Genomic DNA, 57,671 nt, shown 5'->3' with positions numbered 1-57,671 from the left:
TTATACCTTTTTAGTGAAAATATCTGCGATTTTTTTAAAGTTTATTCTCACCGCGCCCCATTTAAGCTCTCCTACACTAATTGCACCATTGAGAACTTTCAATTCATCTTGGTTTTTAATACTTTTTAATAACAATAATTCATTATCTTTTTTCTGGTTCTCAAACGCCAAGGAAGATATCGTTGCGTCTTTAAGTTGAATCATTGACTCTTTCATTTGAATTTGTAATTTAAAGTTCTCTACTTGATTGGCTAAAAGCTGAAATGTAGCTTCATCAATATGCGAAGTAGTATCTGTTTCACGAGGTAAGTACTCAGAGTATGGAAGAGCAAGGTACTGATAAAAGAGCCTTTCAATTTCCTCTAATAATTCAGGAGCATCAGTTGGAGATACAATTATTGATGTTTTACCTTCTTTAATTTCAGTAGTCACATTTGCGTTTATATTTAATGTGTTAAGTAGCTCACCAAACCAAAGGATATATTGGCTACAGATTACTTCATACTCTTTTGGAAAATTAAATATTTTAACGAACGAGCTTTGCGCATCATTTCTTATTATATTTATGAGCAATTGCTCATAAATATCTTTAGCTTTGCGACTGCTAGATATTACATAGTCTATTAAGCAACCTGCTTCGATATAGATAATAACATTTACCGATGCCCAAGCGTCCGCGGTTTCTTTAAGTATCCTAGTTTTAAACCCAAAAGCTTCCAATTCAGTGCTGTATAGTTCCAAAAACTTGCCTATGACAATAGGTTTATCCCATTTTTCCCAGTCAAATGTTATTGATAACTCGATTTCGACAGGTTCACCGTCACGTTGTATATCAACCCAATTTATGATTTCGAAATCATTATTAGTGTAACTAGAAAAAAACTGGAGCCCCATAGGAATTTCAGTTGCGTCACAATGTAAAACCTTGACTGCAAGTTCATCAGTAAAATCTTCAGAATAGTACGCTAATACAGATGAATCTTTATCTTGCTTTTCAATCGTTAGTAATTCAACCCCATCTTCAGAAATGGTTAGGTTATTATTTTCTTCTTTGAATTCAACTTTCACCTAAACCTCCGAAGGTATAACGCCCGCATTTGCGGATGGTTTGGAGCGCAGCGGAAAACCAGTCCGACAACATGCGCTTGTTAAATGCAGCTTTCAATAATGTGCTGCACAAGAATATTGAGTTTTGCGAAGTCATAGTTATCCTCAAGCGAGGAAACTTTTTTAAACTGCCTCGTATAATACTCTTTTTCCTCCAAGGCTCCTTGGTAGGAGTCCAAGGCGCTTTTGTACGAAGACCACCGGATTATAGGTGTATTTCTAGTTTTGTATGACAAATCAAGAAAGCACTCAATTGCCACTGCTTTTCCATTAACATTGGCCACCTGCTCTCCATTTGGACCAACAGTAAGAAAACTAGAAAACCCTTCCAAGTCAGGAAGCTTAGCTACTCTCAAATTATCCGGTGCATCAATGGATTTTGCCTTTTCATACTTCTCAATTCCTTCGGCATCATTGTCGAATATAAATAAGCACTTGTTTAGCATCCTGATACTAACGAGTCCCTGAAAGAATTTAAAAAGGTTACCTGTTCCAGAAAATGGGTAATGTTCTTCCATATCTACAAAAGTAAAAAAATCTGAAATATCAGGTCTGAGAAGTTCAATAGCCCGCTTAATGATAAATGCGTCGGAAGAACCTTCTGTAACTATTAAAAACTTCTGATTATCATTAAGGCCTTCAAAAAGCTCACCTTCTGTCACCCAGCCACCTTCAACTATGTCATGGGTTCTCCATTCTAGTTTAAGATCCTGATTTTTCGGGTTTTCAGCAAGTAGCCTCAATTGAACATAGGGATCAAGTTTTTCAAAAAACGTTCCTATATCGTTATCCTGAGTATCAACATGTTCCCTCGGCCCCTCAAATTCACTTTGCGAGAGCACAACCTTCGAGGCATATTCACCGAGATCGTAGTCAGGATAATCGTCGCTCAACTTTATCTTATCGATATCAATGCTTGATATAACTCTGGAAAAATCTTCGAAAGTGAGATTGAACTTGGGATAGTAGTCTGGATAATCTTCCAAACAGTCTTCATAAACTCTTTTAACATCTTTGAGCGAATACCCTAGCAGATCTAATCTAAGCTTTACTTTGTTCAAAGGACTGGCAAAACCGGCTTGCTCGTATGTCTCTCCATCATACGTGTGATAGTCAATCACTCCCTGATCACTAGGATTAAATAACCTTGAGTGATTTATGAAGTGGTTATTCTTACCCCAATCAATCTCCAAGTTTCCAATACCTAAACTTACTATCGATCCCATTTTATTCTCATGTTTTGAAAGATTAACGAGCATTTAACACCCACATAAGGGCCAGTAACACGTGGGCTAAAATCCGAGCGAAGCGACAGAGCCCACGTGTTACTGTCCCAGCGAGCGACTTAATGTGTTTGTTATGATTACAGTGCCTGTTTTACAAGGTTTAGCAAAATAGCCATCGCCTCAATATCATCCATCATTGACAAGTCTGATTCATTGACTTTTCCAGAAGTATCAAAAAAGCATTTACTGAGAGTTTGATTGCTATTTCCCTCATGCTTTTTGAATATGACAATTTCATTTTCGGATTCTGGTGAGTTAGGTTTAAATTCAGAGGAAACAAACAATTCTTGTTCATGGAATTTAATTGCTATTTCTTTTTCGTTGATGGCGATATCTAAGTGCTTTAATTGAGGTACTCTTCCATTAAACCCTTCAATATTAGATAAAAACTGACTGAAAACTCTGTTATGGGCTTTCATTCTTCTGGATATATTATTTAATTCGTCTGTTATTTTTGAATAATCTTGCATATGTGTCCTTGTAATCATAACGCCCGCATAAGGGGCTAAATAATAGTTGGCTATAATTTAGTGAGGAACGAGCGACAAGCCAACTGTTATGTGTCCCGTTACTTTATGCGCTTGTTAGAGAGCACCAAACCACTGCTTCATGATGCCAATATCATACTTCAAAAGCCAACTGTTAAACTGTTTATATATACTTGAAAGCATGAATTTATTGCTACCCACCAGATCCATACCTCTATCATCATATGGATGAGCCAAAATGCCTAACTCAATATCAAATATGTAAACATCAACCCAAAACGATGGTCTTATCCCTAGTTCATTTGCCATTTTACCAAAGAGTAATTTATGCAATTCGGTTTTAGCGATTTTGAAGAATACGTAATTTCGATGCCATTCTTCATCTTCGTCCCATTCACTGTGTATATACCTTGTTTTTGGGAATTTGATTCCTAACTGGTGTAGCTCACGAAATTGAGACAAATTTGATAAGAAAGAATCTCCGGCAAAAGAGATACAGATTGATAGCTCATCTTTTTTTTCGAATACAGTTTCGATAACTTCAGTTGACCGCTCCAAAGCTGTTGTGAACATCGAAATATGTGAATCATGCATAGCGCCTTCGGACAACTCAAATCTTAAACAGTTTTCGTTGCTATAGAAAATCGCATGTTGAAAGGAGTTCTTCCCAAATTTTTCGAACGCTTGCTGAATCATCCCTGTGCTCTCTAACAATTTAATAATGCACTCATCGCGCATATTTCTACCGATACCAGCTTTTATTTATCTACTTTTAACAAATAACCTAAGGTATTACTATCACTAAGTTTTCTGAAACTTTAAAGAAAAGATAAATAGAACAATATGCGCTCGTCGCTCATCTTCATGAATATATGCGCTCGTCGCTCATCTTCATGAATATATGCGCAAAGAGCAGTTTAACCAATCTATTAACGACGATGTTTAGCCAGCCTCAATGACCGATTCTCGCTCATTATTGTCTGTCATTTTAAGTCTACCCATCAAATCTTTAGGTTTTTTACCAACTTCTATATATCAAATCTTAGCGCTAAGTTTTACAGAGCTTATCGAGCAATCTGAAATCACAATTTTAAACAACATGCTTGGGCTTTTACTAAATAAGCTAAATTGGGAAGTGAAGTTTTAGGTGTGAATTTCTAAGCAAAATATAGTCTTTAAACGCATTACACTTAGTAGCTATACCCATAAAAAAGCCTAAAAGTGATTGCTCACCTTTAGGCTTAATAATATTTTTTAAAACACGTATAAATATTCTTTTAATACGTGTATAGCTAAATTAGCAATTAATCATAATACATTTGATATTTACAAACTCGCGCATACCAAAGCCGCCGTGCTCTCGGCCGTAGCCACTTTCTTTAACACCACCAAACGGTAGGTTTGGTTGGGCAAGGCCGTAACCGTTAATATTGATCATACCGGTATCAAAGTGCTTTTTAGCCAGTTCAATGGCTTTTTTCTCATCTTTAGAGAAAATACCACCGCCTAAACCATAGCGAGAGTCGTTGGCGATGCGCATTGCATCGTCGTTGTCTTTTGCTTTAATGAGCGAGGCTACAGGGCCAAATAATTCGTCATCGTATGCTGGCATGCCCGGCGATAAATTATCAAGAATAGTCGGTGGGTAGTAGTAACCTGTTTGCGATGGCACTTCACCGCCTGTGACTACATTTGCACCTGCTTCAACAGATTGCATTACTTGGTCGTGAATTTTATCGCGTAAATCTTCACGAGCCATTGGGCCTAGATCGGTATCTTCGGCCATTGGATCGCCCATTTTTAATGCTTCAAATTGCGCTTTAATTTTTTCTTTAAAGTCATCATATAATGACTCTACAACCACAAAGCGTTTTGCCGATACACAGGTTTCGCCGTTGTTGATCATGCGCCCTGTAACACAGGTTTCAACAGCAAGGTCTAAATCTGCATCATCAAGTACTAAGTAGGCATCGTTACTGCCAAGCTCAAGCACTGTTTTTTTAACGTATTTACCTGCTTCTTCAGCTACTTTTTTACCGGTAGCGTCACTGCCTGTAAATGTTACGCCGCTGATTGCTTTGTGTGAAATAAGCGCGCTGGCAGTTTTGCCATCAATAAGTAAGTTGCTAAAGCAATATTCAGGGAAGCCCGCTTGTTTAAACAGGGTATCGATTTTCTCTGCCATACCAAATACATTACCGGCATGTTTAAGTACGGTGGTATTACCGGCCATAATGTTAGCTGCACTGTAACGAATTACTTGGTAAAGCGGGAAGTTCCAAGGCTGAATACCTAATAAAACGCCCGTTGGTTGGTAGCTAACAATAGCGCGGCCGCCATCCATATCGCGCTCTTCATCGCCTAGTACTTGTGGGCCGTTTTCGGCTGTATAACGACAAATACCTGCGCACAGTTCAATTTCTTGAAAACCTTGCTCGTACACTTTACCCATTTCTTCGGTCATTAGCTTAGCAATGGCTTCTTTTTGCTCTTCAAATAAAGAGGCTAGTTTATTTAAATACTTAGCACGCTCGGTAAATGAGGTTTGGCGCCATTTTAAATATGTTTCGTGAGATTTTTCGACTACTTGCTCTGCTTCCTCTTGAGAAAGCAGCGTGTAGGTATCAATGGTTTGTTCAGTTGCGGGGTTGATTGTTTTAACTGTGTTACTCATTTTTATCTCCTTACAAATTAGTTATCAGTAAGGGTGCAAACACAAAGCCAGTTTGTTTTATAAAGTAAAATAGGGTTTAAGTTATTGAATAGTGGTCGCTTTAAATTTAATTATGGGATGTAAATAAAAAGCGAGTGATGAGCAAGCAGTAAAAAATACTGCTTTATGCAAATTTTACAGCCTTAGTTAAACAGTTGCTGTGCTATTTGTTTAAGTAGGTAAGTTTCTCGAATGATAGACAGCCCTTGTTTTTCACTAAGGCTCATTGTGCGCTCGTTGTGTGCAATGGCGTCGTATATATTGACCCATTTAGGCGTCATACCATTTTGTTGCTCGTAATGTTCAAGCTGTGCTTTGCCAAGCTCTTTGTCTGTATCGCATAAATAGCAATACGACTGTATATGTATAATATCAAAGTCGTCTTTGTACCAAGGGCGGTACTCTTCGTATAACCCAAAGGGTTTAATAACCTGTATATTTTGCGCGCCAGTTTCTTCGCTAAGCTCTCTTATTAACCCTTGCTCTAGGGTTTCACCTTCATCTACACCGCCGCCGGGTAAACTGTAGTCTTCGTAGCGATTGGTATACATTAATAAAATGTGTGCATCTTTAATCACAATGGCGCGGCCTGTGCGGCGGGTAAATTGGCTACCTTGGTTTAAATTTATGCCAGGGTGGACCATTGTTTTTAATAATTGCATTTTGTCTCCTTTTTAAAAGCAAAATTATATCAGCTGGTATACTTAGGCGAGTAGTAAAAATAATTCTAATTATTTTTAAAAATTATGATCGGTATGGCTTAAGTTTACGTACATACTCGGTTGTTAAAATTAAACGTTAAAAGACTCAATAGTTTAATCATTTTTAAGAGATTCTAGTAGCCCCTTTTATTTGCAAAATAGGGTGCGTAGAATAAGAAGAAAAGCATAGGGATTTATCATGTTAAACATACTTTTAGTCGATGATGACGTTGAATTTAGTGACGTTGTTTGCCACATTGTCGAATTCCTCGGGCACAACATTTGTACTGCAACTAGCTTAAAAGAAGCACATCAATGGTTTGAAAATAATACCTTTGATCACGTATTACTCGATTTTATGCTGCCAGATGGCAGTGGTCTTCATTTACTCGATCATTTAAAAATGATTGGGCAGTCTCCAAAAGTGACGCTTATTTCTGGCCACCCTTCAGTAAAAGGGATTTTGGCAGACATGTGTGAGCAAGATGTTGGGCATTTATTAAAGCCGCTGCAACGTGAAGACCTAGAGCTGGTATTAAACGGCCCTAAAAAAACAGCTAAAAAAGCTAAAGTTCCGGCTATTACTCGCCATTTTAATAGCTTAATTGGTGAATCAGAGCCAATGCAAAAGCTTTACACCATGATAGAGCGCGTAGCTAAAACCAATGCTAACGTGATGCTAATGGGGGAAAGCGGTGCCGGTAAAGAAGTGGTCGCCCAAGCAATTCATAACGCAAGCCAATGCGAAGGCCCTTTAGTGGCGAGCAACTGTGGTGCTTTGTCTAAAGAGTTAATAGGTAGTGAGTTATTTGGCCATGAAAAAGGGGCTTTTACAGGTGCAATTGCCCGTAAAGAAGGGGTGTTTGAGCAAGCAGATGGCGGTACGTTATTTTTAGATGAAGTAACCGAAATGCCTATAGATATGCAGCCAAACTTACTGCGTGTACTTGAAACTAAAAAAGTAACACGTGTAGGCGGCAATCGTGAACTGCCTATAAACTGCCGCGTTATTTCTGCGACTAACCGTTCGCTGACCGACTTAGCGCAAAATAATATTATTCGTGAAGATATTTACTTTAGGCTTGCGGTTTTCCCCATTGATATACCTGCGCTGCGAGAGCGAAAAGAAGATATTCCACTGCTTGCGAAAGCCTTTTTAGAGCAACTTAATGATGAAAATGGCACTTCGTTTTATTGGCACAACGAGCAGCTAAAAGAACTACAGCAATACGAGTGGCCAGGCAATGTGCGTGAACTTCGCCACGCTATCCATCGCGCCTTTATTATGAGCGACCCACAATCGAGCGAAATTACACTTCCGGATAACTTAGAGTCGCCGTTTTCGCGTGTAAATACGCAAGTGGCCGACAACCATGTTTCGGCAGGGCAAACCATTGAAGAAGTCGAAAAAGAGTTAATCCACGCCACGCTAGATAAGGTGCAAGGTAATAAAACGCTAGCTGCGCAAATGCTAGGGATCAGTACAAAAACATTGTATAACCGATTAAACGCATACGGCGGAATTGGAGAATATAAATAACCTAAACTCTGAATAATAAACCTATCTCTAGCAGCTATTTTCAACGTTAACTGCGTTTAATTTGCTTGCAATAGGCCAGCTATTGACGCGTAAATTCGGCTTGTTTTCATTGAAAATCTCTGCCTAGAGAAAAGAATTTGGTTATCACTATAATTTAATATTTTAGTAAGTCTCTTAACCAGAGTTCAGGTTGAATAAGTATAGGAAGTAATATGAGTGATGAAAAAGAAGTTAATACGCTAAATAAATTGGTACATGATGCGAGAGCTCCACTGAATAGAATTTCTATGAATGCAGAGCTCATTAAACTGGTATTAGAAAACGATATGCCAAAAGATAAAGCGTTAGCAGCACTCGATAAAATAATTTCAAACTGTCAGCAATGTAGCGAAAGCTTGCAAAACATTACTGATTTTAATAATAAGTAGTCATTTAAAATTAGGTATTTACACATAATGAGTAAGCAAAAGCAGCAGGGTAAAACGAATATAACGTGGGCCGCTTTTATCGCAATAGTACTGTGTATTGTTGTTGGCAATGCAGTTTTGGCATTAAGTACTATTCAGGGATTAACGCAAACGCAAAAAAGCTTGGATAACACCAGCTTATTAGCCGATGCCATTGAGCGTCTTCACTTATCAATTGTGCAGGCAGAGTCTGGCCAGCGCGGCTACTTACTCACCGAAGAAGAAGACTACTTAATGCCTTATTACGATGCGATAGGGCAAATAGAATCGCAAATGGAGCATGTAAAGTCTCTACACTCTGAAATTGATGGCCAAGCTGAGCGAATTGCTGAGCTATTAGTGTTAACAGAAGCTAAAATTAAAGAGCTTAAACAAACGGTTAAGTTGGCTACTAATGACAAAGAGCGCCGTGCGTTATATGTATTAAATACGCACAGAGGGCGAGAGCTGTACAAAGATATTCGCGTTAAAGTTAATGATATTCAAGACCGAGAATTACTGTTTAAGGTGAGCCATTTTTCTAAGCTGGCACAAATAAAAAATGAAGCAAAAATCACCTTTGCTATTACAGCGGTTACCAGTGCGCTTTTAATAATAGGTATGTTTTTATTAACACGCCTAAATTTAAGAAACGCGGCTAAATACCGTGAGGAGCTTGAAAGACAAAACGAAACACTTGCAACTAAAGTGTCTGAGCGCACGCAAGAGCTGACCTTATATTCAGATGAGCTTAGCCGCTCAAACCGTGAGCTTGAAGAGTTTGCGTTTGTTGCCAGCCATGACTTACAAGAACCACTACGAAAAATTCAAGCATTTAGTGACCGCCTAGAAACCATGTTTAAAGATGAGCTGGGCGAAAAAGGCATAGATTACATAGGCCGTATGAAAAATGCAGCGCAACGTATGTCTAACCTTATTAACGACTTGCTAGAGTTTTCGCGGGTAACAACCCGAGGTAAAGACTTTGATGACACTGACTTAAAAGGCGTAGTTAACGATATTTTAAGTGATTTAGAGGTTGCCATTAAAGAAAGCAATGCGCACGTAGAGGTGGGCGAACTACCGGTTATTCAAGCCGATAAAAGCCAAATGCAGCAGTTGTTTTTAAACTTACTGTCTAACGCTGTTAAGTTTAGAAAGCCAGGTGTTGAGCCACACATAAGCGTAATGTACGAGCATAAAGACGAGTTTAGTGAAGAGCATAACGAAAAAGTGGGTTGGCAACTTATTACCATAAAAGATAATGGTATTGGTTTCTCACAAGAGTATGCTGATAAAATATTTGTACCATTTCAGCGCCTGCATGGGCGTTCGGAATATAAAGGCACAGGGATTGGGCTTTCAGTTTGTAGGCGTATAGTTGAGCGGCATGGTGGGATAATTACCGCTCATAGTAAAGACGGTGAAGGGGCAACCTTCATAATAAAATTACCTGTGGAAACAACGCTTTTCACACTTCAAGGAGAGGCTTAGATGCCGTATTCAAAAGTGAAACCTATTACAATATTAATGGCAGATGATGACGAGGATGATCGCCTACTCACGCAAGATGCGCTAGCCGAAAGCCGTGTATTAAACGAGCTGCATTTTGTGGAAGATGGGGTTGAATTATTAGAGTACTTAGAGCGCAAGGGTAAGTTTGAAGATAAAAATTCATCGCCACGCCCAGGGTTGATTTTGCTTGATTTAAATATGCCACGTATGGATGGCCGTGAAGCACTTGAGGCCATTAAGGCAAACCCAAACCTTAAAGGCATACCGGTTGTTATTTTAACCACCTCTAAGCAAGAAGAAGACATGGTTAAAGGCTATAACTTAGGAGCGGCCTCTTATATTACTAAACCGGTAACGTTTGATGGCTTGGTTGATTTAATGAAAACCCTAGGAAAATACTGGGTAGAATTTGTAGAGCTGCCGACAACGTTTAACGACTAAATAAGTAGCAACATTAAGCCCCTAATTAGGGGCTTATTAAATGCAATTAAAAGGAGGTAGTATGTTAGATAAAGTGACTCGCTTACTTTTAGTAGAAGACGATGAAGATGATTACATTCTCACTTGCGACTACTTAGATCAGTTAGATTCACATACATTTGACATAGAATGGATAAGCTCTCCTGAACAAGCAATAAGCATTTTAAGTAAAAACGATCACGATATTTGTTTGCTTGATTATCGATTAGGCGCCTCAAATGGGCTAAGTGTATTAAAAAAGGCCATTGCTAATGGGTTTAGCGGGCCAATTATTATGCTTACGGGGCAATCTAATGATGAATTAGACTCTGCAGCACTTGATGCCGGCGCGGTAGATTACCTTATAAAAACAGAAATGAGTTCGAGCCGGTTTGCTCGCGCTATACGTTATGCTTTAGCGCGTAAAGATGTTGAAGGCGAGCGAGTAGAGCGTTTAAAAGCCGAAGCAGAGAACCGCTCAAAAGACAGATTTTTAGCCCACTTAAGCCACGAATTACGTACCCCGCTTTCATCTATATTAGGTTACACAGAGTTACTGCTACAAAGCGACTTTAGCAAACAGGCCGAAAACGAACTAGGGGTTATTTACCGAAACGGTAAGCACTTGCTAAGTTTGTTAAACGATGTGCTCGATTTATCTAAAATTGCTGCCGACAAATTAGAGCTCACCTTAAGTGAAGTAAACTTAGATAGCATGCTGGCTGATGTTTACACTTTAATGCGTGTATCTGTGCTTGATAAAGGTTTAAAGCTTCGCTTTGAGTCTCTACAGCCCTTACCTCTTATTGTGAGAGTAGATGCCACCCGCGTACGCCAAATACTTATTAACTTAATCAATAATGCGGTTAAATTTACTGAAAAGGGCGAAATAGTGGTTAGTGCCTGGACTGAGTGGGTCGATGAGAAAGAAATGCTATTTTTTAGTATTAAAGACTCAGGCATGGGGATTGCCCCTGAAAAACAAGCATTAATTTTTAAACCCTTTGAGCAAATAGCCGATGTAGAATCGCGCTCTGTTGGCGGAGCAGGCTTAGGCCTTGCGATTTGTGCCGAGCTATTAGCGCGTATGCACGGCAGTATTGATTTAACCTCTAGAATGGGCGAAGGCTCTACCTTTACTATTTCAGTGTACCCAGGTGATATAAGTGAAGTAGAACGCCAAGTATTAAACTTTAGTAGTGGCTCGCAATTACAGACAAAATCAGCGCCATGCAAAGTGACCGGCCGCGTATTAGTGGTTGATGATTTACGCGATTTACGCATGTTAGTTGGCCATATGATTAGCACATGTGGTGCGCGCGTAGACTACGCCGAACATGGCCAGCAAGCGCTTGAAAAAGTTAGAATTGCCGAGGCGTATCGCTCGCCTTATGATATTATTTTTATTGATATACATATGCCCGTAATGGGTGGTAAAGAAGCGACAATAGAGCTTAGAAAAATGGGCTATACAGGCCCAATTATTGCGCTTACTGCCGCCACTATGAAAGGCATACATGAAGAACTTGCAGCCCTTGGCTTTAACGATGTAATACCAAAGCCCGTTGATAGCTCTTCTTTGTATCAATGCTTACAAGATTACTTAGTATCGCCAGAGCATGCGCCTCAAGCTAAAAACATTCACAGCGACAAAGCTGTAATAGAGAAAAAACAGCGCTTTTTATTGGTTGAGGACGACCAAGATGCAGCGCAAATTACGCAGTTGTTGCTAGAAAGTTTAGGGGTAGAAACCGTTATTACCTCAACGTGTGCACAGTGTTTACAAACCCTCAATCATGACCAACAATTTAATAAGGTATTGCTCGATATGCACTTACCTGACGGGCGTGGTGTAGATTTAGGTAAACAAATTAACGAACGTTACCCTGACTTAAGCTTAGTGATTGTTAGTGGTGCAGAGCCCGATCCTAAGCAGATCAAAGATTTAAATATTAATCATGTACTTTTGAAACCGATTAACCTGAGCTTATTAGAAACCTTGATCAGCTCGTAATTTAGAAGTTATTTTATGCAGTCGATAAAACTAGAAAGTGAGATATTAACGCCCTCTAAAGTAGTATGCGTTGGGCGTAATTACACCGCGCATATTGCCGAGCTTAATAATGAGCTACCAGATCAAATGGTATTGTTTAATAAACCGAACAGTGCCATAACGGATACCTTATTTGCTACGCACAATAACGACACACTGCACTATGAAGCCGAGCTGTGTTTTGTTATTAAAAATAATGAGTTGGCAGGCGTAGGTTTAGGGTTGGATTTAACTAAACGTACCGTGCAAAGTAAGCTTAAAAATAAAGGGCTACCGTGGGAGCGCGCCAAGGCGTTTAACGGCTCGGTATTATTAACGCCCTTTGTCGCTATAGCGGATGCTGAGCAGGTGTTTACGTTTGAGCTTAAAATTAACGATAACGTTATTCAACAAGGCGATACGCAATTTATGATACATAAGCCTAAAGATATTTTAAGTGAAATTAATGAGTTTATGCACTTAGAAAATGGCGATGTAATAATGACAGGGACGCCTGCAGGCGTAGGGGAAGTGCCTGCAAACAGCGTATTTACAGTAAGCTTGTATGCTAATTCGACCTGCTTGTTATCGCAGAGCTGGCAGGCGCAATAGGGTTAAGTATTTGCTGTTGGTAATGCTTAGTAAACTGCGGAAAACTTTGCTCTAACCAAAAACGCTGACTATTTATATAAGCAGGCGATTGTAATACCTGCTTATGTAGCGCTTTATTTATTTTATTAAGCGCCTTAGTAGCAAAATCATTCGGTGCTCTTACTGCACACCCTATAGCCCCTAAAACAAACTCTCTGGGGTCTTCTTCAATTGGCAAACTGACTATATTTTTAAACTTACTGTGATTGACAAAATAATCCCCCATAAACGGGTAGTCTATTGTGTAATCTAAAAAGCCGCGACTTAAGCGAGCAATAACAGCTTGGCTTTCATTTTCGCTGCTCCAGCTTAGCGATGCTTTATGATACACCGTGGTGTTTTCGATTATTTTATTAATTTTTGAAGTAAACTTGCGCGCCGCGGCTTGACCATATACATATTGCTCGTCTGACAATAAATGTATAAGTTTAATAGGGCTGCCATGCTTAGCGTGTATTTCTGGAGCAAGTTTTTGAGTGGTTAAAACCGAAAAAGGCGGGTAAACCGTGGTGGGGGTAGAAAACTGTAACACCCCATTGGCTGTTTTTTTATGAATAACACACGGAAAACATACATTATCGCCTTCATTTAAGTGCTTATTAATTCGCTCTTGCGGCACGATTAGTCGTGTATGTTTTACATCATCAATGCTGTTAATTAGTTGCTCGGTGAGGTTGTCGCAAATACCACCTTGCGGCGCATGCGAATCTTTATCCATATGAAACGGGGGCGTGTAACTTTGTAACCATACAATTTCTTTAATTGGATGAGTATTGTCAGCGTACCCGTAACGCATTAAAGCACCTAGTACACCAAAGAATAAAATTACATTTCTAAGCATAACTCACTAAAAACAATCATTTTAAGGTAACTTTAGTATAGTTTTACTTTGTATATGTTCAAATGTAAGAGAGAAAAAGGCAGTAAAAAAACTGCCTATTATTTGGGTTTAATATGGCTGCGGGTAATCTTTAAAAATAGTGCCAATTTCAGTTAGAGTGTCGTCGCTTAAAGTTATGCTAAAAGCCTCAATATCTTCTTTTAATTGCGCCATGCTGGTCGCACCAATAATTGATGAGGTAACGCCATCGACTTGATTACACCAAGCAAGTGCCAATTGGGCTGGGGTTATGCCGCTTGCGTGTGCAAGCTCTACATAACGCTGCGTGGCTTTTTGCGCGTTAGGGGTATCTCTAAAAATGCCATTGCGCTGCATAAATGTCCAACGCGAGCCCGCTGGGCGTGCGCCGTTTAGGTATTTACCCGTTAGCAAGCCAGCAGCAAGCGGCGACCAAGGTAAATAAGCAATATCTTCATGGATACACTGCTCAATTAAGTAGGGCCAATCTTTAGCGTGCGCTAGGCTAAATTCGTTCTGAATAGACACCATACGCGGTAAGTTATGCGCTTTTGCTAAATTTAAAAATTGGCTAATGCCCCATGGGGTGTCATCTGAAAGGCCACAATATTTTATTTTTCCGGCTTTAACACACTCATCAAGGCCCTCTAAAATATCAAGCATACCCGCTTGTTGTTGCTCAGTATCTACGTCACTAAAAGTGAGTTTACCTGGCCACTGCCTGCCAAAGTGTGGGGTAGAGCGATTAGGCCAATGCAATTGGTATAAATCTATGTAGTCGGTTTGTAGGCGTTTAAGCGAGTTATCTACGGCCTCAATGACAGCGCTGCGTGTTATATCGCCGCCATCTCGTACCCACGACAAGCCATTGCCTGCAATTTTGGTCGCCAATACAATATCACCGCGCTTTTGCGCATTGCGACTTAGCCAGTTACCTATAATTTGCTCTGTTTTACCGTAGGTCTCTGGTGAAGGAGGAACGGCATACATTTCGGCAGTATCAATAAAATTAACGCCTTGTGCCAAGGCATAAGCTATTTGCTCATCGGCGTCTTGTTGGGTATTTTGTTTACCCCAAGTCATGCTGCCTAAGCATACTCTAGAAACATCAACACCGCTGCTGCCTAACGGACTGTATTGCATTTAAAATCCTTAAATTATGTAAGATCTTGAGAGTGGATAATTAATACCAATTCGCAATAAAACCTAATTAAGCGAATTGGTGTAGTGCCGATAGTAATGGCTCTGAAATCGCCGCTTTTTGTCCTGTTTTAAAGTCAAACATAACAACTTGAGAATAGCCTGTGGTAGTAATAGCTTGCTGAGCATGGCTAAATACAGAGTAATTCATCATAAAACGGTCGCTTTTTATATCTGAAATAGTAATACCTACGGTTAAGGTATCTGGGAAGGTCACTGGACGTTTATAGCGAATATTGTTTTCACTAATGACCGGGCCTATTCCACCTGGTTTTATCGTATCAAACTGATTTATTTTATTTAGAAAATCGATACGCGCAATTTCAAAATAACGCAAGTACACCACGTTGTTAACATGTTGTAGGGCGTCCATATCGGCCCATGCTACGGTGATATCGGTATGAATAGGGTGCTGATCTTTGAACCTTTGCATGTATGTGTACTCTTAGTTTTAAATGAATGAGGTTATCAATATGGTGTTTGTAGCTCAAGACAATAAATGCCATGTTTTTTTATAAGATGATTGTACCTATTTATTTTTAGGACTACAGTTAAATAACACAGACAACACACACACGAGAACACACATGCAAAATATAATTAATTGGGCTTTAGCCAGTTTAGTTTTTATAGCGTCTTTTGCTTGCTATGCAATGGGTAATGCCTCCGGCGGCATAATGCTTTTAGCTGCGGGGTTTTTATTGGAGTTTGTTTTTTGGCTACATTGCTTTAAAAAATCAAAGCGCTTTAAGCAGCCGTTTTAAAAAAGCGGTTTAAAGCTTGCACGGTTTAACGCGCTACACCTAGTCGCGCTTTAACTTTAGCAAGTTAAACAGGCTTTAATGGACTTGCTTAATGAAAGTGAATCCTTAATAATGGCTGTATAAATAAACAGTTGTTATGTGGTGATGAAAAAGTTTATTCATATCGACATGGACTGCTTTTATGCAGCGGTTGAAATGCGCGATAACCCCAAACTTGCCAGTGTGCCTTTAGCGATTGGTGGCAATAGCCGTCGTGGCGTGCTCTCTACAGCAAATTATATAGCGCGCGAATATGGTGTTCGCTCGGCTATGTCTAACTACCACGCTAAGCAATTATGTCCCGATTTAGTTATTGTGCCTGGGCGCATGGCGGTTTATAAAGAAATTTCTAACCAAATACGCGCTGTATTTAAACGCTACACCGATCAAATAGAGCCGCTGTCGCTTGATGAAGCTTACCTAGATGTAACCAACAGCACCGCATGCAAAGGCAGCGCAACGCTTATTGCTCAGCAAATTAGAGCAGATATTTATAACGATACTGGCCTTACTGCCTCTGCCGGAGTTGCCCCCATTAAGTTTATTGCCAAAATAGCCAGTGACGAAAATAAACCCAATGGCCAATTTGTGGTTTTACCGGATGAAGTTGATGCGTTTTTAAATAATTTACCGCTAGGTAAAATCCCTGGTGTGGGCAAAGTAACCCTCGAAAAGCTTAATTTAAAGGGGTTATACACAGGTAAAGACGTTCGCGAGAAAGGCGTTAATTGGATGCAGCAGCACGTGGGGAATTTTGGTGTATCGCTTTATCAAAAATGTGCTGGCGAATATATTGGTAAAGTAACCACTGAGCGAGTGCGTAAATCCCTTAGTGTTGAACACACCTATGAATACAATAAAAATAGCTTACAAGAATGTTTAGATCAGTTACCTAAATTACTGGAAGAGCTAACAGCGCGCCTTAATAAGCAACAGCTACAAAATCGTATTAATAAGCTAAGTGTAAAAGTGAAGTTTGCAAACTTTGTTGTTACCTCAGCGGATCAAGCCCATCATCAATTAAATACCGCTATTTTTACTGAATTACTCTCTAAGGCGTATCAACGGGGTATGCAGCAACCAGTGCGTTTATTAGGTATCGGAGTGGGTGTTAAAAATGAACCTAATTTAAATTTGCAACTGAGTATTCTTGATTAACTACACGCTTTTTTGCAATTTAGAGTGCTTTAGCAAAGTAATTTAAACGTGGAGCAAGCAGCGGCTACCTTTACTAAAAACTATATAGTGGTTGTTAATTTCTTCTTAAAATATGGAGTCACTTTAGTTAGCTGTAAAACCAAGTTGCCAGATTAAAATGAGCTGATCGCAGTTGGCTGGTTTTGTGTTTTTATATCAACGATAATAGCCCCTTATGTTTTCTAACAGGAGTTTTACTTATGGCATATCCTCAAGCGATAGCTGCACAATCACTTAGTGCAAGCTTTGACTCACTTTCTCACGATGCACTTATTATAATTAGTGATGACTTTTCTCAATTAGCCAATAACTCATTAAGTGATGCTATCGAATCACACGCTAAAGTAGATTCTCGTATTGGTAAACAAGTTACGTTTTTAGTGGTTGATAATGTACGCGTTGTTTTAGCACCTACTGGGCCGCTTAACCGCGATTACGATGATGTAAGGCGCTACTTTGATGCCGCTAAACTAGCGATTAACGAAGCAAAAGCCGCGGGCAGTGTAAACCCTGCTATTTACTTACCTAAATTACATACAGATGCGCGTTACCAGCATGCGTTAGAAGTGGCGTATTTAGGCGCATGCCAAGCATTATGGCAGCCTTTAGAGGCGCGCGAATACCACGGCGAAAGCATTGAACCTATTACGCAAATAGGTTTAATAGATGCAAATGAGCAAACAGTTAAAGCTGTAAATGCAATTGCAGCAGGGCAATATGCAGCACGTGATTTATGCGGTACTGAGCCTGAACGTATGGCGCCACCACGCTTTGCCGATTACTGTGTTGAGCTTTTTAAAGGCTCTAAAGTAGCGGTTGATGTGATTGACGATATTAACACGATAGATAAAAACTACCCTATGCTTAGTACCGTTGCTCGCGCATCTTATGCGGTTGAGCGCCACCACCCACGTGTTGTTAAGCTAGAATACGTGCCAGAAGGTGAAGTAACGCGCACGCTAATGTTTGTTGGTAAAGGATTAGTTTACGATACCGGCGGCGCCGATTTAAAAGTAGGCGGTTACATGGCGGGTATGAGCCGCGATAAAGGCGGGGCTGCATCCGTTGCGGGCTTTATGAAAGCCGTGGCAGATTACCAACCTAAAGGCGTTAAAGTTATTTCTTACTTAGCTGTGGTTCGTAATTCAATTGGCTCAGATTGTTTTGTACCAGATGAAATTATCACTAGCCGTGAAGGCGTACGTGTACGCATTGGTAACACCGATGCAGAAGGGCGCTTAGCTATGGGTGATCTACTTAGCGAAATGAAAGATGTCGCCAAAGGTGAAGTTAACCCAACATTGTTCACCGTAGCAACCCTTACAGGCCATGCGGCACGTGCTATGGGCCCTTACGGAGCATATGTTGAAAACGGACCTGCACGTAGCGCTAATACCTCTCGTCAAATAGCGGATTGTGGTGATTTATGGGCAGATGCAGCTGAGGTTTCTCGCTCTCGCCGTGAAGATTACGCCTTTATCAAACCGCGTACCCTCGCTGATGATGTTTTATCAAGCAATAATGCGGCCTCTGCTGTTACAGCCCGTGGGCATCAATTCCCTATGGCGTTTTTAGCCGTTGTTGGTGGGCTTGATAAACACGGTAACGACTCTGAGCAGCCGCTTCCTTATGTACATATGGATATTGCTGGTAGTGGTGTTGAAGGCGGTGATTGGCAGCACGGCAAGCCAACCGCAGCATCAGTAACCAGCTTATTTGCACGCTACTGTATGTAATACCAATCCGCAATAATACTTAATCATTTTTCGGGGCTAAACGTGTCGCTATCTGTGTTAAAAAATTCTCATTTAGAACAACTAAATAGCAAATTTTTTGCCTAGCCATCAACACGTTTTTCCATCCTAAAAATAGATCACTTAATTATGCGAAATGGTATAAGCTAAAAACGCTTATGTAATAAAAAGCCCTGTTAATTCAGGGCTTTTTTTTAAATTATTTTAATTTAAAGCGATTAACCACACTTGAAAGCCCTTGGCTACTTTGTTTGAGGTTATCGCTGGCATCGGTAAGTTGCTTTGTATTATTTAGTGATTGCTCGGTTGATTGAGATAGCTCGTTAATACGTAAATTAACCTCGTCAGCAGCTTGTGTTTGCTGCTCGGTGGCACGGGCTATTTGGCTGTTCATGTCGGTAATTATAGATACCAGCCTTTCTATTTCATTGAGCGATGTATCGGCAGATGAAACCTGCTCTACCGTCGTCACCGACAGTGCTTGGCTTGATTTTACCGCCTCTACAGCCGCTTTAGCGCCTTCTTGTAATTTAGTGATCATGGCTTGAATTTCATCTGTGCTTTGCCCGGTTCTGCTGGCTAATGTGCGCACTTCATCGGCAACAACTGCAAACCCTCTGCCGTGCTCGCCTGCACGAGCCGCTTCTATAGCAGCGTTGAGTGCAAGTAAGTTTGTTTGCTCCGATATACTTCTGATCACATCAAGCACAGAGCCTATATTGTTACTTTCGTTTGCTAAATCTTCAGTTACTTGGCTCACTGTCTCTATATTACTTGAGAGTGTTTCTATGGCGGTAATGGTATTCGCTACCACGTTTTTACCGGTTGAGGCATTGTGCGCTGCATCATTGGCTGCTTGTTCAGCGGCTTCGGCATTACGACTCACATCATGAATTTGGTGCGTCATTTGCTCCATGGCGGCAGCTACCTGTGTGGAGCTGTCGTTTTGTAGTTCAATGAAGGAGTGGCTTGTTCTACTTGACTCATCCACCGTGTGAGCGTGTTTGCTTACATCATCAGCACTGTGCGATACATGTACTAACGACTCGCGCATTTTTAAAACAAATAAATTAAAAGAGCGTGACAGCTCAGATATTTCATCATTGCCCGATTCGTTTAGCGTACGCGTTAAGTCACCTTCACCTTGCGATATGTTTTTCATCATGTCTGCGGCAAGACGAGTAGGCGTGAGTATACTCTTACCAATAAAGTAACTTAATAAAATGACAGCAATAATCATAACTAAAGCGCTAATTATGATGAGATTACGCTGCTCGCTAAATGCTTCATCTATTGAATCTAGGTATACGCCTGAGCCAATAATCCATTGCCACGGGCTAAAGCCTTTTACAAATGCGACTTTATCTACCGGCTGATCTTTTCCTGGTTTTGGCCATTTATAAGGAATAAAGCCTTCTTTTTGTTGTTTTACAATGTTCACCATTTCTACAAAAAGTGCTTTGCCATCGGGGTCTTTATTATTACTTAAGTCTTTACCGTTAAGCCCAGGCTTTATTGGGTGCATTACCATTTTGGGCTGGTAGTTGTTTACCCAAAAGTAATTTGTTTTGTCATAGCGCAGCGCTTTTATAGCGGCCAGTGCTTGTGATTGAGCCTGCGCTTGTGTGAGTGTATTGTTTTGTTCAAGCTGGTGGTAATGCTCAATAACACTGTATGCCGTTTCTACTACATTTTGGGTTTTTAGATATTGCTCGTTTTTGAGTGAGCTATATTGATGAGTTAAGCTAGATATACTAAGTACTATTAAGCCAAATACAACAATGGCTATTAACAGTAAAAAACGCTGGAAAATACTGAAACTACGTAGGTTAAGCATTAATTTGTCCTCAATTAGTGTACGCCTTAGCGCATAGAATAAGCGTAGCTAAAAAAAGCGTTTAATCTAGGCTCACTAACTTATTAAGACAAAAAAAAGGCTGATTTTTCAATCAGCCTTTAGTCTATTTAGTCGTCATATGATTATTTAACATCAAAATGTCGATTAAAGAAGTTTGTGATGGTTTGGTGTAAATGTGTTTGCACCTGTTTACCGCGTAAGCTGTGTTTTGAGCCTGGGTAGGTCATCATTTCAAACTGTTTTTCGTTATCTTGTAGTTGTTTAAATAATTTAGTGGCGTGGGTAAACAACACGTTGTCATCGGCCATGCCATGGTAAATCATTAATGGGCCTTTTAAGCCATCAGCGTATGGGAATACGGCGCTGTCTTCGTAGCCTTTTGCATTGGTTTTTGGATGACCAAGGTAGCGCTCAGTGTAATGGGTGTCGTAAAGTGCCCAGTCAGTAACTGGTGCACCTGAAACACCGGCTTGAAAGTAATCGCCCGCTTTAAACATGGTCATTAGGGCCATGTATCCGCCATAACTGTGGCCATAAATACCAATGCGTTGTGGGTCTACGTAATCAAGCGTGCGTAAAAACTCAACGCCTTTAATTTGATCTGCTACTTCTACAACACCTAAGTGCTTGTAAATAGCGTCTTCAAACTTTTTACCACGGTTGTAAGAGCCTCGGTTATCGAGCTGAAAAATAACATAGCCTTGTTGCGCCATGTATTGAAAGTACAAGTTTTTGCTGCGCCAGCTATTTGTAACGCGTTGTGCATGTGGGCCGCCGTATACATTAACAATTACTGGGTGCTTTTTACCGTCTGCAATATTACTTGGTTTAAACAAGCGGTAATGCATTACTTGGCCATCTTCTGCTTTAATTGTGCCGTACTCTGGAGTTGCTAAATCACTTAAATAAGGTGTTAATGGGTGGCTATCATCAAGCTTATTTTGTTCAAGCCATGTGATAAATTCGCCATTTACTTTACGAAGAGCCGCCGAGTTAGGCTTGTTTACCGATGAGCTATTATCAATAAACGTTTTGCTGTCTTTAGCCATTACCACTTTGTGGTATTGGCCTTGTTCGGTGATGCGCTTAATATTGCCTTTTTTAAACAGTGGTGCGCTGTATAAATGGCTTTCAAGCGGGGTGTCTTTACGTCCTGCAAAGTACACTATGCCTTTTTTCTCATCTACGCCTTTTAAGCTATCAACAACCCAATCGCCAGAGGTGATTTGTCGAATTACCTGGCCGTTAGTGCGGTACAAATAAAGGTGTTTAAAACCATCGCGCTCAGAAGCCCATACAAAATGCTTTTTGTCTTTTAAGAAATGCAGATCAAAGTTTAAATTGATCCACGTATCGCTGTTTTCTGTTAGCGCTACTTTTTGCGTTTTAGTATCGCTATTGTAAAAACGTAGTTCTAACTTATGTTGTGAGCGGTTTTGCCATTGATACGAAAGGGTTGTGCTGTCTTTTAGCCATTTAGCACGCGCAATGTAAATGTCTTTATCGTCGCCTAAATCAACCCAGTCAACGTTTTGATTATTTAAAGACACAACGCCAAGTTGTATTTCAACGTTGTCGGTGCCTGTAAATGGGTAACGTTGATTAAATAGCTTTACTTCGTCTGCATAAATTTCGTTACGGATAGCTTCTTTTACTGGGGTTTCATCTACGCGAGTGAATGCAATTTTAGATTCATCGCCAGCCCACCAGTAGCCAGTCATCCGGCTCATTTCTTCTTGTGCTACAAATTCGGCCATGCCGTTTTTAATAACGCCGCCGCCATCTTTGCTCAGTTGTATTTCTTTACCTGAATCAAGTGCTAAAGCGTAAAGGTTTTGCTCGCGAATAAACGATACATAGTTACCTTTAGGAGAAAAACGGGCATCGGTTTCAAACGCTTCTGTATTGGTAAGTTTTTTACTTTTACCAGATGCAAGCTCGTAATAATACAGGTCACCATTGAGTGGGAATAACAGGGCTTTGCCGTCTTTAGACCATTTGTACTCTAAAATACCTTTACCAAAAATACGTTGGCGTTCGCGGCGTGCTTTTTCCTCATCAGAGAGGTTTTCTGGGCCTGAAAATAGCTTTGCAGAATCAACCAGTATTCTGTTGGTGTTATCTTTTAAGTTGTATTCCCATAAATCATAACGGTTGTAGTCATCGGTTTTACCTTGCAGGTAAGTTACGCGGCTACCGTCTGGTGAAAACTTAAGTTGTACGGGAGCTTTACCCGACAAGCTCGGATCATCAAAAATACGCTCTAGCGATAATGGTTTTGCTTGTAAGCTTAGTGCGCCAACAGCTAGCGGTAGTGCGAGGGTTAAGTGTTTTATTTTTTTTAGCACAAGGTTGCCTTAGCTTATTATAAATATTGTATTAAATGGTAAAGCTAAGCGTGTGCAACTGCAAATAAATGCTATAAAGTGGCCATTATTAAAGACTAACTAGGATGTGACGATGACGAACCACACTTTTGAACTCGCCCCAGAGCTTAAGCGCGATTGTATAGAACTGGCAGATTGGCCTTTATGTAAGGTGCTATTGCTTAACGACAGCCAATATCCTTGGTTTGTATTGGTACCCAGAAAACCTAATTTAAAAGAGATCATCGATTTATCTGATGCCGATCAAGTTGTATATTTAAAAGAGTCGGCCAAACTCAGCAAACTTATTATGCAAGTGTTTAGCCCTGATAAATTAAACGTGGCCGCTTTAGGTAATATGGTGCCGCAATTGCATATTCATCATATTGCACGTTTTACAACTGATGCTGCGTGGCCTGCACCGGTGTGGGGTAAGTTTCCAGCAAAACCATACACAGATGAGCAAATAATAGCGCTAAAAAAAGCGCTGCAGTTATAAACTACAGCGCTTTATTAAACTATTACAAAGTATTACGTGTTGGGTTAGTTAAGGCCTAACACGTCTTTACCTTGTTTAAAGGTTACATCAACCGGAATATTCGCTTGGCTTAGTTTTTCTAAGTCTTTAGCAAGCTCTTCTTTAATATCGCCATGAGTGGCAATTAGTTGATCTACTTTTTCGTAATCGCCGTCACCTTGTAATGTTAAAATTAAGCGCGACAGCTTAGCCATAGCCACGCCCATTTTTTCCATATTTACACGGTATAAACCCTCTTCATTTTTAGAAAAAGCGCCTTCTTGAGCAAAAAAGTTAAAGCGGATCATGTTGGCTTTACCATGTGCGCTTGATGCACCAAAACGTACTGAACGGAAAATACCCGCCATAAAGGTGGTGTAGTAATCTTCTAATGTGCCTTCGGTAATTTCGCCTTTTTTAAGTAACTGCTCAACCATGTATAAACCTAAAATATCGGCTTTACCTTCTTCAAGTGCACTTGCGTGCTCTTGTAATGATTGGCGCACAGTGCCTTTATTTGTAATGGTGTTTTTAATACCTAGGCCATGAGCCACTTCGTGAAACATGGTATTGGCAAAAAAGGCGTTAAAGGTAATATGCTTACGTTGCTCAGGTACAATTAACTGCTCAGCAATCGGCACTAGAATTTTATCAAATTTTGCACGCATTGCGTTTTTAAGCTGCAGGCGACGAGTGCCTTTTTCAAGCTGTACTTGCTCATCGTTTGGTAAGTTAATGGCAATGGTTTTGCTGCCCGCATTTGAGTGACCTGCATAGTAAACCACATCGTAAGCATTTAAATCGGCGTCTGAGCCTGGCACTTCTTGCTTATATTTAGCATCTACCGGTAAACCTTTTTGAAGCTCTGGTAAAAAGGCCGCAAACTTAGCTAGGCGCTCGCTCCATTTTAAATCTTTAATTAGTACATACGACTCATAAGCAGAGCGGTAGCCAAAGAGTTGATCTTCGTAAGTTTCAATTGGGCCAATAACCACATCAACTGGGTTATTTTTCATGTCCATCCAGGCAAAGTCAGAACCCTGAAAATCATCATTTTGTAGTGCATCAGCACGTAGGTTTAAGTAATTGGCAAATTCTTTATCATCGGCAAGCTTACTGGCTTCACGTAACAAATCTGCTACTTTAGCTAACTCCTCAGCGTATTCTTTTGAGTAAGGCACGCTGTAAAGGTTACCTTGCTCATCACGTTTAATTAATGAGTAAAGGCCTTTTTTATCTTCTACGTCGGCATTATTTAGCTCTTCTTTTGTTATGTCGGCTGGGTAGAATTGTGCGCCAAGGGCTTTTTCTTTGTAACCTGATAAAAACGGTTCGTCACCATTTAAACGATCCCAAGGGCCGTAGTTAATATCAGCAAATTTACGTACTTTTTCATCACTTAGTTTTGCTAAAAAAGCGTCTTTATTATCGCCAAAAGCCTGCTTCCAAAATAGCTCGTCCATAATTTTAGAGGCATCGATAAGCTTAGCAACCATGGCTTTTTGATTCTCACTTAAATGAGATAGGTCGGCTTCTAGGCTAAAGTCGGTGTAAATATCTAAACGTTGTTTATCAATATTAATTAAATCTGGGCCAGCTTGCGCGGCACTTTTTTGAGCAAGTTCTACACCTGTGGCTTCGGTCGAAGAGGGGGCTTGCTCTGAGCATGCACTAAGAAAAACGACGCCTGAGAGTAAAATTGCTTGGCTAATTTTGTTTAAGATCATTTGATTGCCTGTTAAAAAAGTAAGTTTAATTATTTGTACGCTTAAATTTAATTGCTAGCGCGTACAAACGTTTCCTTATAGTGACTGCATTAAAGCAAAACTAAATGGTAAATAGCAAGTGTTTGGCGGTGTACCGCGTCTGCAGGCGATAATAACAATTAATTTATATAATTTTCTTAACTTTATCGGTAAGTTAGATAATACTCATTGTATTACTCATTGTATTACTCATTTTATCCGAGGTTAGCAGTTGCATTGCGGCCCAGAAACAAAAGGATGACAGTTCTATGTCTACAGAAAATGCACTATTAACGATTTTGGTTGATAGAATCAATAACGACACTTTGGTTTTACCTACGTTACCTGAAGTTGCAATTAAAGTGCGCCAAGCGGCCGATAACCCTGATGTAAACCTAATGCAAATGTCAGATGTGATTGGACAAGACCCGGCTCTTTCAGCGCGCATGATCAAAGTGGCTAACAGTGCAATTATGGGCCGAGTGGTTAAAGTGTCTAACTTACAGCAAGCGGTTACGCGCATTGGTTTACGCCAAATTAAAAATATAGCAACCGCAATGGCAATGGAGCAGCTGTTTGTTTCTAATAATGAGCTAATAAAAGGCTACATGAGTAAAGCGTGGCAAAAAACGCTAAATGTGGCGGGGCATTCAATAACGCTTATGGCGTTTTATTTACAAAATAATAAACGTACATCGTTAAATAGTGACGCTATTACGTTGGCGTCGTTGGTATATAACATTGGTGTACTGCCTATTTTAACCGAAGCTGAGCGCCACCCAGAGGTGTTTGCTAACCCAAGCTTTTTAGCACATGCAATTCAAAAGCTCAGTGGTAAAATTGGTGGCTCAATTATGGGAGCGTGGGAGTTTCCACCTGAATTTGTAAATGTTGCTAGGCATTGGGCCGACCCTACGTATCGCCCTGAAGAGATTGGGTATGTTGATTTTATTCGTATTGGCGCTATTTTAGAGGGGACTTTACAGGTTTCTGATAAATCAGCGGCTTTACAAACCTACATAGATAAAGGCGTTATTCCTTCTATGCAGCTATTTTCAAGTGACGAATACAACGACATGCTCGAAAATGTAAAAGACACATTTAGCTAATTAGCAGTTATAAGGTAAAAGCAAAAAGCACGACTAAGTCGTGCTTTTTTCGATTTTAATAGCGCTTATAATTTTAGCGTTTTATAAATCTTCTGCATCACCTAAACCGGCCGTCAGCTCTTCAAGCAGTAGCTTGATTTCTTCTGAGGCTAAAATAAAGTCAGCATCTAATTTAACCGCCATATCTTCTTTAGGAATATCGGCGTTTTCTTCTTTTAAAGTTTCTGAGTAGCTTAAACGCTTGATAGAGCCATCGTTTTGCAGCATAAACTTCAGGCGTTCTTGCCAATCAAGTGCAAGTTTGGTCACGCGTTTACCATTTTCTAGGTGCGATTTAACTTCATCACACGATAAATCATGACCTTTTAGTTTAACCTGTGCGCCACTGTCGTCGGCTTCTTCTAGCTCAGCATCAAAACCTATAGCAAAGTTTTCAGGGGTGCTGAAGTTAGTTAACCAATCAGTTAAAAATACATCTAGGTCGTAGTTTGCAAAAGCAGGTACTACTGGTAATGTGCCCAGAGACTTACGCAGCAATGCAAGTAGCTCTTCTGCTTTATTAAAACTGCCGCTGTTTACTACAACCCAGCCGTTTTCTTGGTCAATAAAAGCAAACTGTAGGCTCGATTTTTTAAACGCTTGAGGTAATAAGGTAGTTAAAATGTTTTCTTTTAACTCGTCTTTTTCTTTCTTTTTAACAGGGCGGTTTTCTTCCGCTTCTATTTGATCTACTTTTTCGGCAACCATTTCATTAACAACAGATGCAGGCAGCACTTTTTCTTCACGTTTGGCACACACTAAAATGCTTTTTTGTGAAAAATGCGCCAGCGAGTCACCATGCTTACCAAATGCTTTTGTCCAACCAAATGTAGAAAGGTCTTGAGAGCCACAAGGGCGAAATACATCTTGTTCTAACGCTTTTTCAAACTCTTCTTGAGTGTACGAAACATCTTGCTTAAAGCGATAACAAATCAGGTTACTAAACCACATAAGGTAACTTTTCCATCTTTTAAATTTGCTCAATCATAGCAATAAAATGGGGTTCTCGAAATGGCTGATTTTAAGCAAAGCCGTTATTGATTAAATAATGGCTTTGGCATGTTTTTAGGAAATTCAATATGGTAATGAAGCCCTTTGCCAGGCTCACTGCTTGCCTCTATTGAGCCGCTAAGTGTTTGCTTAACTAAGTTAAAGGTTATGTGTGTGCCTAACCCACTGCCGCCTTGGTCGCGTTTTGTCGTAAAAAATGGGTCAAACAATTTGGCTAATTGCTCTTTTGTTACGCCATTGCCGTTATCGGTGTAGTCAATAATAAGGAGTGTGTCATCGGCGCTAATATTTATATCAATATTGCCCTGCGCAATATTATCAAAACCATGAATAATTGAGTTCATAATTAAGTTGGTAAAAATTTGGCTAATTGCCCCTGCAGGCAGGTTAAGAACTAAATCATCCGGACACTGTAAATTTATGGTGTGCTTAGTTTTTTTAAGTTTAGGGTGGAGCGATAAAATTACTTCGTTTAAATAATCTTTAAAGTTAATTGTTCTTACAGCTTCACTGGCTTGGTCTACCGCTATTTGTTTAAAGCTGGCAATAAGCTCAGAGGCTCTATCAAGGTTGGTTGTAAGCAAGCTTGTGCTTTGCTTGGCTTCGTTTATAAACTCTTCTAATGCTTTGGGCGATAACTTTTTTTCTTTGTAGGCATTTTCTAACGTGTTTAAACGCTCTTGTAAAAACGATATAGCAGTTACACCAATCCCAATAGGTGTATTTATGTCGTGTGTAATACCGGCGACTAATCCGCCTAGTGCAGCCATTTTTTCGGTGCCTACTAAGCGCTCTTGAGCAAGGCTTAGCTCGTCAAGGTAGCGTTCAAGCTCTTTTTGTTTAGTTAATAATTCTTCTTCGGTATGTCTGCGTAAATCAACTTCTTCGGTTAGTACCAGCTTTTGTTTTTCTAGTTCGTACTTTTGCTGTTGTAAATCCATCATAGCTTGGCTTAAGTTTGACGTTTTACGGGCAACATCTTGCTCAAGCTGTATATTGTGCTGGTCGAGCTTTTCGTTACTAACAATCAACTCACGTTGGGTATGCTCAAGCTCTTTTCTGTATTGAACTACTTTATCTATTAAGTTATTAAAAGACTGCTCCATAACGTTTAGCTCGTTATGCTCTTCGGTCTCAATGTCTATGTGTTGACCTTCTAAGTCATCAAGCTCTAAGTTTTCTATTTGATCGGTTAACTCGTTTAAAGGGTCGGTGAGCAGCTTTCTAAATGCCATTAAAAACAGAATGATCAAAAAGGTGGTTTTGATCATGGCGTTACCAATTAAAAAGTAAATAGATACCATTATTCGGCTAAATACCACATCGCGGCTAGAGAACAAGGTCACATCACCTACTTGAGTAGCGCGTCCCGAAAATTCAAAAATTAGGGGGAAGGTATAACCAAAGAGACCCGATTTGGTGTCCTCTATAATGACTTCCTCTTGTACGAGTTGTTGGTTATAAAGTTTGTGTATATCCAAAGAGCGCCCCAGCTGCGAAATAATTTCACCGCTGTCGTCGCGCACTATAATGCCCTCCACCATAGGTATAGCAAGTAAGCCTTCTGCGGTTGTAATTGTTTGCTTTGTGTTTAGTTCCCAAATTGCGCGTGTTAAGCTTCGGCTAAAGGTTTTTTGCAGCGTACTTAGCTCATCACGAATGTAGTCTTTAGTATTTACAAATTCTGCAAGCACCTGTCCACATGTCACCACAAAGGTAAGCAAAAAATACACTGATAAAACATTAGTTAACAATTTCTTAGAAAGGCTTTTTTGTAACATATGGGATTTACTCATCCGGTGTAATTATATCTAAGTTGCAATTTCTAACTTAAAAGTTAGTCAATAAAACCTTAAAAATAAATAAAAAATTTATATTTTAAAGAGATAGCCCTGCTATTGAGTCGTTTTGTTTTAATAATAGTGCACTAAACTGATTTAAATTAATTTTAATGGCTACTGAGATTTCAAAAACGATGATTTTTAATAGGCAACTAGAGCAATTATCAATAATATTTAACGTTTTATTGTAAGGTTACAGTACTACATTATGCGAACAAGCAAAGTGTTAGAGTTTTAGGAACGTGTTAGAATAGCAAAAACCAACGGACGGCTCGTTTTTATAATTTTAAAAGGTTATTTTAGTAGTTAACATGATGAAATTTTCTATATTAGTGTGTGATGACTCCACTGTTGCACGCAAACAAGTTGTGCGTTGTTTAAATGAGTGCGTGAGTGCCGACATTCAACAAGCCGCAAACGGGGCCGATGCGCTGGCGCTTTTACGCTTGCAGCAATTTGATCTTTTGTGTTTAGACTTAACCATGCCAGAAGTTGACGGCGTACAAGTGCTGGAGCGCATTAAAGCAGAAAAAATAGAGTGTTTTGTACTGGTGATCTCCGCTGATATACAACAACAAATGAAGCAAAAAGTCGCGCAGCTTGGTGCTATCGACTTTATAAATAAACCTATTAATAAATCGGCTTTAAGTGAAGTTTTGCATAAATTTGGCATTCATTAGGTTTTTTCATGTTTAAAAAGGCTGTTTTATCTTTTAATTTGGGGTTGACAGCATAGCCTTTGTTAAGGCAGTCTTAGCTCTATGAAAACAATTAATCGCGCACTGACCATTATTATTACAACCACCATTCTTACTGGATAGTGGCATAGGTCGGTGCAACAAATTTAAAGGCCTGTGTTCACTAAGAACACAGGCCTTTTTTCGTTTTATGGGATGAGGAACATAAATAATGCGCGTTTTAAAATTTGGAGGCTCTTCGCTTGCCGACTTTGCCTGTTTGCAACAAGTAGCTTTGCTGGTAAAAGCACAGTTAAAAGATGAAATGTTACTGGTACTTTCTGCACCCGGTGGTATGACTGATTCATTAGTTGCGCTGGCAAGTGCCGCTGAGCAAGGTCAAGATTTTTCTCAGCAATGGCAAGCTTTACTAAGCCGATGCGAGACATTAAAAGCAGAAGTAGAAAAAAGCAGTGGCGAAGTAACAAACTGGCCAGATTTTAATGAGCTTAAAAATAAGCTAGATGGTGTGGCGCTTATTAAGTGCTGCCCAGATCAAATTCGTGCTTTTGTAATTAGTTTTGGTGAGCGTGTTAGCGTATCGCTAATGCAAAGTTTATTAAGCTCGCACAATGCACAATACCTTGAAGCAACGCGTTGTGTTGCCTCTACTGGTGGCTACATTGATGCTGAGGCCGACTTAGTAACGAGTAAAGCACGCTTTCAAGCAGTACTTAAAGAAAACCCAGCCACCATTTACATTATGCCAGGCTTTACAGCAAGCAACGAGCAAGGCGAACTTACTACACTTGGTCGTAATGGCTCTGATTACTCTGCAGCTATTGCAGCGGCATGTTTAGATGCTGAAATTTGCCAAATTTGGACTGACGTTGATGGTGTGTACAGTGCTGATCCGCGCTACATCAAAAAAGCGACTAAAGTTGATTTCTTATCTTATAAAGAAGCGATGGAGCTTTCTTACTTTGGCGCTAAAGTACTTCATCCTAAAACCATTTTACCGTGCGCGAAAGCGGGCGTACCGTGCGAAATTAAAAATACCCATAACCCAGATGCTCAAGGGTCATTAATTGGTAACGACTATTCATCGGATGAGCCAGTAAAAGCGCTTTCTAGCTTACAAGACTTAGCAATGCTTACCGTGTCAGGCCCAGGCATGAAAGGTAAAGTGGGCATGGCCTCTAAGGTATTTAATGCCCTTGCGCACGATAACGTATCGATAGTATTAATTACTCAATCATCGTGTGAATTTAGCATTAGCTTTTGTGTGCACGAAAGCGATTTAGCGCTCGCGCTAGAAGCCTTACAAAGTGCATTTGAACTTGAATTACAAGCAGGCTTAATTGAGCCGGTACAAGTACAACGTAATCTTGCCATTGTTACTTTAGTGGGCGATAACATGCGCGCACACAAAGGTTTAGCAGCACAGTTTTTTGCTTCTCTTGCACAGGCCCAAGTAAACATTGTAGCCATTGCGCAGGATTCTACAGAAAGTGCTATTTCGGCGGTTATTGATGGCGAGCTGTGTAACGATGCAGTGAAAATATGCCATGAAAACTTTTTTACCCACGTCCCTTCAATTGACGTATTTTTACTTGGCTGTGGCTTAGTAGGCCAAGAGCTTATTTCTCAGTTAGAGCGCCAGCAAGCGTGGCTTGAAAAACGTAATATTAAGTTAAACCTATATGGCGTTGCTAATTCTCGTCAATTGCATTTAGACAGCGAAGGTATTGCATTTGATGACTGGCAGCAAAAGCTTGCAGCATCAGAGCAAGCGTTTGATTTAAATTTAGTTGAGCAGTTTGTAAAACAAAATCACTTAGTAAACCCTGTGCTTGTAGATTGTACGTCTTCTGATGCGCTAGCTGCTCAGTATGTGGATTTTTTAAATGCGGGCTTCCATGTGGTTGCCGCTAATAAAAAAGCAACAACCAGCTCGTACGATTATTACCAAGACTTAATTGCAGCAACACAAAAAAATAACCGCAAGTTTTTATACGAAACAAACGTAGGTGCAGGCTTACCGGTAATCGATAACCTACAGTCGTTATTTGGTGCAGGTGATGAGTTACTTGAGTTTAGCGGTATTTTATCAGGCTCACTGTCGTACATGTTTGGTGCACTAGAAGATGGTTTATCACTTTCTGAGGCAACCATTAAAGCAAAAGAAAGCGGTTTTACAGAGCCAGACCCACGCGATGATTTATCGGGTACCGATGTAGCACGTAAATTACTTATTATTGCACGCGAAGCCGGCATGAAATTAGAGCTTAGCGATATAGAAGTAGAGTCGGTATTGCCACAAGGTTTTGCACAAGGCGACAGCGTAGATGAATTTATGGCTAAACTGCCAAGTTTAGACGTTGAGTTTAACGACCGTATTCAAAGTGCGGCAGCAGAGGGCAAGGTACTGCGTTATGTAGGTACAATTAAAGAAGGCCACTGTAAAGTAGGTATTGAAGCGGTCGATTCATCGCATGCATTAAATGTTATTCGTGATGGTGAAAACGCGTTAGCTATTTTAAGCCAATATTATCAACCACGCCCGTTTGTAATTCGTGGCTACGGTGCAGGCTCTGCGGTAACAGCTGCAGGCGTATTTGCCGACGTATTAAAAACGTTATCGCGCTAGGAGAGCATTATGATAGAAGTATATGCTCCGGCGTCTATAGGTAATTTTGCAGTGGGCTTTGATGCACTTGGCGCAGCGCTTGCGCCTATTGATGGCAGCTTATTAGGTGATGTAGCCGCAGTAAGCGCCGCAGCAAGTGATGAGTTTGTTTGCTCTGGCGAATATGCGCATAAGTTACCAAGCGATGCGAGCGAAAACCTAGCATATCAATGTTTAGTACATTTTAGAGCGCACGTTGCGCCAGATATGCCAAGTGTAAAATTAGAGCTTAAAAAGAATTTACCAATTGGCTCAGGGCTAGGTTCGAGTGCGTGCTCGGTGGTAGCAACCTTTGCTGCGCTTGATAAGTTTGCTCAAACCAATTTAAGCCAAGTTGAGCTGATTGAATTAATGGCTGATTTTGAAGCGATAGTCAGTGGCGGACGTCATTATGACAACATCACCCCGTGTTATTTAGGGGGCTTACAGCTTACAGGCGATTTAATTCCTGATAAGTCAATTGCTCTACCAGTTGATGAAAACTGGTACTACGTAGCGGCGTTTCCTGGGTTTTCGCTTAATACCGCAAAGGCGCGCTCGGTATTACCTAAAGAGCTAAGCATGCATGCAGGGGTTGAGTTTGCACAGCGTTTATCGGCATTTAGCAGTTTGTTATTAACGCAGCGTTTTGATGATGCATTGAGCATTATGCAAGATGATATAGCAGAGCCTTACCGAGCACCGTTAATAACAGGGTTTAGCGAAGCGAAAGCAAATTTGCCAGCGCTTGGTGCAGAAATTGTCAGTATTTCAGGTGCAGGCCCTACGTTATTTACAGTGTGTAAAACATTAGAAGCTGCTGAAAAATGTGCGCAGTGGTTAGCGCAAAACTATATAAATGAGCAGGGCTTTTGCCACATTTGTAAATTAGATAACGACGGCACGCGTCAATTAACAGTTTTATAGGATAGGCATTTATGCAATTACATAATTTAAAAGAAAATTCTCAAAAAGTGTCGTTTGTTGAAGCGGTAAAAACAGGGCTTGGGCGTAATCAGGGGGTATTTTTCCCTGAAAGCTTAGCGCCACTCGCCGATGTAAATGCGTTATTAGATATGGATTTTGTTACCCGCAGTAGCAAAATTTTATCGCACCTTATTGGTGATGAATTACCCGCTGATACCGTTGCTCAAATGGTTAAAAATGCATTTAACTTCCCCGTAAAATTGGTAGAGGTTGAAGACAATAACTATTGTTTAGAGCTTTTTCATGGCCCTACGCTTGCGTTTAAAGACTTTGGCGGGCGCTTTATGGCTGAGTGTTTAGCACAGTTTAATCAAGGCGAAAAAGTCACGATTTTAACGGCAACCTCTGGCGATACTGGCGCTGCTGTAGCGCATGCGTTTTACAACAAGCCAAACATAGATGTGGTTATTCTATACCCTAAAGGCAAAATTTCGCTTGCTCAGCAAAAGCTATTTACTACGCTTGGTAACAACATTTATTGTTACGCGGTTGATGGCAGTTTTGATGATTGCCAAGAGCTGGTTAAAAAGTCGTTTTTAGATGACGAAGTTAAATCTACACTTGGCCTTAATTCAGCTAACTCAATCAACATTAGCCGCTTAGTGGCACAAGTATGTTATTACTTTGAAGCCATTGCTCAGCTACCAAAAGAAAAGCGTGCTACAGCGCATATTTCGGTCCCTAGTGGTAACTTTGGTAATGTATGTGCCGCCATGATTGGTGCTGTAATCGGTTTGCCGGTGGGTAAACTAAGCGCGACTACAAATCAAAACGACACCGTGCCACGTTACATGCTTGATAAAAATTGGGCGCCAAATGCCACACTTGAGTCGCTTTCAAATGCGATGGATGTGAGCAAGCCAAATAACTGGCCACGTGTGCAAACAATGTTAGATAATAACTGGTTTAGCTACGATAATTTTTACTCAACCAGCGTGAGCGAAGAAAATACGCAAGCAGTGATGAAAAATATTCAACAAACTGGTTATGTTGCAGAGCCGCATACCGCCATTGCATACCAAGGTCTTGTAGAGAATAAAGCACCCGGCGCAGCAGGTATCTTTTTAGCAACTGCTCACCCTGCTAAGTTTAAAGAAAGCGTAGAAGAGATCCTAAATATTGAACTTGATATGCCAAAACCACTTAGCGACGCACTTGCTAAACCTTGTTTAGCAAGCGAAATTAACCCTGATTATGAAGCGTTACGCACTGAAATACTCGCTAAGTTAGGCTAACTAACTTAGCGTTAAAAAAGCGGCTTTGGCCGCTTTTTTTGTATTTTTAACGCGCTAAATAAAGTATTTATCATTAACTAATTAAATGTAAAAAATAAAAGCCATTTAAATTATTAATGCATTTATAAAAAAATATCATCTTAAAAACGCTGTGAAATAGATTCAATCCCTGTTTAAATATCCTCAACTTAAGAGCGTAGGCAAAGAGTCGTTTAAAGCGTACAATAAAGCCTCTAAAAAACACCATACACGTTGCCCTAGGAGACCCCAATGTTAGAACGTAGCATGAATATTTCGGATTTTGATCCAGAGTTATTTGACGCGATAAACAAAGAAACTGCTCGCCAAGAAGAGCACATTGAATTAATCGCATCAGAAAACTACTGTAGCCCACGCGTACTAGAAGCACAGGGTTCACAGCTTACAAACAAATACGCAGAAGGTTACCCGGGCAAACGTTACTATGGCGGTTGTGAGCACGTAGACGTTGTTGAACAACTTGCAATTGATCGTGCTAACGAGCTATTTGGTTCTGACTATGCAAACGTTCAGCCACATGCGGGTTCTCAAGCAAATGCAGCTGTTTTCTTAGCATTATTAGAAGCGGGCGACACTGTACTTGGTATGAGCTTAGCTCATGGTGGTCACTTAACGCACGGTTCACACGTAAGCTTCTCAGGTAAGCTATACAATGCAATCCAGTACGGGCTAGACGAAGCAACTGGCGAAATTGACTACGCACAGGTAGAAGCGCTAGCACTTGAGCACAAACCAAAAATGATTATTGGTGGTTTTTCTGCGTACTCAGGTATTGTTGATTGGGCTAAATTCCGTGAGATTGCTGATAAAGTAGGTGCTTACTTATTTGTTGATATGGCTCACGTTGCTGGTTTAATTGCGGCGGGTGTTTACCCAAGCCCAGTACCTCACGCGCATGTTGTAACAACAACAACACACAAAACATTAGCAGGCCCTCGTGGTGGTTTAATTATTTCTGCTTGTGGCGACGAAGCAATTTACAAAAAGCTTAACAGCGCTGTGTTCCCAGGTGGCCAGGGTGGTCCTTTATGTCACATTATTGCTGCAAAAGCAGTGGCATTTAAAGAAGCTCTACAACCAGAATTTAAAACATACCAAGCACAAGTAGTTAAAAATGCTCAAGCTATGGTTGCTGTTATGCAAGAGCGCGGTTACAAAATCGTATCTGATAAAACAGAAAACCACTTATTCTTACTTGATTTAATCGATAAAGATATCACAGGTAAAGATGCAGACGCAGCGCTTGGTAATGCAAATATTACTGTGAACAAAAACTCTGTACCAAACGATCCTCGCTCACCGTTTGTTACTTCTGGTTTACGTATTGGTTCACCTGCAATTACGCGTCGTGGCTTTAAAGAAGCTGAATCGAAAGAACTTGCTGGCTGGATTTGTGACGTATTAGACAACATCAACGATGAGTCAGTACAAGCGCAAGTTAAAGAAAAAGTTAAAGCAATTTGTGCAAAACTACCTGTATACGCTTAATTGCATAAGCAGCAGTAATTTAGATCACAACAAGGGGCCTGTTTACCTTTCGAGGTTTAATTTGCAGTAGTATGTTTGGTTTTTAGGCAAGGCAGAGTCTATGTAGTGTGGTTACTCCACACAAATAGGCGATAACGCAGCATAAATGCCAAACATGCACTGCCCTCGGGTTCGTCCTAGGGGCGATTTACTCTTTGTTGCTCGGTTTTTACTTAGCCCACTAGGTTACAAACCTCGCGCCGCGATCAAATCACCCCTAGATAGAACAAATTTAATCCTGAAAGGCCAACAGGCCCTATTTTTTTGCTAAGATAAAAGGCCGCTAAATAGCGGCCTTTTTTGTTTTAAAACGGAAGTACCGAGTTATGCATTGCCCATTTTGTACCGCAAAAGATACTAAAGTTATTGATTCTCGCCTAGTCGGCGGAGGCCACCAAGTTCGCCGTCGTCGTGAATGTAACGAGTGTCACGAGCGATTTACTACCTTTGAAGGCGCCGAGTTAGTCATGCCACGTGTAATTAAACAAGATGGCAGTCGAGAGCCCTTTAATGAAGATAAACTACTCAATGGCCTTAATCGTGCCCTAGAAAAACGCCCTGTTAGTACAGAGCAAGTGGATGAAGTGGTTAATATTATTAAATCGCAGTTGCGTGCTACCGGCGAGCGAGAAATATCAAGTCACCTAGTGGGTGAGTGCATAATGGAGGCGCTTAAAAAACTGGATAAAGTAGCCTATGTGCGGTTTGCCTCTGTGTATCGCTCGTTTGAAGATATACGCGAATTTGGTGAAGAAATTGCCCGTTTAGGGGAGTAATAATGCAAAACCAAACAACCTTTACTGCGCAAGATGAAATGTACATGGCACGTGCCATCGAGCTTGCAAAAAAAGGGCGATTTACAACCACCCCCAATCCTAATGTCGGGTGTGTTTTAGTTAAAGATAACCACATAATTGGTGAAGGGTTTCATCAATTAGCTGGGCAGGGGCATGCTGAGGTTAATGCTCTTGCTGTAGCAGGTGAAAACGCAAAAGGCGCGACTGCGTATGTTACGCTTGAACCGTGTAGCCATTACGGACGCACTCCGCCGTGTGCAGAGGGTTTAAAAGCCGCAGGTGTAGTAAAAGTTATTGCGGCTATGGTCGACACCAACCCACAAGTCGCAGGTAAAGGGCTTAAAATACTCAGCGATGCAGGTATAGAGGTTGCATTTGGGCTTCTAGAGCAGCAAGCGCGCGCACTTAATTTAGGTTTTTTTAAGCGTATGGAGCAGGGACTTCCGTATGTTACGTGTAAAATGGCGGCCAGCATTGATGGTAAAACCGCGCTTAAAAATGGCCAAAGTAAGTGGATCACCGGCAGCGCTGCGCGACAAGATGTACAATTACACCGAGCACAAAGCTGCGCTATTTTAACGGGCGCCGATACGGTTATTACCGATGATGCTAAGCTCAATGTGAGGTTAAGCGAGTTGCCACAGGCTTTGCCTACCGATTTACCCCTACGCCAACCGGTGCGTGTTATAATTGACTCACAAAATAGGCTTACACCAGAGCTGGCAGTATTTAATATTGAAAGTGAAATAATAATTTTTACTACCAAGGTTGATAAATCAACGCAGTGGCCGCATTTTGTAAGGCATATAGAAGTGCCACAGCAAAATAACAAAGTTAATTTAACGTCTGTTTTAGCGCACCTTGCTAAGCTGCAATTTAATCATGTTTATTTAGAAGCGGGTGCTACACTTGCCGGTAAAATGACAGAGCTTAATTTAATAGACGAATATATATTTTATTTAGCACCTAAACTAATGGGGGGCGATGCAAAAAGCTTAGTTAATTTTGCACCGCTGACAGATATGCAAAACACCGTTAATTTGACGTTTAAAGAGTGTGTGAAAATAGGCGATGATTTACGTATAACCGCTACAAAACACATTCCAATCACTTAATTAAAAGAGTAGGGCTATGTTTACTGGAATAATTGAAGCCACAGGCAAAATTGCACTATTACAAAAAAAACAAGGCGATTTAGCCATTCGCATTCAAAGCGCTAATCTTGATATGAGCGATGTAAAGCTTGGCGATAGCATTGCCACTAATGGCGTATGTTTAACGGTAGTTGATAAGCACATTGATGGCTTTAGTGCCGACTTATCAAACGAAACTATCAGCTTAACTGGGTTTGCAAATTATAATATTGGCCAAACAGTTAACCTTGAAAAAGCCATGCAGCCGGTTTCACGTTTAGGCGGGCATTTAGTGTCAGGTCATGTTGATGGCATTGCAACCATTACAGCTATTACTAGTAATGCGCGCGCCACAGAATATTGGCTAAGCACCGATGAAAATTTAATGAAGTACATTCCTTACAAAGGGTCTGTATGTATAGATGGTATAAGCCTGACAGTAAACGCTGTACAAGGTAATAAATTTAAATTAACCATAGTGCCGCACACAAGCGAGCAAACCACCATTGCTGATTTTAAAGTGGGCACACGCGTTAATTTAGAAGTCGACCAAATTGCACGTTATTTAGAGCGCCTTATTAAAGGGGCTGAGCAGCCGACAGGCTCAGATATTTCAATGAGCTTACTAGCTAAAGCTGGTTTTGTTAAATAACGACACTGATAACTTACACGAGCAAATTTATGAATTTACACAGCGCACAAGAAATCATCGACGACATTAAAGCCGGTAAAATGGTTATTTTAATGGATGACGAAGACAGAGAAAACGAAGGTGATTTAATCATTGCAGCAGAGCACATTAGCGCCGAAGCAATTAACTTTATGGCCACTCATGGCCGTGGCTTAATTTGTTTAACTATGACGCAAGAGCGTTGTGAGCAGCTTGATTTACCGTTAATGGTTAAAAACAATGGCGCAGCGTTTTCTACTAACTTTACTATGTCGATTGAAGCATCTAAAGGTGTAACAACGGGTATATCAGCAGCCGATAGAGCGCGTACAGTTCAAGCGGCAATTGCAAAGGGTGCTGTACCAAGTGATATTGTACAACCTGGACATATTTTTCCTATTATGGCACAACCAGGTGGCGTGTTAACGCGCGCAGGCCACACCGAAGCTGGCTGTGATTTGGCACGTTTAGCCGGCCTTGAAGCCTCATCAGTTATTGTAGAAATTCTCAATGCCGATGGCACTATGGCGCGCCGCCCAGATTTAGAAATATTTGCTAAAGAGCACGGTATTAAAATTGGCACAATTGCAGATTTAATTGAGTACCGAAACCTTAACGAAACCACCATAGAGCAAGTGGCTAAGTGTAAATTACCCACTGAGCACGGTGAGTTTGATTTAGTAACCTACAAAGATACGATTGACGGCCAACTGCACTACGTATTGCTAAAAGGTGAAATTAAAGAGCAAGAGCCAACGCTTGTGCGCGTGCACTTACAAAGTACCTTTAACGATATTTTGCTTTCAGACAGAAGTGCGGACCGTAGTTGGGGGCTTTCTGATGCAATGGCTTACATTGCAAAAAATAACGGTGCACTGGTTATTTTAGGCAAACAAGAAAGCACCGAAGAGCTAGAGGCCACAGTAAAAACATTTGCTGCTGCCGATGCTGGCGAAAATGTTACGCCGCGTAAATTTAAAGGCACATCACGCACTGTTGGTGTGGGCTCGCAAATACTGGCTGATTTAGGTATTAAGCAAATGCGCTTAATGAGTCGCCCTAAAAAGTATCATGCACTTTCGGGCTTTCATTTAGAAGTGGTTGATTACGTTGAGCCACAATAAGGGCTCAGCTTTTAACTAGTCTATTTTTTTATTTTTATGGTATGATGCGCAGCAATTTTTGCGCAATCGCAACCGCTTGAACATATTTTTAGGGTTATCAAATGAAAATTATTGAAGGTAATAAGTACGCTCCAGGCAAAAAATTCGCTATTGTTATTTCTCGTTTTAACGATTTTATTGGTAGCAGCCTACTAGAAGGTGCTGTTGATGAGCTAAAGCGTACTGGTGACGTAGCCGATGATGACATTACCGTTGTGTATGTACCCGGTGCAGTAGAGTTACCTTTAGCGGCAAAACGCATTGCGGCAAAAAAAGAGTATGATGCAATCATCGCATTAGGCGTAGTGATCAGAGGTGGTACACCACACTTTGACCTCGTTGCTGGCGAATCTAACAAAGGCCTTGCAAATGTATCGCTTGAGTATGATATCCCGGTTGCATTTGGCGTATTAACCACAGAAAGCATTGAACAAGCAATTGAACGCGCTGGTACCAAAATGGGTAACAAAGGCGGCGAAGCGGCATTAGGCGCGCTTGAAATGGTTAATGTGTTAGATAAAATTTAAGTTTAAGGAATTTTTGTGAAACCAGCAGCAAGACGTAAAGCACGTATCTTAGCACTTCAAGCCGTTTATTCTTGGCAATTAAGTGGCAATTTAATTGCCGATATCGAACAACAAATGTTGATCGAAAACGACGTGACTAAAATTGATGTTGAATACTTTAAAGATTTAGCGCGTGGCGTTGCCGTTAATTATAAGCAACTAGATGAAGCTGTATCTCCGCATTTAACACGTCCATTTGATGATTTAGATATGGTAGAGCGTGCAATTTTACGTTTAAGCGCGTATGAGCTTAAATTCCGTGAAGATGTGCCATATAAAGTAGCAATCAATGAAGGCATTGAGCTTGCTAAAATATTTGGCGCTGAAGACAGCCATAAATTTGTAAACGGTGTACTTGATAAAGCTGTTAAGCATTTACGCAAGTAATACTAGCCTTGCTAAAGCGCTCTGCTAAAGAGCTTAGCTTTAACAGTTAGTACACGTTAAAAAGGAGAGCCGGCATAGGTCGGCTTTTTTGTGTATGAAGGAATTTGAATTAATAAACCGCTACTTTAAAGGTCGTGGTATAACTCGTCGTGATGTAAGCCTAGGAATAGGGGACGACTGTGCATTAGTTACCGTTCCGCAAAACTGCCAACTTGCAGTAACAACTGATACGCTTGTATCGGGTGTTCATTTTTTTGATGACATTTCTCCCCGAGCATTAGGACACCGAGCACTGGCCGTAAATCTAAGTGATTTAGCAGCCATGGGGGCTGAGCCTACTTGGGTGTCGGTGGCATTAACCTTACCAAATATTAACCAGCAGTGGATTGAAGAATTTACTGAGGGAATGCACGAAATTGCTGAGTACTTTAATGTACAAATAATTGGTGGCGACACTACGCAGGGCCCTTTAACAGTTACTATATGCGCTAAAGGCACTGTGCCAGAGGGCAAAGCTTTACGCCGTGCAGGTGCTAAAGTGGGCGACTGGGTATGTGTAACCGGCACGCTAGGTGATGCCGGCTTGGCTATTGAATCTCGCAAGCGTGGCCTAAGTATTGAGCCTGAGCACTTAAAGTACATAAATAGCCGCTTTGATTACCCCACTCCACGGGTGGCTGCAGGGCAAGTATTACGTGGCCTTGCTTCATCAGCTATTGATGTGTCTGATGGCCTTATGGCGGATTTAACCCACATACTTGATATGTCACAAGTCAGCGCCAGTATAAATATTGAAAACATCCCAACCTCTGACGCTATGCGTTCAAGCCTGAACTTTGAGGCGCAATTGCCGTATATTTTAGGCTATGGCGATGACTACGAATTACTTTTTACTGTCTCTGAAGATAATAAAAGCATGTTGGAGCTTAAATTACGTCAATACGGCGTAGAAGCAACGTGCATAGGGCAAATAAAAAGTGGCGAAGGGCACATTGAGCTTTTACACCACGGTGAAAAATTTAATTTTGAGCAACAGGGCTTTGAGCACTTTGCCAAGGAGCAGGTTTGACTAGCAAAAAACAGTTTAATTTAAAGCGCCCGCACCAGTTATTTGGCCTAGGGTTTGGCACTGGCCTTGCGCCTGTTGCGCCAGGCACCTTTGGTACATTTGCTGCTTTACCATTTATTTTTATGACCATGTATTTTCCGCTTTGGCTACAAATCGTGTTTGCCGTGGTTATTAGTATTTTTGGTATTTGGGCGTGTGGCAAAACCGCCGATGATTTAGGTGTGCACGACCACCCAGCCATAGTGTGGGATGAAGTTGCGGGTTATTACATTACGATGATTGGTGCAGCGCTTAGTTGGCAAACCTTACTTGTAGGCTTTTTATTATTTAGATTTTTTGATATTGCCAAACCTGGCCCGATCAAAACGCTCGATAAGCGAATGGACGGCGGCGTGGGTATAATGGCTGATGATGTACTTGCCGGTATTTTTTCGCTTATTTGTTTGCAAGCGTTAATAAAAGCAGGTTTACTACCCTTTTAATTTTTGTGTTTTATTTGTTTAACTAGGTGGCAGCGAAATGATGCGATTTTTACTGGTATGTGTACTTATGTTGTGTGCCATGCCAAGTTGGGCTTCTATTACTGATTACGTTGTTAAGCAATGGAATATCAAAGATGGCTTGCCCTCGCAATCGCTAAAAAGTGTTGTGCAAGATCAGCAAGGCTATATGTGGGTCGGAACGCAATTTGGTCTTAGTCGTTTTGACGGCACAACTTTTACTAATTACAACACACAAAATAGTCCTTTTTTGCCAAGCAATGGTATTAATAAACTGCTCATAGATAGTAATGGCTATCTGTGGGTGGGCACTAAAAGTGGCTTGGTGGTCATAAACCCGCAAACGCTTGCCGCACAAGAATTTAATATTAAAGGCCCAGTTAGAGACATATTAGAAGATGCCAAGGGCAGCATTTGGATTGCAGCTAATGGACTTTATTATGTAGACCGCAACCAAGTTGATTTACGTGATAAAGCGAACGAACTCGTTCCTATTGTAAATGCCACTGTGATCACCCAAATAGTGGGGTCGGTTAGTCAAATGGCGCTTTCTCCAGAGGGGATTTGGCTTGTCAACGACCGTCATTTACTACGCTTAACTAAAAGCGCCTCGGATTTTTCAAAACTCAGGTTGGAGTTAACAGCTAAGGTGTCATTGCCTGAGCGGTTAGCACAAACCATTGTTCATGATCTGTCTTTTTTAAATGGTAATTTATATTTAGCCTCTGAACTGGGTGCTTACTTTTTAGATTTAGACGATGAACTAAGACCTTTCCCGCTTCCGAATGCGAATAACTCAGCTGTGTATAAATTTATGAGCGACACCAATGGTGGCTTATGGGTTTCTACTTATGGACGACTGCTTTTTAGAGCTAAGTCGGGTGAATGGCAATGGGTTGAGCCAAGTCAGCTAGATCAAAGTATTTGGTTTGCCGATATTTACCGCGATAGCCAAAATAATATTTGGCTTGCAAGTTTTAGCGAAGGCTTATGGCTTGCACACGAAGGGCGTATTGAGCGCCACTCTGCTTTATCGCAAATGACAGAGGCCGTTATGGCAATTAGCCAAGCGCCCGATGGTAATTTATGGGTGGCAAATAAAAGTGGTATTGGTTATTTCGATTTAAATAAAAACTTTGTCAATAAAATACCCAGTGCGCAATTTGGCCGCGCAACAGTACACGACTTACAGTTTGATGGCTCGCGTTTATATATAGCGACCGGACGAGGGCTGTTTTTTTACGAGCAAGATAAACTATACAGTTTTCCTGGCAGAGCGCTGCGCGACAATCCGGTATTTGCTATTAGCCCATCAAGCAAAGGCGGTTTTTGGATAGGTACAGGGCGTGGCTTGTATAGGCTGAGTTATGGCGGGTTAACACCCTTTGCATACAATGCCTTTTTAGGCAGTAAATTTATAACGTATGTGCTCGATAAAGCAAACTTTGGTGTAATAGGGACCAGTAAAGGGGCATATTACTTTACTGACCGTGGCATTGAAAAAATAGGTGACCAAACTTCGCTCGAAAGTGCATACATCACCAGCGTATTACATATAGATGGTGTAGGTATTTTAATTGGCTCGCTTAATGACGGCTTATTTTACAGAAGTTTACAAGGGCATTGGCGACAGTTAGATGCAGCCAACGGCTTACCCTATGGCTCTATTTTTAGCCTAGAGTATGACGAAACTTATAAGCGTGTATGGGTAAGTACCATGAAAGGTGTTTACCGTATGCCAGTAGCGCAATTTAAATCAGAGGTGTCGAGCTTAAAAGTGGAAGAGGTTATTTCTTCTTTTGATAGGCAGCTCGATGGTAAAGCAAGCCAGTGTTGTAACGGTTTAGGACACGATGCCGTTGCCATGACCGATTATTCAATTTGGTACCCAAGCTTACAAGGCATTGTAGAAATACCTAAAAATACCGAGCTATTTGGCCTAAATGTATTAAAGCCTAAAGTAGAAACACTAACCACACCACTGCGCGCGTTAACTACCGCAGCATTGGGCGAAAAGCCTTTACTAGATACTGATGAGCGCGACATAACGTTAAAGTACACCGCCATCGATTATTATGCGCCAAATAGTATTGAGTTTAGATATAAGTTAAGTGGGTTAGATAGCGATTGGCGCTATGCTAATGCACGCCGAGAAGCCATTTATACAAATTTACCGGCGGGGTCATTTTTATTTGAGCTTGAGGCAAAACGCCAAGGCGAAGATTGGGACAGAGCGCAAACTGTCGAGTATGCATTTGTAGTACCGCAGCGCTTTGACGAAACTATTTACTTTAGATTGCTAATTGTTAGTGGGTTTATTTTACTGTTTTACTTTATTTTTTGGGTATTTAGAGCGCAAGAGCGCCGTAAGCAAGAAGTACTCGAAGCGCTGGTTACAGAGCGTACATTAGAGCTGCGCCAAGCTAACGATAAATTAGGCCAAGTAAACTCACAGCTTAAACTAGTTAGTCACTCAGATGAGCTTACAGGGCTACGTAGCCGCCGCTTTTTGTTTGATCAGCTCCCTAAAGATATTGAGCACTTCCAACGTAATGCACAGTCTTTACAAGCGCAAGGTAAGTCACTTGTACTGCTTATTATCAACTTTGATAACTTTAGCCGTATAAACGATGCGTATGGCCCAATAGCAGGAGATAGCTGCTTACAACAAATGGCAGCGTTACTTAATTCGCGTACCCAAGGCTCTGACTATGTAGCACGCTGGAGTGGGGATGAGTTTTTATTATTGCTGCGCGATTTTAAGTGCAACATGATTGACAGCTATGCCTCTGATTTATGCCAAGCAATCGCATTAAATTCGTTTCAATTACCAAATGGTAAAACAACCAATATTACGGCTTCATTGGGGTGGTCTTTTTACCCACTGCCGCTTTTAGGTGGGCAAGTAATAAGCTGGGAAACGTCGATAAACTTAGCCGATATAGCGCTTCATCAGGTTAAAAAACGCGGTGGTGACGGTGTGGCAAATATTACGTTTGATAAACAGTTGGATGCGTTTGAGTTTGAGCAAAATTCGAATGTAGATCAGCAGCTGGGTATTTTACAAAGTAATGGCTTAGCAGATATTAAAGTGTGGATGCGATAATGCCCAACCTACAAAAGTAGGTTAGGCATGGTGAGGGTAACGCTATTTAATTACTGGTTTAGCCACGCTGGTAAAATAGCCACTGACTCAGGTGCACTAAATGCCATACTTGCATCGGCACTTATATCTCCCCCTGCGGTACTTAAAATATTATTAAAGCGCATAACTACGTTGTTAGACTTTTCGGCAACGTATAAATCGGTTCCGCTATACATAATATCAACAGGGTTTCCTAATAATGTATTGGGCCCGCTAATCGTCGCGCTTATATTAACTAGTCCCGAGGCATTTGCGGTATTATTTAATACATAAATTTTGCCATCGTCAGCAACGGCTGCGCTGCCTACATCAGAAAGTATTAACGCACCACTTAATGAGTCGTAATCTATTCCATGAATATTGGTAGGCGCTGCCAGTGCTTGTGAATTATTGGCAGGTGTAATTAATCTATCTTCTGTACTTATTGTGGTCTCGCCACTTAGTAGCTTATTTTTAACTTGATCAAATACCGCTACAGTGCCATTAGTTAGCGCAACAAAAGCGCGGTCAGTGTTACTGTCGTAATCAACATCCCACGGGCGTGCATTATTGGCAAAAGTTAAGGTCATAAGAGGTGATACATCGCCGGTGGCACAGCTTGAAAATATAGCAATGCTCGGCGTGGTTTCATTATTTTCAGCCACAAAAATCATTCCACTATCGGAGGCAATATCTAATCCTTTAGGTGAAATAAGGCCTGTATTGCTTCCTGAAATCAGTCTATCTTGGCTGGCGTTAAATGTTTCGCCATCACGGTTATAAGCCACTTTAGTAGAGATGACGATTCCGCCCATTCCTGTACTGGCATTATCGAATGTTGCGTAGCTATTACCTGCTTTATCAAAGCTAACGCTTTCTATCGTTTGGCTTGCATTATAGCTTGCAAGTTCGCTACTTAATGCTGTATTTAAACGGCTAATTTGGCCTGTTGTATCACCCGCAGTGCTTGGATTACTGGATACGGCTACGCCTAATAGCGCCATATTAGGCTCAGTACTATCTGATATATCAGCCATTGAGCTTTGAGTTAGCGTGTTAGTAATTGACTCTGGCTTAGTAGACGCAGTATTTAAATCGGGCGCTATATCGCCACTTTCACCGGCAAATATATTACTAAACACTAAAATTGCATCGTTTGATTTTTCGGCCACACGTAAATCGCTACCCTCAAGGGTAATATCTACAGGGTTGCCTAGCATAGTCGCAGGGCCTGAAATACTGCGTGCAACAGATGTATTACCTTGCGCAGTTGAGGCATTATTAATAACAAAAAGCGCGCCATCGGTAGCATCTGATGCGCTACCAACATCCGATAAAATAAGTTTATTGGTGGTTTCATCATAAACAATGCCGTGAATATTTACCGATATTTGCACACCATCGGCATCGCTTGGTGTAATAGTACGACTTGGCATAGCGGTAAATTCACCGCTTACAAAATTATCGTAAACCGCGACATCACCGTTGGTAAGTGCTACATAAAGTCGGTCGTTTACGTGGTCATAATCAACATCCCACGGGGCGGCTTCGGTAACAGTAGTAGCAAGCGGCGCGGCATCTCCCGCTGCAGCACTGCCAAATGTGGTAATTTGCATGGCACCAAAATCAGCTATAAATATCAGCCCGCTATTTTTTGCAATCGCTATGCCCTTAGGGTTAACCAATGTAGTGGCAGGGCCTGTAATTTCACGGTCTTGATTAGTACTAAAGCTTGCACCATCATCGCGATTGGCAAGTTGGCATATAGTTTTAATGCTACCATTTTCGCTGTCGCTTGCTTGTATTAAATTACCGAGGCTATCAAAGGCTACGCCTTCATTTGCAGTGGTATTAAAGGTTTTTAATTTGGCAGCGTTCTGGTTTATTAAATCAACAGTGCCTGCGTTTTGCTCACCGTTATTAGCTAAAATAAACGTGGCAGCACTAAAGCCGGGGTTACCGTTTGTGCCATCGCTTCCATCTTGACCATCTGCTCCCGGCGTACCGGCTAAACCGTTTTCTCCATCATCACCGCTACACCCTGAAATACCAAGTACTATCCCAAGCGCTAATGCTGAAAAACAAAGGGGGCGTTTAAGTGAAATGTTTTGTGTATGAAGGTGAGTTAAATTAGCTTTTTTCATCATTTTTACCTTTTAATATTCCATCAAATGAAAGTAAATAACGTGCCTGTTTATACTCCTCAGTACGTACTATTTACTGTGTTAACCTCATAGAGATAACGCGTAGAAATACACATTGGATGCAAATATTTAAAAATAAAAAACAAAAAAGGAGCCATCAGGCTCCCTTTAAAAACTAGCTAGCAAAAATAATTAAGCGATAAACGATTTTATTGAATTTAAAATGCCTTGTTCACCTAAGCCCATTTCATCATGCATTTGCGCTTGTGTGCCGTGCTTAATAAATTCATCAGGAATACCTAAGTTAAGCACTTTTAGGTTGGCTTTTTGCGCTGCTAAATATTCATTAACCGCTGAGCCTGCGCCACCACAAATAGCGTTGTCTTCAAGCGTTACTATTACATCATGAGTTTGGCTAAGCTCATCTAATAAACTTGTATCAAGTGGCTTAATAAAGCGCATATTAACTAGCGTTGCCCCTAGCTCATTTGCAGCAAGTTGCGCGTTTTCAAGCAAAGTACCAAAGGATAAAATAGCAATTTTAGCACCTTGCTTAATGGTATTGGCTTTGCCTATTTCTAGTAGCGTCATTTCGCTTTGAATATCGGCAGTACCGGCACTACCACGAGGGTAGCGAACTGCTACAGGGCAATTAGCTTTATAACCGGTATAAAGCATATGGCGGCACTCGTTAGTATCACTTGGGGCCATAATAACCATGTTGGGAATACAGCGCATAAAGCTTAAGTCGTACGCACCTTGGTGTGTTTCGCCGTCGGCGCCTACAATACCAGCGCGGTCTATAGCAAAAAGCACAGGTAAGTTTTGCAGTGCAACATCATGGATAAGTTGATCATACGCACGTTGTAAAAAGCTCGAGTAAATAGCTACAACGGGTTTTAACCCTTCACAGGCAAAACCGGCGGCCAATGTGACAGCGTGCTGCTCTGCTATGGCTACATCGAAATACTGCTCTGGGTGTTCTTTTGAAAAACGCACCATACCTGAGCCTTCACGCATTGCTGGGGTAATAGCCATTAATTTTTTATCTTGCTCGGCCATATCACACAACCAATCACCAAACACCTTAGAGAAAGTGGCGGCGCCAGGTTTAGATTTAGGTAAGCTTGATGTATTAGGGTCAAACTTTGGCACACCGTGATAGCCAATAGGATCAGCTTCTGCGGGTTTATAGCCTTTTCCTTTTTGGGTTTTTATATGTAAAAGCTGAGGCCCTTTTAAATTACGCATATTACGCAGTGTATCTACGAGCATATTTACATCGTGGCCATCAATTGGGCCAATGTAATTAAGACCTAGTTCTTCAAAAAAGGTACCTGGAATAACCATTCCTTTTAGGTGCTCTTCTACTTTACTGGCAAGCTCTTTAACAGGAGGCACGCCAGAGAGTAACTTTTTACTGCCTTCGCGAATATTTGTGTAAAAGCTGCCAGATAAAATACGCGCAAAGTGATTAGTTAACGCACCGACGTTTTCAGAAATCGACATTTCGTTATCATTTAAAATGATTAACATGTCAGATTTTACATCGCCTAAGTGGTTCATTGCTTCAAATGCCATACCTGCTGTAATGGCGCCATCGCCTATAACAGCAACAGTTTTGCGGCCTTTACCTTCTTTTTGAGCCGCAATAGACATACCAAGCGCTGCCGAAATAGAGGTACTTGAATGGCCTACGCTAAAGGTATCGTATTGGCTTTCTTCACGAAAAGGGAATGGATGTAATCCGTCTTTTTGGCGAATTGTATGCATTAAATCGCGTCGTCCCGTTAAAATTTTATGCGGGTACGCTTGGTGGCCTACATCCCATACAAGGCGATCTTCTGGTGTGTTATACACATAATGTAGAGCAACGGTAAGCTCAACAGTTCCTAAACCAGACGCTAAATGGCCGCTACTTTGCGAAACAGAGTTGAGTAAATAGTCTCGTAACTCGTTGCTAAACGCAGGGAGTTTATCTTGCGCTATATCGCGTAAGTGGGCTGGTTCGTCAACCAAGTTAAGTAATGGATACTTGCTACTATCAAGTGTCATGGTATTTATTTTATCCTTCGCTAACACCGGTGCTAACTTATTAGTTGTTACCGCTGTTGAGTAATAATGTCAGTGCTAAATGGCAATACGTATATGTAACACTCAATGGTCACGTTTAATCAGGTAGTTTGCCAGCGCCGCTAGAGTAGAGGTATCAGCATCTATTTTGTTTAATGCTTGATGCGCTTGCTCTATTAAATTTTGCGCCATTTGCTTGGCACCTTGCATACCTAATAGGGCCGGATAAGTTGCTTTATTAGCAGCTAAATCAGATCCTTGTGGCTTACCTAAAGTAAATGTGTCACCTTCAACATCTAAAATGTCGTCGTGCACTTGAAATGCCAGCCCTATAGCATACCCAAAAACACGTAAGTTTTCTAAGGTTTGTTTGTCTGCTTTTTCGCTACATAATGCACCCAATGTAATGGCACAGTTGATTAAGGCACCCGTTTTTAATTTATGAATTCGTTCAAGCTGTTGTACTGTAATCACTTTATCTGTGGCTGCAATATCTAGCCCTTGCCCGCCGACCATGCCTTCAAGCCCCGATGCTTTAGCCAGTGCGCTGATCATTTTTACTTGTGTTGACGCGCTGCAGGTAAAATTGTGAGCCGAGATAAGCTCAAAGGCCAATGTTTGTAGTGCATCGCCCGCTAAAATTGCGTGCGCATCGTCAAACTCTATATGGCAAGTTGGGCGTCCACGGCGAAGGTCGTCATCATCCATGGCTGGTAAATCATCGTGCACCAACGAGTAGCTATGAATACACTCAATAGCAGCAGCAAGAATATCTAAATCTTGCTTATTAGCTCCGAGCATTTCACCACTTGCGTAGACTAAAAAGGGGCGTAAACGCTTGCCACCGTTAAATAAGCCGTACTGCGTAGCTTCTTTTACTGTGTGTGCGGTATCAAGGGGTTGATCAAAGTACTGTTGCAGGGTCTTTACGACATCTTGTTGAGCACATTCTATTTTTTCTTGTATGCTCACGGTTATTCCATATCGTTGTTAAATGAAGTAAGCGCTGCTTTTTCGTCATTACCCATCAAAATAGACACTTTTTGTTCTGCTTGTTGTAACTTACCCGTTGAGGCGTTAGCTAAGGCTATACCACGCTCAAATTGCTTTAACGACTGCTCAAGCGATAAATCACCTTGTTCCATTTCACCGACAATGGTTGATAGTTCTTCGAGTGCTTGTTCAAAACTTAGGTTTTCAGGTTTTTTAGTCGCCATGTTTAATTTCAGCCAGCATGATAAATTTAGGAGCCAATTTTAGGGGGAATGCTAAACTAGGTCAAAGGATGATCGTTGTTTTTTGAGTTATATCAGTTTAAATCGCATTTTTACCATGTATAAGATGCGTATTAGTGCTCACTGTGTACAATAAAATTAATCAGCCGCTAGGCGAGTAGGGTATCTTGATCTAAAATTAGGCCAAACACAGTGTTTTACACTTTTTTCAAAAATGGCTTAAGTATTTCAGTATCTTGCCGATAAGCAGTTAATAATAAAAGTTTGAATAACAAAGTATAATACTTTGGAGGAAATGTGGATTTAGCAACCATAATTGGGATCCTTGGCGCAATTGGTTTAATTGTCATGTCCATGTTTATGAGTAGTAGCGGTGAAATGGGGATGTTTGCCGATGCGCCTTCTAGTGTAATTGTATTTGGTGGCTCACTATTTATTGTGTTATCAAACTTTACCTTGTCGCAGTTTTTGGGCATAGGTAAAGTTGTTGGTAAAGCATTTATGTTTAAAATCGAATCGCCAGAAGAGCTGATTGAAAAAGCAGTTGAACTTGCTGATTCTGCCCGTAAAGGGGGGTTTTTAGCCCTCGAAGAAGCCGAAATACCAAACCCTTTTATGCGCAAAGGTGTAGATATGCTCGTTGATGGCCACGATGCTGATGTAGTTCGTGCCACGCTTCAAAAAGACATTTCTTTAACCACAACTCGTCACGAACTGGGCGCCAGTTTATTTAAGTCACTTGCCGATATAGCCCCAGCAATGGGTATGATAGGAACGTTAATAGGCTTAGTTGCTATGTTATCTAACATGGATGACCCTAAAGCCATTGGCCCCGCAATGGCGGTGGCATTATTAACTACTTTATATGGTGCATTTTTAGCAAATGTAGTGGCTATTCCTATTCAGGTAAAACTTGAGCTTCGTAAAGACGAAGAAGCCATGAATCAGCGTCTAATACTGGATGCTATTTTAGGTATTCAAGATGGCCAAAACCCGAAAGTAATAGAAGGTATTTTGAAAAACTATCTTGCTGAGTCTAAGCGCAAAGTAGATACCGAGGAGTAACCATGTCTGATCAAGAGTGCAAATGCCCACCCCCAGGTTTGCCTGCTTGGATGGGAACATTTGCCGACTTAATGTCGCTTTTAATGTGCTTTTTTGTACTTTTGCTCGCGTTTTCAGAAATGGATGTACTTAAATTTAAGCAAATAGCAGGCTCGATGAAGTTTGCATTTGGTGTGCAAAACAAAATAGAAGTAAAAGATATCCCTAAAGGGACCTCGGTTATTGCTATGGAATTTACCCCTGGTAAGCCTGAACCTACCCCGATAGAAACCATTCAGCAACAAACCGTTGAAATGACCCAGCAAATGTTAGAATTTCAAGCGGGTGATGAAAGCTCTGCTGGTGGTAGACAAGAGCAACGTGGCGATAAACGTGGTGGCGAGTCACGTAGTACATCGCAGCAGCAATCTTCAGAGCAAGCAACTTCAGCCGCCGATCAAGAACAAACTAACGAGTTAGTGAAAAAAATAGCGCAGCAGCTCGAAAAACAAATTATCGATGGTGCAATCGAGCTTGAATCTTTAGGGCAGCAAATCATTATTCGTATCCGTGAAAATGGCTCATTTCCCTCTGGCAGTGCTTTTTTACAACCTAAGTTTAAGCCCATAATTCAAGATATTGGTGAGTTATTAAAAGATGTACCTGGAGAAATTACGGTATCGGGTCACACCGATGATTTTCAGGTTTCTAACGAGTTATATATTAATAACTGGGACTTATCGTCAAAGCGTGCTGTAGCAGTCGCAAGCGAATTACAAACGGTACAAGGGTTTGATAAAAACCGTATGATGGTAGTAGGGCGTGCTGATACTCGTCCACTTGTGCCGAATGATTCAAACGAAGATAGGCGTAGAAATCGCCGAGTAGAAATATCAATCTTACAAGGTAAGGCTAAAGAGTCAGACCCTATTGATGTGCGCTAGGCGAGTAGCGGGCGCTAATTTTTCTAATTAAGTTTCTTTTTAAGGTACTTAATCACCTAAGTATCTTGGCAAGCTCATTATTTTAGCTTAAAGTACATTTCCTTAACATATGTAATGGATGCGCTGTGAAAGTTATAATTAAATATTGTGATATGCCAGGTAATGGTGATGGTACCGACGACGATACAAAAGAAAAATAAGGTAAAACATTTTGCCTGATTGGTTTTTGTATTTCGTTAGTATTTTAAGTAAAAGCTGGGTCTTTATGCTAAGCCCGGCTCTTTTAATATTTTTTATATTTAAAGATTACTTAGCCTTTAGGTTTGCATTACTGACCGTCGCTTTTTTCTTCTTTGGGGGGATAACAGCCTCTAGCTTGAGAGAGTTTGACGATATTTATATCTATCGTTATTTAGTATGGGCGGCTACCGATATTATATGGATGGCGTTAATAGCTTATTGGGGAATAAAAGATAAAGTTTATTTATGGCAATGCGTTATTGGTCAGTTAGTGGTTATTGGCGCACCTATATTACAATTATTCAGATTAGTTGACCGTCACCTTTGGGATTTAGCGTACAGCACCATTATTTACAAAACGTTAATGCCCTTTATCAACATTGGCACCGTCATAGTGTGTTATTTACCTTTAATTATGCTTTTCGCTAAAAAAAGTAATTCCCCCTCAAAAATAGAAAGCGCTCCACCTTCTAAATAGCTGTGCTAAACTACTGTTCATATAAACAGTTAATGAGCAACTCCCATGAAACTCTATATCGCAGAAAAGCCATCACTTGGCAGAGCTATTGCTGATGCATTGCCAAAACCACATAAAAAACACGATGGTTATATAGAAGTGGCTAATGGTGACTGTGTCTCGTGGTGTATAGGGCACTTACTTGAGCAAGCTGAACCTGATGATTATGATGCGCGTTTTAAAAAGTGGCAATTTGAACACCTCCCCATAGTGCCACAGCAATGGCAGCTCAAGGCAAAAACGAAAACGCGTAAGCAATTAACTATTTTAAAAAAGCTAATTAAGCAGGCATCAGTACTCGTGCATGCGGGGGATCCCGATCGCGAAGGCCAATTGTTGGTTGATGAAGTCATAGAGCAAGCCAAAATAAGTAAAACCAAAAAGCAAAGCATTCAACGTTTACTTATAAGTGATTTAAATTTAGCGGCGGTAAAAAAAGCGCTTACTACTATGCGTTCAAATCGTGAATTTATTCCGCTTAGTGTATCGGCGCTTGCGCGTTCACGTGCAGATTGGCTATTTGGTATGAACCTTACGCGTGCTTATACGCTGGCGGGACAAAAAGCAGGCTTTGGCAATGTGTTGTCAGTGGGTCGCGTACAAACCCCAATTTTAGGTTTAGTGGTTAATCGGGATAACGAAATAGCTAACTTTGTGTCAAAACCATTTTATGAAGTGTTGGCGCATTTAATAACCCCTGAGCAGCAAAGCTTTGTGGCCAAGTGGGTACCAAGCAAAGCCTGCGAGCCGTACCAAGATGAAGAGGGCCGCGTTTTAAATAATGCATTAGCCGAAAACGTCGCCTCGCGAATAGCCAATCAACCAGCTGAAGTCACTGCGCTCGAACAAAAACAAAAAAAACAAAGCGCGCCGCTGCCTTATAATTTATCGGCACTGCAAATAGATGCTGCAAAGGCATTTGGTATGGCAGCTCAGCAAGTACTCGATATTTGCCAAACGCTCTATGAGCGTCATAAGTTAATTACTTACCCTCGTTCTGATAATCGTTATTTGCCTAAAGAGCATCATGTAGATGCGCCTGCAATTTTAAAAGCAATTGCAGCTAATGGCGGTCAAAACACTGAGTTTGTGAATGGGGCAGACGCTAAAAAACGCAGCAAATGTTTTAACGATGAAAAAGTGGCTGCACACCATGCAATTGTACCTACCGCTAAACAACTAAAAACAGCGACTTTGGCGGCTGATGAAGCAAAAGTATATCAACTTATTAGCAGGCATTACCTAATTCAGTTTTACCCCGATTACATTTATAACGAAACTAAAGTAGAGGTAACAATTGCGGGAGGTTTATTTAAAGCCAATGCAAAGCAAGATGTAAGCTTAGGATTTAAGGTATTAATGGGCAAAGCCGAGCTAAAAGATGAAGCAACCTTGCCTCATTTAACAAAAGGCATGGCGCTTAACTGCACTAAAGGTGAAGTGGTAGAAAAACACACTACGCCACCGTCTCATTTTACTGATGCAACATTGCTAAGTGCCATGACCGGCATTAGTCGTTATGTAAAAGATTCACAAATTAAAAAAATACTCAAAGAGACCGATGGGCTAGGAACAGAGGCAACCCGCGCAGGCATTATTGAATTATTATTTAGGCGTCGTTTTTTAAAGCGCGAAGGTAAATCAATTAAAGCAACGCAAACAGGCTTGGCACTTATTAGTGTTTTACCAGAGGGTTTAGCTAGCCCCGATTTGACCGCTAAATGGGAGGCGAGTTTAGGCAACATTGCTCAACAAGCAATGAGCTACCAACAATTTTTACAACCACTGCTGGTGGAGCTTGAAGGTTTTGTACAGCAAGCAGCTAGTTGTGATAGCCATGTATTTTCAAAGCTGCCTAAAACACCGCCTAAAAAGCGCTTTGCTAAGGGTGGTAAAAAAGCAGCATTTAAAAAATCAAATTATAAAAAGAGCTCAGCAACCACTTAATCGCTGAGCTCTCAAATACGGCTTATTTTTTATTAAATAACGCGACTGCAGCGTTACTCATGGCTTTTATACCGGTCGGTAATGCTACTTTATAATCTGGTGCAAATTTACTTGAGTGTAATGAAGGAAGTGTTTGGTTACTTTTCATCGCATTTGTATATTGCTGCTGGTTTACTCCACCTAACCAAAATAACGTAATAGGAATGTTTTCATCAGTTCTACCGTATAGCCCAAAATCTTCACCAGCCATAACCGCTTTTGTCTCAAGTACATTAGTTTCGCCAATTGCATCAGCAATAGCACTCCTAACAATGTTAGTTTGTTGAGGGTTATTGTAAGTAGATGGAATAGATTCATCTTCATGAACGTGAACAACAGGGTAGTGTGACTCAGTAAGGCCAGCACTTTGAGCAATACCCGCTGTAATACGTTTTATTGCTGCTATTTGCGCCGTCCGTACCTCTGGGTTGTAGCTTCTAAGCGTAAGCTGTAGTTTTACTTCATCGGAAATCACATTATGCTTTGAGCCACCATGAATAGAGCCCACAGTCACAACAGAAGGCTCAAGTGGAGAAAGCTCGCGGCTTGTGATTGTTTGTAATGCTAATACCGTACGCGCCGCAATAACTACAGGGTCTACGGTAGTGTGTGGGTAGGCGCCGTGTCCGCCTTTACCTTTTATAGTTATATCTACCGAATCAACACTTGCCATGGTGTATTCATTTTTCATTGATACCTTACCCGCAGGCACGCTGGCACTAACATGCAGCGCAATAACATGATCAGGTTTAGCATATTTACTAAATAAGCCTTCACTTAACATGGCTTTTGCTCCACCGCCAACTTCTTCTGCAGGTTGAGCAACCATCATTAACGTTCCTTGCCACTTACTTTTATGGGCAATAAGTTGCTCAGCAGTACCAATAAACGAGCTCATATGTATATCGTGGCCACAGCCATGCATTACTCCTACTTTATTCCCATGCTCATTGGTCACTTGTACTTTAGATGCATAAGGTTTACCGGTTTGCTCTGTGATTGGTAGGCCATCGGTATCAGTACGAATCATTATTGTAGGGCCGGTGCCATTTTTATAAATCCCTACCACACCGTAGCCGCCCACATTATCTGTTACGTCAAACCCAAGGTTTGTTAATTGCGATGCTATTTTTTGGCCAGTTTCTTGTTCGTGATATGAAAGTTCTGGAGATTGATGTAAGTTGAGGTAAAACTTTTCAATAGCTGGCATACTCTTAGTTAAATCTAAGTTTAGTGACTTAGCGTAAGTGAGTGGGCTTGCTATCATAAATGCTACAGCTAGATAGGTGATTTTCATGTTTTCCCTCATTATTTGAAAGTATTTAATACTTGTATTTATTATGTTCGTCTCCATATAAAAACCTAAATAAATGAATATGGCAATTAATTCAATGAGCAACATAGTTAGTATCAACGCACAAAACCTTCAGCAAGTACTCGGTGAAACATCACAACAAAAGTTGGTGCTGCTTAACTTCCACTCGCCACAAAGTCCTGAGTGTATTAGCCAAATCGGTATATTAGAAAATTTAGCTACGCAATATAAAGACCATATTGTAGTGGCTAATCTTGATTGTGACGCAGAACAAGCACTCGCCTCGCAATTAGCGCAGCAGGTTGGCTTGCAAACCTTACCTACACTTGTGTTGTTAAAAGATTCAGCTCCAGTAGATTTATTAGCGGGTGCACAAACAGACGCGCAAATTCGC

Annotated in this window: 49 protein-coding genes (1 of these 49 only partly in view); 30 read left to right on the top strand and 19 right to left on the bottom strand. The window is 40.8% G+C overall.

The window, feature by feature from the left end:
• The 4 genes from SJY38_RS11105 to SJY38_RS11090 form a co-directional block, all read right to left on the bottom strand.
• The gene (locus tag SJY38_RS11105) at positions 1 to 1,068 is read right to left on the bottom strand and encodes a hypothetical protein (RefSeq protein WP_377109757.1); all 1,068 of its coding nucleotides are present in this window, start codon (positions 1,066 to 1,068) and stop codon (positions 1 to 3) included.
• Positions 1,069 to 1,148: 80 nt separating this feature from the next.
• Complete coding sequence (locus SJY38_RS11100; RefSeq protein ID WP_377109755.1) at positions 1,149 to 2,333, bottom strand: HEPN/Toprim-associated domain-containing protein; 1,185 nt, start codon at positions 2,331 to 2,333, stop codon at positions 1,149 to 1,151.
• Positions 2,334 to 2,470: 137 nt separating this feature from the next.
• Positions 2,471 to 2,863 (bottom strand): hypothetical protein, encoded by a 393-nt coding sequence (locus SJY38_RS11095; RefSeq protein WP_377109754.1) that lies wholly within the window; start codon positions 2,861 to 2,863, stop codon positions 2,471 to 2,473.
• 114 nt (positions 2,864 to 2,977) lie between these two features.
• Positions 2,978 to 3,619 carry a DUF3885 domain-containing protein gene (locus tag SJY38_RS11090; protein ID WP_377109753.1) on the bottom strand — a complete coding sequence of 214 codons (642 nt, stop codon included), beginning with the start codon at positions 3,617 to 3,619 and terminating at the stop codon, positions 2,978 to 2,980.
• Positions 3,620 to 3,836: 217 nt separating this feature from the next.
• On the opposite strand from SJY38_RS11090, the gene SJY38_RS11085 reads away from it, so the two are divergent.
• Complete coding sequence (locus tag SJY38_RS11085; protein ID WP_054983508.1) at positions 3,837 to 4,028, top strand: hypothetical protein; 192 nt, start codon at positions 3,837 to 3,839, stop codon at positions 4,026 to 4,028.
• 150 nt (positions 4,029 to 4,178) lie between these two features.
• On the opposite strand, the gene SJY38_RS11080 is transcribed toward SJY38_RS11085, so the two are convergent.
• Positions 4,179 to 5,555 (bottom strand): NAD-dependent succinate-semialdehyde dehydrogenase, encoded by a 1,377-nt coding sequence (locus tag SJY38_RS11080; RefSeq protein WP_377109752.1) that lies wholly within the window; start codon positions 5,553 to 5,555, stop codon positions 4,179 to 4,181.
• Positions 5,556 to 5,737: 182 nt separating this feature from the next.
• Positions 5,738 to 6,256, bottom strand: coding sequence for an NUDIX hydrolase (locus SJY38_RS11075; protein ID WP_024031666.1), 519 nt, complete (start codon positions 6,254 to 6,256; stop codon positions 5,738 to 5,740).
• Between the two features lie 238 nt (positions 6,257 to 6,494).
• Here SJY38_RS11075 and SJY38_RS11070 point away from each other — a divergent pair, with 238 nt between their 5' ends.
• The 6 genes from SJY38_RS11070 (at position 6,495) to SJY38_RS11045 (ending at position 12,899) form a co-directional block, all read left to right on the top strand.
• Complete coding sequence (locus SJY38_RS11070; RefSeq protein WP_024031667.1) at positions 6,495 to 7,835, top strand: sigma-54 dependent transcriptional regulator; 1,341 nt, start codon at positions 6,495 to 6,497, stop codon at positions 7,833 to 7,835.
• 212 nt (positions 7,836 to 8,047) lie between these two features.
• On the top strand, positions 8,048 to 8,263 hold the full coding sequence (locus SJY38_RS11065; RefSeq protein ID WP_004588505.1) for a hypothetical protein: 216 nt from the start codon (positions 8,048 to 8,050) through the stop codon (positions 8,261 to 8,263).
• A gap of 27 nt (positions 8,264 to 8,290) precedes the next feature.
• Positions 8,291 to 9,775, top strand: coding sequence for an ATP-binding protein (locus SJY38_RS11060; protein WP_377109751.1), 1,485 nt, complete (start codon positions 8,291 to 8,293; stop codon positions 9,773 to 9,775).
• Positions 9,776 to 10,237 (top strand): response regulator, encoded by a 462-nt coding sequence (locus SJY38_RS11055; RefSeq protein ID WP_024031669.1) that lies wholly within the window; start codon positions 9,776 to 9,778, stop codon positions 10,235 to 10,237.
• Positions 10,238 to 10,298: 61 nt separating this feature from the next.
• Positions 10,299 to 12,269 carry a response regulator gene (locus SJY38_RS11050; protein WP_248463214.1) on the top strand — a complete coding sequence of 657 codons (1,971 nt, stop codon included), beginning with the start codon at positions 10,299 to 10,301 and terminating at the stop codon, positions 12,267 to 12,269.
• Between the two features lie 15 nt (positions 12,270 to 12,284).
• A complete protein-coding gene (locus SJY38_RS11045) occupies positions 12,285 to 12,899 on the top strand; it encodes a fumarylacetoacetate hydrolase family protein (RefSeq protein ID WP_055254728.1) in 615 nt (204 codons plus the stop codon).
• On the opposite strand, the gene SJY38_RS11040 is transcribed toward SJY38_RS11045, so the two are convergent.
• The 3 genes from SJY38_RS11040 to SJY38_RS11030 all read right to left on the bottom strand — a co-directional run bounded on the left by SJY38_RS11040 (position 12,856) and on the right by SJY38_RS11030 (position 15,430).
• A complete protein-coding gene (locus SJY38_RS11040) occupies positions 12,856 to 13,734 on the bottom strand; it encodes an ABC transporter substrate-binding protein (RefSeq protein WP_138611387.1) in 879 nt (292 codons plus the stop codon). The two genes, SJY38_RS11045 and SJY38_RS11040, sit on opposite strands and share 44 nt — an antisense overlap.
• A 153-nt stretch (positions 13,735 to 13,887) precedes the next feature.
• Positions 13,888 to 14,940 (bottom strand): aldo/keto reductase, encoded by a 1,053-nt coding sequence (locus SJY38_RS11035; RefSeq protein WP_377109750.1) that lies wholly within the window; start codon positions 14,938 to 14,940, stop codon positions 13,888 to 13,890.
• Between the two features lie 67 nt (positions 14,941 to 15,007).
• Positions 15,008 to 15,430, bottom strand: coding sequence for a thioesterase family protein (locus SJY38_RS11030; protein WP_004588512.1), 423 nt, complete (start codon positions 15,428 to 15,430; stop codon positions 15,008 to 15,010).
• A gap of 475 nt (positions 15,431 to 15,905) precedes the next feature.
• Here SJY38_RS11030 and dinB point away from each other — a divergent pair, with 475 nt between their 5' ends.
• Positions 15,906 to 16,958: a DNA polymerase IV gene (gene dinB / locus SJY38_RS11025; RefSeq protein ID WP_024031675.1), complete on the top strand. Its 1,053-nt coding sequence runs from the start codon at positions 15,906 to 15,908 to the stop codon at positions 16,956 to 16,958.
• 239 nt (positions 16,959 to 17,197) lie between these two features.
• Positions 17,198 to 18,733, top strand: a complete 1,536-nt coding sequence (locus tag SJY38_RS11020; protein WP_377109749.1) for a M17 family metallopeptidase — start codon at positions 17,198 to 17,200, stop codon at positions 18,731 to 18,733.
• A gap of 217 nt (positions 18,734 to 18,950) precedes the next feature.
• On the opposite strand, the gene SJY38_RS11015 is transcribed toward SJY38_RS11020, so the two are convergent.
• Both SJY38_RS11015 and SJY38_RS11010 read right to left on the bottom strand, forming a co-directional pair.
• On the bottom strand, positions 18,951 to 20,588 hold the full coding sequence (locus tag SJY38_RS11015) for a methyl-accepting chemotaxis protein (RefSeq protein WP_377109747.1): 1,638 nt from the start codon (positions 20,586 to 20,588) through the stop codon (positions 18,951 to 18,953).
• A gap of 143 nt (positions 20,589 to 20,731) precedes the next feature.
• Positions 20,732 to 22,957 carry a DPP IV N-terminal domain-containing protein gene (locus SJY38_RS11010; protein WP_377109746.1) on the bottom strand — a complete coding sequence of 742 codons (2,226 nt, stop codon included), beginning with the start codon at positions 22,955 to 22,957 and terminating at the stop codon, positions 20,732 to 20,734.
• A gap of 112 nt (positions 22,958 to 23,069) precedes the next feature.
• On the opposite strand from SJY38_RS11010, the gene SJY38_RS11005 reads away from it, so the two are divergent.
• Positions 23,070 to 23,474 (top strand): HIT domain-containing protein, encoded by a 405-nt coding sequence (locus SJY38_RS11005; RefSeq protein WP_286745332.1) that lies wholly within the window; start codon positions 23,070 to 23,072, stop codon positions 23,472 to 23,474.
• A gap of 44 nt (positions 23,475 to 23,518) precedes the next feature.
• Here SJY38_RS11005 and SJY38_RS11000 read toward each other — a convergent pair whose 3' ends face one another.
• The gene (locus tag SJY38_RS11000) at positions 23,519 to 25,219 is read right to left on the bottom strand and encodes a Zn-dependent hydrolase (protein ID WP_286745329.1); all 1,701 of its coding nucleotides are present in this window, start codon (positions 25,217 to 25,219) and stop codon (positions 23,519 to 23,521) included.
• Between the two features lie 287 nt (positions 25,220 to 25,506).
• Here SJY38_RS11000 and SJY38_RS10995 point away from each other — a divergent pair, with 287 nt between their 5' ends.
• On the top strand, positions 25,507 to 26,346 hold the full coding sequence (locus SJY38_RS10995) for an HDOD domain-containing protein (protein WP_138577583.1): 840 nt from the start codon (positions 25,507 to 25,509) through the stop codon (positions 26,344 to 26,346).
• 81 nt (positions 26,347 to 26,427) lie between these two features.
• On the opposite strand, the gene rdgC is transcribed toward SJY38_RS10995, so the two are convergent.
• Together rdgC and SJY38_RS10985 are read right to left on the bottom strand one after the other, a co-directional pair.
• Complete coding sequence (gene rdgC / locus SJY38_RS10990) at positions 26,428 to 27,336, bottom strand: recombination-associated protein RdgC (RefSeq protein ID WP_004586854.1); 909 nt, start codon at positions 27,334 to 27,336, stop codon at positions 26,428 to 26,430.
• Positions 27,337 to 27,419: 83 nt separating this feature from the next.
• The gene (locus SJY38_RS10985; protein ID WP_029773775.1) at positions 27,420 to 29,177 is read right to left on the bottom strand and encodes a HAMP domain-containing sensor histidine kinase; all 1,758 of its coding nucleotides are present in this window, start codon (positions 29,175 to 29,177) and stop codon (positions 27,420 to 27,422) included.
• Between the two features lie 371 nt (positions 29,178 to 29,548).
• Between SJY38_RS10985 and SJY38_RS10980 the strand changes: the two genes are divergently transcribed.
• The 14 genes from SJY38_RS10980 (at position 29,549) to SJY38_RS10915 (ending at position 45,761) form a co-directional block, all read left to right on the top strand.
• A complete protein-coding gene (locus SJY38_RS10980; protein WP_024031682.1) occupies positions 29,549 to 29,917 on the top strand; it encodes a response regulator in 369 nt (122 codons plus the stop codon).
• Positions 29,918 to 30,146: 229 nt separating this feature from the next.
• Positions 30,147 to 32,564 carry a bifunctional aspartate kinase/homoserine dehydrogenase I gene (gene thrA / locus SJY38_RS10975; protein WP_286740562.1) on the top strand — a complete coding sequence of 806 codons (2,418 nt, stop codon included), beginning with the start codon at positions 30,147 to 30,149 and terminating at the stop codon, positions 32,562 to 32,564.
• Between the two features lie 9 nt (positions 32,565 to 32,573).
• On the top strand, positions 32,574 to 33,509 hold the full coding sequence (gene thrB, locus SJY38_RS10970) for a homoserine kinase (RefSeq protein ID WP_286740560.1): 936 nt from the start codon (positions 32,574 to 32,576) through the stop codon (positions 33,507 to 33,509).
• Positions 33,510 to 33,520: 11 nt separating this feature from the next.
• Positions 33,521 to 34,804 carry a threonine synthase gene (gene thrC / locus SJY38_RS10965; protein WP_377109745.1) on the top strand — a complete coding sequence of 428 codons (1,284 nt, stop codon included), beginning with the start codon at positions 33,521 to 33,523 and terminating at the stop codon, positions 34,802 to 34,804.
• Between the two features lie 270 nt (positions 34,805 to 35,074).
• Positions 35,075 to 36,331 (top strand): serine hydroxymethyltransferase, encoded by a 1,257-nt coding sequence (gene glyA, locus SJY38_RS10960; RefSeq protein WP_024031685.1) that lies wholly within the window; start codon positions 35,075 to 35,077, stop codon positions 36,329 to 36,331.
• A 365-nt stretch (positions 36,332 to 36,696) separates the two neighbouring features.
• On the top strand, positions 36,697 to 37,146 hold the full coding sequence (gene nrdR, locus SJY38_RS10955; protein ID WP_004586861.1) for a transcriptional regulator NrdR: 450 nt from the start codon (positions 36,697 to 36,699) through the stop codon (positions 37,144 to 37,146).
• A 2-nt stretch (positions 37,147 to 37,148) separates the two neighbouring features.
• Positions 37,149 to 38,282 carry a bifunctional diaminohydroxyphosphoribosylaminopyrimidine deaminase/5-amino-6-(5-phosphoribosylamino)uracil reductase RibD gene (ribD, locus tag SJY38_RS10950; RefSeq protein WP_286740553.1) on the top strand — a complete coding sequence of 378 codons (1,134 nt, stop codon included), beginning with the start codon at positions 37,149 to 37,151 and terminating at the stop codon, positions 38,280 to 38,282.
• 16 nt (positions 38,283 to 38,298) lie between these two features.
• Positions 38,299 to 38,952, top strand: a complete 654-nt coding sequence (locus tag SJY38_RS10945) for a riboflavin synthase (RefSeq protein ID WP_004586863.1) — start codon at positions 38,299 to 38,301, stop codon at positions 38,950 to 38,952.
• A gap of 29 nt (positions 38,953 to 38,981) precedes the next feature.
• Positions 38,982 to 40,094, top strand: coding sequence for a bifunctional 3,4-dihydroxy-2-butanone-4-phosphate synthase/GTP cyclohydrolase II (ribBA, locus tag SJY38_RS10940; RefSeq protein ID WP_286740550.1), 1,113 nt, complete (start codon positions 38,982 to 38,984; stop codon positions 40,092 to 40,094).
• Positions 40,095 to 40,195: 101 nt separating this feature from the next.
• On the top strand, positions 40,196 to 40,660 hold the full coding sequence (ribE, locus tag SJY38_RS10935) for a 6,7-dimethyl-8-ribityllumazine synthase (protein ID WP_286740548.1): 465 nt from the start codon (positions 40,196 to 40,198) through the stop codon (positions 40,658 to 40,660).
• A gap of 15 nt (positions 40,661 to 40,675) precedes the next feature.
• Positions 40,676 to 41,086 (top strand): transcription antitermination factor NusB, encoded by a 411-nt coding sequence (gene nusB, locus SJY38_RS10930; protein WP_004586866.1) that lies wholly within the window; start codon positions 40,676 to 40,678, stop codon positions 41,084 to 41,086.
• A gap of 94 nt (positions 41,087 to 41,180) precedes the next feature.
• Positions 41,181 to 42,155 carry a thiamine-phosphate kinase gene (gene thiL / locus SJY38_RS10925; RefSeq protein WP_004586867.1) on the top strand — a complete coding sequence of 325 codons (975 nt, stop codon included), beginning with the start codon at positions 41,181 to 41,183 and terminating at the stop codon, positions 42,153 to 42,155.
• A complete protein-coding gene (locus SJY38_RS10920; RefSeq protein WP_024031690.1) occupies positions 42,152 to 42,637 on the top strand; it encodes a phosphatidylglycerophosphatase A in 486 nt (161 codons plus the stop codon). The genes thiL and SJY38_RS10920 overlap by 4 nt, the downstream gene beginning before the upstream one ends.
• Positions 42,638 to 42,674: 37 nt before the next feature.
• Positions 42,675 to 45,761 (top strand): ligand-binding sensor domain-containing diguanylate cyclase, encoded by a 3,087-nt coding sequence (locus tag SJY38_RS10915; protein ID WP_029773767.1) that lies wholly within the window; start codon positions 42,675 to 42,677, stop codon positions 45,759 to 45,761.
• A 50-nt stretch (positions 45,762 to 45,811) separates the two neighbouring features.
• On the opposite strand, the gene SJY38_RS10910 is transcribed toward SJY38_RS10915, so the two are convergent.
• The 4 genes from SJY38_RS10910 to SJY38_RS10895 all read right to left on the bottom strand — a co-directional run bounded on the left by SJY38_RS10910 (position 45,812) and on the right by SJY38_RS10895 (position 51,213).
• Positions 45,812 to 47,923, bottom strand: a complete 2,112-nt coding sequence (locus tag SJY38_RS10910; RefSeq protein WP_286740567.1) for a hypothetical protein — start codon at positions 47,921 to 47,923, stop codon at positions 45,812 to 45,814.
• A gap of 192 nt (positions 47,924 to 48,115) precedes the next feature.
• Positions 48,116 to 49,978, bottom strand: a complete 1,863-nt coding sequence (gene dxs, locus SJY38_RS10905) for a 1-deoxy-D-xylulose-5-phosphate synthase (protein WP_029773765.1) — start codon at positions 49,976 to 49,978, stop codon at positions 48,116 to 48,118.
• A 102-nt stretch (positions 49,979 to 50,080) separates the two neighbouring features.
• Positions 50,081 to 50,968 carry a (2E,6E)-farnesyl diphosphate synthase gene (gene ispA, locus SJY38_RS10900; RefSeq protein ID WP_126006121.1) on the bottom strand — a complete coding sequence of 296 codons (888 nt, stop codon included), beginning with the start codon at positions 50,966 to 50,968 and terminating at the stop codon, positions 50,081 to 50,083.
• 2 nt (positions 50,969 to 50,970) lie between these two features.
• A complete protein-coding gene (locus tag SJY38_RS10895) occupies positions 50,971 to 51,213 on the bottom strand; it encodes an exodeoxyribonuclease VII small subunit (protein ID WP_004586873.1) in 243 nt (80 codons plus the stop codon).
• 315 nt (positions 51,214 to 51,528) lie between these two features.
• On the opposite strand from SJY38_RS10895, the gene pomA reads away from it, so the two are divergent.
• The 4 genes from pomA to SJY38_RS10875 all read left to right on the top strand — a co-directional run bounded on the left by pomA (position 51,529) and on the right by SJY38_RS10875 (position 55,923).
• Positions 51,529 to 52,296: a flagellar motor protein PomA gene (gene pomA, locus SJY38_RS10890; protein ID WP_377109744.1), complete on the top strand. Its 768-nt coding sequence runs from the start codon at positions 51,529 to 51,531 to the stop codon at positions 52,294 to 52,296.
• Positions 52,297 to 52,298: 2 nt separating this feature from the next.
• Complete coding sequence (locus SJY38_RS10885) at positions 52,299 to 53,219, top strand: flagellar motor protein MotB (RefSeq protein ID WP_004586875.1); 921 nt, start codon at positions 52,299 to 52,301, stop codon at positions 53,217 to 53,219.
• 211 nt (positions 53,220 to 53,430) lie between these two features.
• A complete protein-coding gene (locus tag SJY38_RS10880) occupies positions 53,431 to 53,937 on the top strand; it encodes a hypothetical protein (protein ID WP_377109743.1) in 507 nt (168 codons plus the stop codon).
• Positions 53,938 to 53,982: 45 nt separating this feature from the next.
• Positions 53,983 to 55,923 carry a DNA topoisomerase III gene (locus SJY38_RS10875; protein ID WP_377109742.1) on the top strand — a complete coding sequence of 647 codons (1,941 nt, stop codon included), beginning with the start codon at positions 53,983 to 53,985 and terminating at the stop codon, positions 55,921 to 55,923.
• 22 nt (positions 55,924 to 55,945) lie between these two features.
• Here the strand turns inward: SJY38_RS10875 and SJY38_RS10870 are convergent, their stop codons facing one another.
• Complete coding sequence (locus SJY38_RS10870; protein WP_377109741.1) at positions 55,946 to 57,259, bottom strand: M20 family metallopeptidase; 1,314 nt, start codon at positions 57,257 to 57,259, stop codon at positions 55,946 to 55,948.
• 94 nt (positions 57,260 to 57,353) lie between these two features.
• On the opposite strand from SJY38_RS10870, the gene SJY38_RS10865 reads away from it, so the two are divergent.
• Positions 57,354 to 57,671: the start of a tetratricopeptide repeat protein gene (locus SJY38_RS10865; RefSeq protein WP_024031324.1), read on the top strand. It continues 540 nt past the right edge of the window; the window shows 318 of its 858 coding nt (coding positions 1-318); it begins with the start codon at positions 57,354 to 57,356; the stop codon falls past the right edge of the window.

This window comes from Pseudoalteromonas sp. R86517 (assembly GCF_042466295.1).
In the GTDB taxonomy this organism is placed as follows: Bacteria; Pseudomonadota; Gammaproteobacteria; order Enterobacterales; family Alteromonadaceae; genus Pseudoalteromonas; species Pseudoalteromonas atlantica.
This window is presented reverse-complemented; position numbering and strand designations above follow the sequence as displayed.

Excerpts from the sequence above, each read along its gene's own strand:
- SJY38_RS11100 (WP_377109755.1), bottom strand. The coding sequence starts at position 2,333 with ATGGGATCGATAGTAAGTTTAGGTATTGGAAACTTGGAGATTGATTGG.
- SJY38_RS11095 (WP_377109754.1), bottom strand. The coding sequence starts at position 2,863 with ATGCAAGATTATTCAAAAATAACAGACGAATTAAATAATATATCCAGA.
- SJY38_RS11090 (WP_377109753.1), bottom strand. The coding sequence starts at position 3,619 with ATGCGCGATGAGTGCATTATTAAATTGTTAGAGAGCACAGGGATGATT.
- SJY38_RS11085 (WP_054983508.1), top strand. The coding sequence starts at position 3,837 with ATGACCGATTCTCGCTCATTATTGTCTGTCATTTTAAGTCTACCCATC.
- SJY38_RS11080 (WP_377109752.1), bottom strand. The coding sequence starts at position 5,555 with ATGAGTAACACAGTTAAAACAATCAACCCCGCAACTGAACAAACCATT.
- SJY38_RS11075 (WP_024031666.1), bottom strand. The coding sequence starts at position 6,256 with ATGCAATTATTAAAAACAATGGTCCACCCTGGCATAAATTTAAACCAA.
- SJY38_RS11070 (WP_024031667.1), top strand. The coding sequence starts at position 6,495 with ATGTTAAACATACTTTTAGTCGATGATGACGTTGAATTTAGTGACGTT.
- SJY38_RS11065 (WP_004588505.1), top strand. The coding sequence starts at position 8,048 with ATGAGTGATGAAAAAGAAGTTAATACGCTAAATAAATTGGTACATGAT.
- SJY38_RS11060 (WP_377109751.1), top strand. The coding sequence starts at position 8,291 with ATGAGTAAGCAAAAGCAGCAGGGTAAAACGAATATAACGTGGGCCGCT.
- SJY38_RS11055 (WP_024031669.1), top strand. The coding sequence starts at position 9,776 with ATGCCGTATTCAAAAGTGAAACCTATTACAATATTAATGGCAGATGAT.
- SJY38_RS11050 (WP_248463214.1), top strand. The coding sequence starts at position 10,299 with ATGTTAGATAAAGTGACTCGCTTACTTTTAGTAGAAGACGATGAAGAT.
- SJY38_RS11045 (WP_055254728.1), top strand. The coding sequence starts at position 12,285 with ATGCAGTCGATAAAACTAGAAAGTGAGATATTAACGCCCTCTAAAGTA.
- SJY38_RS11040 (WP_138611387.1), bottom strand. The coding sequence starts at position 13,734 with ATGCGTTACGGGTACGCTGACAATACTCATCCAATTAAAGAAATTGTA.
- SJY38_RS11035 (WP_377109750.1), bottom strand. The coding sequence starts at position 14,940 with ATGCAATACAGTCCGTTAGGCAGCAGCGGTGTTGATGTTTCTAGAGTA.
- SJY38_RS11030 (WP_004588512.1), bottom strand. The coding sequence starts at position 15,430 with ATGCAAAGGTTCAAAGATCAGCACCCTATTCATACCGATATCACCGTA.
- dinB (WP_024031675.1), top strand. The coding sequence starts at position 15,906 with ATGAAAAAGTTTATTCATATCGACATGGACTGCTTTTATGCAGCGGTT.
- SJY38_RS11020 (WP_377109749.1), top strand. The coding sequence starts at position 17,198 with ATGGCATATCCTCAAGCGATAGCTGCACAATCACTTAGTGCAAGCTTT.
- SJY38_RS11015 (WP_377109747.1), bottom strand. The coding sequence starts at position 20,588 with ATGCTTAACCTACGTAGTTTCAGTATTTTCCAGCGTTTTTTACTGTTA.
- SJY38_RS11005 (WP_286745332.1), top strand. The coding sequence starts at position 23,070 with ATGACGAACCACACTTTTGAACTCGCCCCAGAGCTTAAGCGCGATTGT.
- SJY38_RS11000 (WP_286745329.1), bottom strand. The coding sequence starts at position 25,219 with ATGATCTTAAACAAAATTAGCCAAGCAATTTTACTCTCAGGCGTCGTT.
- SJY38_RS10995 (WP_138577583.1), top strand. The coding sequence starts at position 25,507 with ATGTCTACAGAAAATGCACTATTAACGATTTTGGTTGATAGAATCAAT.
- rdgC (WP_004586854.1), bottom strand. The coding sequence starts at position 27,336 with ATGTGGTTTAGTAACCTGATTTGTTATCGCTTTAAGCAAGATGTTTCG.
- SJY38_RS10985 (WP_029773775.1), bottom strand. The coding sequence starts at position 29,177 with ATGTTACAAAAAAGCCTTTCTAAGAAATTGTTAACTAATGTTTTATCA.
- SJY38_RS10980 (WP_024031682.1), top strand. The coding sequence starts at position 29,549 with ATGATGAAATTTTCTATATTAGTGTGTGATGACTCCACTGTTGCACGC.
- thrA (WP_286740562.1), top strand. The coding sequence starts at position 30,147 with ATGCGCGTTTTAAAATTTGGAGGCTCTTCGCTTGCCGACTTTGCCTGT.
- thrB (WP_286740560.1), top strand. The coding sequence starts at position 32,574 with ATGATAGAAGTATATGCTCCGGCGTCTATAGGTAATTTTGCAGTGGGC.
- thrC (WP_377109745.1), top strand. The coding sequence starts at position 33,521 with ATGCAATTACATAATTTAAAAGAAAATTCTCAAAAAGTGTCGTTTGTT.
- glyA (WP_024031685.1), top strand. The coding sequence starts at position 35,075 with ATGTTAGAACGTAGCATGAATATTTCGGATTTTGATCCAGAGTTATTT.
- nrdR (WP_004586861.1), top strand. The coding sequence starts at position 36,697 with ATGCATTGCCCATTTTGTACCGCAAAAGATACTAAAGTTATTGATTCT.
- ribD (WP_286740553.1), top strand. The coding sequence starts at position 37,149 with ATGCAAAACCAAACAACCTTTACTGCGCAAGATGAAATGTACATGGCA.
- SJY38_RS10945 (WP_004586863.1), top strand. The coding sequence starts at position 38,299 with ATGTTTACTGGAATAATTGAAGCCACAGGCAAAATTGCACTATTACAA.
- ribBA (WP_286740550.1), top strand. The coding sequence starts at position 38,982 with ATGAATTTACACAGCGCACAAGAAATCATCGACGACATTAAAGCCGGT.
- ribE (WP_286740548.1), top strand. The coding sequence starts at position 40,196 with ATGAAAATTATTGAAGGTAATAAGTACGCTCCAGGCAAAAAATTCGCT.
- thiL (WP_004586867.1), top strand. The coding sequence starts at position 41,181 with ATGAAGGAATTTGAATTAATAAACCGCTACTTTAAAGGTCGTGGTATA.
- SJY38_RS10915 (WP_029773767.1), top strand. The coding sequence starts at position 42,675 with ATGATGCGATTTTTACTGGTATGTGTACTTATGTTGTGTGCCATGCCA.
- SJY38_RS10910 (WP_286740567.1), bottom strand. The coding sequence starts at position 47,923 with ATGAAAAAAGCTAATTTAACTCACCTTCATACACAAAACATTTCACTT.
- dxs (WP_029773765.1), bottom strand. The coding sequence starts at position 49,978 with ATGACACTTGATAGTAGCAAGTATCCATTACTTAACTTGGTTGACGAA.
- SJY38_RS10895 (WP_004586873.1), bottom strand. The coding sequence starts at position 51,213 with ATGGCGACTAAAAAACCTGAAAACCTAAGTTTTGAACAAGCACTCGAA.
- SJY38_RS10885 (WP_004586875.1), top strand. The coding sequence starts at position 52,299 with ATGTCTGATCAAGAGTGCAAATGCCCACCCCCAGGTTTGCCTGCTTGG.
- SJY38_RS10875 (WP_377109742.1), top strand. The coding sequence starts at position 53,983 with ATGAAACTCTATATCGCAGAAAAGCCATCACTTGGCAGAGCTATTGCT.
- SJY38_RS10870 (WP_377109741.1), bottom strand. The coding sequence starts at position 57,259 with ATGAAAATCACCTATCTAGCTGTAGCATTTATGATAGCAAGCCCACTC.